60 protein-coding genes, 3 tRNA genes and 5 pseudogenes (2 of these 68 cut by a window edge) are annotated in these 57,671 nt (G+C 35.9%); 32 read left to right on the forward strand and 36 right to left on the reverse strand.

Going from position 1 to position 57,671, the window contains the following annotated elements:
- Window positions 1–42: the 5' end (the start) of an RNA polymerase sigma factor gene (locus FGL31_RS12845; protein ID WP_232046721.1), read on the reverse strand. The gene continues 567 nt to the left of window position 1, outside the view; the window shows 42 of its 609 coding nt (coding positions 1–42); it begins with the start codon at window positions 40–42; the stop codon falls past the left edge of the window.
- A 200-nt stretch (window positions 43–242) separates the two neighbouring features.
- On the opposite strand from FGL31_RS12845, the gene FGL31_RS12850 reads away from it, so the two are divergent.
- Both FGL31_RS12850 and FGL31_RS12855 read left to right on the forward strand, forming a co-directional pair.
- Window positions 243–1,091: a universal stress protein gene (locus FGL31_RS12850; protein ID WP_138091985.1), complete on the forward strand. Its 849-nt coding sequence runs from the start codon at window positions 243–245 to the stop codon at window positions 1,089–1,091.
- A gap of 2 nt (window positions 1,092–1,093) precedes the next feature.
- Window positions 1,094–1,330 (forward strand): hypothetical protein, encoded by a 237-nt coding sequence (locus FGL31_RS12855; RefSeq protein WP_099370976.1) that lies wholly within the window; start codon window positions 1,094–1,096, stop codon window positions 1,328–1,330.
- A 27-nt stretch (window positions 1,331–1,357) separates the two neighbouring features.
- Here FGL31_RS12855 and FGL31_RS12860 read toward each other — a convergent pair.
- Window positions 1,358–1,430 (reverse strand) — tRNA-Thr (locus FGL31_RS12860).
- Between the two features lie 237 nt (window positions 1,431–1,667).
- Here FGL31_RS12860 and clpB point away from each other — a divergent pair.
- Window positions 1,668–4,291: pseudogene (gene clpB, locus FGL31_RS12865) on the forward strand (ATP-dependent chaperone ClpB).
- A 76-nt stretch (window positions 4,292–4,367) separates the two neighbouring features.
- Here the strand turns inward: clpB and lysA are convergent.
- The 4 genes and pseudogenes from lysA to serC all read right to left on the reverse strand — a co-directional run bounded on the left by lysA (window position 4,368) and on the right by serC (window position 8,991).
- Window positions 4,368–5,531 carry a diaminopimelate decarboxylase gene (lysA, locus tag FGL31_RS12870; protein ID WP_138091988.1) on the reverse strand — a complete coding sequence of 388 codons (1,164 nt, stop codon included), beginning with the start codon at window positions 5,529–5,531 and terminating at the stop codon, window positions 4,368–4,370.
- Window positions 5,532–5,538: 7 nt separating this feature from the next.
- Entirely contained in the window at window positions 5,539–6,852 is a 1,314-nt protein-coding gene (locus FGL31_RS12875; protein WP_138091991.1) for an aspartate kinase, read from the reverse strand.
- Window positions 6,853–6,970: 118 nt separating this feature from the next.
- The gene (locus FGL31_RS12880) at window positions 6,971–7,918 is read right to left on the reverse strand and encodes a D-2-hydroxyacid dehydrogenase (RefSeq protein WP_138091994.1); all 948 of its coding nucleotides are present in this window, start codon (window positions 7,916–7,918) and stop codon (window positions 6,971–6,973) included.
- Between the two features lie 6 nt (window positions 7,919–7,924).
- Window positions 7,925–8,991, reverse strand: a pseudogene (serC, locus tag FGL31_RS12885) (3-phosphoserine/phosphohydroxythreonine transaminase).
- A 341-nt stretch (window positions 8,992–9,332) separates the two neighbouring features.
- Between serC and gyrA the strand changes: the two are divergent.
- Genes gyrA through FGL31_RS12900 form a run of 3 tightly spaced genes read left to right on the forward strand, consistent with a single transcriptional unit; the run spans window position 9,333 to window position 14,186 of the window.
- Window positions 9,333–11,897, forward strand: coding sequence for a DNA gyrase subunit A (gene gyrA / locus FGL31_RS12890; protein ID WP_099370982.1), 2,565 nt, complete (start codon window positions 9,333–9,335; stop codon window positions 11,895–11,897).
- Window positions 11,881–12,993 (forward strand): tetratricopeptide repeat protein, encoded by a 1,113-nt coding sequence (locus FGL31_RS12895; protein ID WP_232046722.1) that lies wholly within the window; start codon window positions 11,881–11,883, stop codon window positions 12,991–12,993. The genes gyrA and FGL31_RS12895 overlap by 17 nt, the downstream gene beginning before the upstream one ends.
- Before the next feature lie 17 nt (window positions 12,994–13,010).
- Window positions 13,011–14,186, forward strand: a complete 1,176-nt coding sequence (locus tag FGL31_RS12900) for a tetratricopeptide repeat protein (protein WP_138091997.1) — start codon at window positions 13,011–13,013, stop codon at window positions 14,184–14,186.
- A 60-nt stretch (window positions 14,187–14,246) separates the two neighbouring features.
- Here the strand turns inward: FGL31_RS12900 and FGL31_RS12905 are convergent, their stop codons facing one another.
- The 3 genes from FGL31_RS12905 to FGL31_RS12915 all read right to left on the reverse strand — a co-directional run bounded on the left by FGL31_RS12905 (window position 14,247) and on the right by FGL31_RS12915 (window position 16,680).
- Window positions 14,247–15,065, reverse strand: coding sequence for a ZIP family metal transporter (locus FGL31_RS12905; RefSeq protein ID WP_099370984.1), 819 nt, complete (start codon window positions 15,063–15,065; stop codon window positions 14,247–14,249).
- 145 nt (window positions 15,066–15,210) lie between these two features.
- Window positions 15,211–15,681 carry a Dps family protein gene (locus FGL31_RS12910; RefSeq protein ID WP_138092000.1) on the reverse strand — a complete coding sequence of 157 codons (471 nt, stop codon included), beginning with the start codon at window positions 15,679–15,681 and terminating at the stop codon, window positions 15,211–15,213.
- Window positions 15,682–15,720: 39 nt separating this feature from the next.
- Entirely contained in the window at window positions 15,721–16,680 is a 960-nt protein-coding gene (locus tag FGL31_RS12915) for an aldo/keto reductase (protein WP_138092003.1), read from the reverse strand.
- 142 nt (window positions 16,681–16,822) lie between these two features.
- Here FGL31_RS12915 and FGL31_RS12920 point away from each other — a divergent pair, with 142 nt between their 5' ends.
- The 12 genes from FGL31_RS12920 (at window position 16,823) to FGL31_RS12960 (ending at window position 25,664) form a co-directional block, all read left to right on the forward strand.
- Window positions 16,823–18,508, forward strand: coding sequence for an RluA family pseudouridine synthase (locus tag FGL31_RS12920; RefSeq protein WP_138092006.1), 1,686 nt, complete (start codon window positions 16,823–16,825; stop codon window positions 18,506–18,508).
- A gap of 44 nt (window positions 18,509–18,552) precedes the next feature.
- Entirely contained in the window at window positions 18,553–19,125 is a 573-nt protein-coding gene (locus FGL31_RS12925) for a Crp/Fnr family transcriptional regulator (protein ID WP_099370988.1), read from the forward strand.
- A gap of 10 nt (window positions 19,126–19,135) precedes the next feature.
- Entirely contained in the window at window positions 19,136–19,705 is a 570-nt protein-coding gene (locus tag FGL31_RS12930; RefSeq protein WP_099370989.1) for a pentapeptide repeat-containing protein, read from the forward strand.
- 87 nt (window positions 19,706–19,792) lie between these two features.
- Window positions 19,793–20,359: an NADPH-dependent FMN reductase gene (locus tag FGL31_RS12935; RefSeq protein WP_099370990.1), complete on the forward strand. Its 567-nt coding sequence runs from the start codon at window positions 19,793–19,795 to the stop codon at window positions 20,357–20,359.
- Window positions 20,360–20,377: 18 nt separating this feature from the next.
- Window positions 20,378–20,956, forward strand: coding sequence for a DJ-1/PfpI family protein (locus FGL31_RS12940; RefSeq protein WP_099370991.1), 579 nt, complete (start codon window positions 20,378–20,380; stop codon window positions 20,954–20,956).
- Entirely contained in the window at window positions 20,956–21,336 is a 381-nt protein-coding gene (locus FGL31_RS12945; protein WP_099370992.1) for a hypothetical protein, read from the forward strand. Before FGL31_RS12940 ends, FGL31_RS12945 begins: the two co-directional genes overlap by 1 nt.
- A 582-nt stretch (window positions 21,337–21,918) precedes the next feature.
- On the forward strand, window positions 21,919–22,326 hold the full coding sequence (locus tag FGL31_RS23595) for a hypothetical protein (protein ID WP_197734235.1): 408 nt from the start codon (window positions 21,919–21,921) through the stop codon (window positions 22,324–22,326).
- Window positions 22,327–22,354: 28 nt separating this feature from the next.
- Window positions 22,355–23,152 (forward strand): polyphosphate kinase, encoded by a 798-nt coding sequence (locus FGL31_RS28035; RefSeq protein ID WP_262709245.1) that lies wholly within the window; start codon window positions 22,355–22,357, stop codon window positions 23,150–23,152.
- Window positions 23,127–23,696, forward strand: coding sequence for a polyphosphate kinase (locus FGL31_RS28040; RefSeq protein ID WP_197734237.1), 570 nt, complete (start codon window positions 23,127–23,129; stop codon window positions 23,694–23,696). The genes FGL31_RS28035 and FGL31_RS28040 overlap by 26 nt, the downstream gene beginning before the upstream one ends.
- Before the next feature lies 1 nt (window position 23,697).
- A complete protein-coding gene (locus FGL31_RS28045; RefSeq protein ID WP_262709246.1) occupies window positions 23,698–24,036 on the forward strand; it encodes a hypothetical protein in 339 nt (112 codons plus the stop codon).
- Between the two features lie 55 nt (window positions 24,037–24,091).
- Window positions 24,092–25,159 carry a PA0069 family radical SAM protein gene (locus tag FGL31_RS12955; RefSeq protein ID WP_099370993.1) on the forward strand — a complete coding sequence of 356 codons (1,068 nt, stop codon included), beginning with the start codon at window positions 24,092–24,094 and terminating at the stop codon, window positions 25,157–25,159.
- Window positions 25,160–25,280: 121 nt separating this feature from the next.
- The gene (locus FGL31_RS12960; protein ID WP_099370994.1) at window positions 25,281–25,664 is read left to right on the forward strand and encodes a hypothetical protein; all 384 of its coding nucleotides are present in this window, start codon (window positions 25,281–25,283) and stop codon (window positions 25,662–25,664) included.
- 61 nt (window positions 25,665–25,725) lie between these two features.
- On the opposite strand, the gene FGL31_RS12965 is transcribed toward FGL31_RS12960, so the two are convergent.
- From FGL31_RS12965 to FGL31_RS12975, 3 genes are read right to left on the reverse strand one after another with little or no spacing between them, the layout of a single operon-like run.
- The gene (locus tag FGL31_RS12965; protein ID WP_099370995.1) at window positions 25,726–26,328 is read right to left on the reverse strand and encodes a sensor histidine kinase; all 603 of its coding nucleotides are present in this window, start codon (window positions 26,326–26,328) and stop codon (window positions 25,726–25,728) included.
- A 12-nt stretch (window positions 26,329–26,340) separates the two neighbouring features.
- Window positions 26,341–26,973, reverse strand: a complete 633-nt coding sequence (locus tag FGL31_RS12970) for a DUF502 domain-containing protein (RefSeq protein ID WP_099370996.1) — start codon at window positions 26,971–26,973, stop codon at window positions 26,341–26,343.
- Between the two features lies 1 nt (window position 26,974).
- Window positions 26,975–29,410 carry a bifunctional UDP-N-acetylmuramoyl-tripeptide:D-alanyl-D-alanine ligase/alanine racemase gene (locus FGL31_RS12975; RefSeq protein WP_099370997.1) on the reverse strand — a complete coding sequence of 812 codons (2,436 nt, stop codon included), beginning with the start codon at window positions 29,408–29,410 and terminating at the stop codon, window positions 26,975–26,977.
- A 69-nt stretch (window positions 29,411–29,479) separates the two neighbouring features.
- On the opposite strand from FGL31_RS12975, the gene FGL31_RS12980 reads away from it, so the two are divergent.
- The 5 genes from FGL31_RS12980 (at window position 29,480) to FGL31_RS25725 (ending at window position 33,836) form a co-directional block, all read left to right on the forward strand.
- Window positions 29,480–29,971, forward strand: a complete 492-nt coding sequence (locus FGL31_RS12980) for a regulatory protein RecX (RefSeq protein ID WP_099370998.1) — start codon at window positions 29,480–29,482, stop codon at window positions 29,969–29,971.
- A gap of 64 nt (window positions 29,972–30,035) precedes the next feature.
- Window positions 30,036–30,108, forward strand: a tRNA-Gly gene (locus tag FGL31_RS12985).
- Window positions 30,109–30,113: 5 nt separating this feature from the next.
- Window positions 30,114–30,198 (forward strand) — tRNA-Leu (locus FGL31_RS12990).
- 1,351 nt (window positions 30,199–31,549) lie between these two features.
- Window positions 31,550–33,145: a catalase/peroxidase HPI gene (katG, locus tag FGL31_RS12995; protein WP_232046723.1), complete on the forward strand. Its 1,596-nt coding sequence runs from the start codon at window positions 31,550–31,552 to the stop codon at window positions 33,143–33,145.
- The gene (locus FGL31_RS25725) at window positions 33,090–33,836 is read left to right on the forward strand and encodes a peroxidase family protein (protein ID WP_232046724.1); all 747 of its coding nucleotides are present in this window, start codon (window positions 33,090–33,092) and stop codon (window positions 33,834–33,836) included. The genes katG and FGL31_RS25725 overlap by 56 nt, the downstream gene beginning before the upstream one ends.
- 192 nt (window positions 33,837–34,028) lie before the next feature.
- On the opposite strand, the gene FGL31_RS13000 is transcribed toward FGL31_RS25725, so the two are convergent.
- From FGL31_RS13000 to FGL31_RS25730, 7 genes are all read right to left on the reverse strand, one after another.
- The gene (locus tag FGL31_RS13000) at window positions 34,029–34,412 is read right to left on the reverse strand and encodes a DUF1398 domain-containing protein (protein WP_099371511.1); all 384 of its coding nucleotides are present in this window, start codon (window positions 34,410–34,412) and stop codon (window positions 34,029–34,031) included.
- A gap of 113 nt (window positions 34,413–34,525) precedes the next feature.
- Window positions 34,526–34,783 (reverse strand): hypothetical protein, encoded by a 258-nt coding sequence (locus FGL31_RS13005; protein WP_099371512.1) that lies wholly within the window; start codon window positions 34,781–34,783, stop codon window positions 34,526–34,528.
- Between the two features lie 52 nt (window positions 34,784–34,835).
- Entirely contained in the window at window positions 34,836–36,098 is a 1,263-nt protein-coding gene (gene icd, locus FGL31_RS13010) for an NADP-dependent isocitrate dehydrogenase (protein ID WP_099371513.1), read from the reverse strand.
- Window positions 36,099–36,119: 21 nt separating this feature from the next.
- Entirely contained in the window at window positions 36,120–37,985 is a 1,866-nt protein-coding gene (locus FGL31_RS13015) for a cation:proton antiporter (protein WP_262709123.1), read from the reverse strand.
- 59 nt (window positions 37,986–38,044) lie between these two features.
- Window positions 38,045–38,257 (reverse strand): cation:proton antiporter domain-containing protein, encoded by a 213-nt coding sequence (locus FGL31_RS28050; protein WP_262709124.1) that lies wholly within the window; start codon window positions 38,255–38,257, stop codon window positions 38,045–38,047.
- Between the two features lie 108 nt (window positions 38,258–38,365).
- Window positions 38,366–39,208: an ABC transporter permease gene (locus FGL31_RS13020; protein WP_232046725.1), complete on the reverse strand. Its 843-nt coding sequence runs from the start codon at window positions 39,206–39,208 to the stop codon at window positions 38,366–38,368.
- Entirely contained in the window at window positions 39,135–39,584 is a 450-nt protein-coding gene (locus tag FGL31_RS25730) for an ABC transporter permease (RefSeq protein WP_232046726.1), read from the reverse strand. The genes FGL31_RS13020 and FGL31_RS25730 overlap by 74 nt, the downstream gene beginning before the upstream one ends.
- Before the next feature lie 92 nt (window positions 39,585–39,676).
- Between FGL31_RS25730 and fmt the strand changes: the two genes are divergently transcribed.
- Window positions 39,677–40,606 carry a methionyl-tRNA formyltransferase gene (fmt, locus tag FGL31_RS13025; RefSeq protein ID WP_099371516.1) on the forward strand — a complete coding sequence of 310 codons (930 nt, stop codon included), beginning with the start codon at window positions 39,677–39,679 and terminating at the stop codon, window positions 40,604–40,606.
- Here fmt and FGL31_RS13030 read toward each other — a convergent pair.
- The gene (locus tag FGL31_RS13030; protein WP_099371530.1) at window positions 40,603–40,809 is read right to left on the reverse strand and encodes a helix-turn-helix domain-containing protein; all 207 of its coding nucleotides are present in this window, start codon (window positions 40,807–40,809) and stop codon (window positions 40,603–40,605) included. The two genes, fmt and FGL31_RS13030, sit on opposite strands and share 4 nt — an antisense overlap.
- A gap of 299 nt (window positions 40,810–41,108) precedes the next feature.
- On the opposite strand from FGL31_RS13030, the gene FGL31_RS13035 reads away from it, so the two are divergent.
- Window positions 41,109–41,969: a sigma-70 family RNA polymerase sigma factor gene (locus FGL31_RS13035; RefSeq protein ID WP_093096797.1), complete on the forward strand. Its 861-nt coding sequence runs from the start codon at window positions 41,109–41,111 to the stop codon at window positions 41,967–41,969.
- Between the two features lie 134 nt (window positions 41,970–42,103).
- On the opposite strand, the gene relB is transcribed toward FGL31_RS13035, so the two are convergent.
- From relB to FGL31_RS13070, 10 genes and pseudogenes are all read right to left on the reverse strand, one after another.
- A complete protein-coding gene (gene relB / locus FGL31_RS13040) occupies window positions 42,104–42,433 on the reverse strand; it encodes a type II toxin-antitoxin system RelB family anti-toxin (RefSeq protein ID WP_099367167.1) in 330 nt (109 codons plus the stop codon).
- A 137-nt stretch (window positions 42,434–42,570) separates the two neighbouring features.
- Window positions 42,571–43,476 carry a Mur ligase family protein gene (locus FGL31_RS13045; RefSeq protein WP_232046727.1) on the reverse strand — a complete coding sequence of 302 codons (906 nt, stop codon included), beginning with the start codon at window positions 43,474–43,476 and terminating at the stop codon, window positions 42,571–42,573.
- Between the two features lie 14 nt (window positions 43,477–43,490).
- Window positions 43,491–43,913, reverse strand: coding sequence for a Mur ligase domain-containing protein (locus tag FGL31_RS25735; protein WP_232046728.1), 423 nt, complete (start codon window positions 43,911–43,913; stop codon window positions 43,491–43,493).
- 19 nt (window positions 43,914–43,932) lie between these two features.
- Window positions 43,933–44,181, reverse strand: a complete 249-nt coding sequence (locus FGL31_RS25740; protein WP_232047200.1) for a class I SAM-dependent methyltransferase — start codon at window positions 44,179–44,181, stop codon at window positions 43,933–43,935.
- Window positions 44,132–44,602: a 50S ribosomal protein L11 methyltransferase gene (locus FGL31_RS25745; RefSeq protein WP_232046729.1), complete on the reverse strand. Its 471-nt coding sequence runs from the start codon at window positions 44,600–44,602 to the stop codon at window positions 44,132–44,134. The genes FGL31_RS25740 and FGL31_RS25745 overlap by 50 nt, the downstream gene beginning before the upstream one ends.
- Window positions 44,565–44,762 (reverse strand): hypothetical protein, encoded by a 198-nt coding sequence (locus FGL31_RS25750; protein WP_232046730.1) that lies wholly within the window; start codon window positions 44,760–44,762, stop codon window positions 44,565–44,567. The genes FGL31_RS25745 and FGL31_RS25750 overlap by 38 nt, the downstream gene beginning before the upstream one ends.
- Window positions 44,763–44,765: 3 nt before the next feature.
- Window positions 44,766–45,536, reverse strand: a pseudogene (gene tpiA / locus FGL31_RS29925) (triose-phosphate isomerase).
- Between the two features lie 68 nt (window positions 45,537–45,604).
- Window positions 45,605–45,736 carry a hypothetical protein gene (locus FGL31_RS28055; RefSeq protein WP_262709125.1) on the reverse strand — a complete coding sequence of 44 codons (132 nt, stop codon included), beginning with the start codon at window positions 45,734–45,736 and terminating at the stop codon, window positions 45,605–45,607.
- A gap of 293 nt (window positions 45,737–46,029) precedes the next feature.
- Window positions 46,030–46,761 carry a putative sugar nucleotidyl transferase gene (locus FGL31_RS13065; RefSeq protein ID WP_171017666.1) on the reverse strand — a complete coding sequence of 244 codons (732 nt, stop codon included), beginning with the start codon at window positions 46,759–46,761 and terminating at the stop codon, window positions 46,030–46,032.
- A gap of 75 nt (window positions 46,762–46,836) precedes the next feature.
- The gene (locus FGL31_RS13070) at window positions 46,837–47,085 is read right to left on the reverse strand and encodes a type B 50S ribosomal protein L31 (protein ID WP_099371521.1); all 249 of its coding nucleotides are present in this window, start codon (window positions 47,083–47,085) and stop codon (window positions 46,837–46,839) included.
- A 226-nt stretch (window positions 47,086–47,311) separates the two neighbouring features.
- Between FGL31_RS13070 and lysS the strand changes: the two are divergent.
- A pseudogene (gene lysS / locus FGL31_RS13075) lies at window positions 47,312–49,032 on the forward strand (lysine--tRNA ligase).
- Between the two features lie 121 nt (window positions 49,033–49,153).
- Here the strand turns inward: lysS and FGL31_RS13080 are convergent.
- On the reverse strand, window positions 49,154–49,810 hold the full coding sequence (locus FGL31_RS13080; protein ID WP_138092014.1) for a hypothetical protein: 657 nt from the start codon (window positions 49,808–49,810) through the stop codon (window positions 49,154–49,156).
- 423 nt (window positions 49,811–50,233) lie between these two features.
- On the opposite strand from FGL31_RS13080, the gene FGL31_RS13085 reads away from it, so the two are divergent.
- Window positions 50,234–50,629: a hypothetical protein gene (locus tag FGL31_RS13085; RefSeq protein ID WP_099371524.1), complete on the forward strand. Its 396-nt coding sequence runs from the start codon at window positions 50,234–50,236 to the stop codon at window positions 50,627–50,629.
- Between the two features lie 60 nt (window positions 50,630–50,689).
- Here FGL31_RS13085 and FGL31_RS25755 read toward each other — a convergent pair whose 3' ends face one another.
- The 4 genes from FGL31_RS25755 to FGL31_RS25770 all read right to left on the reverse strand — a co-directional run bounded on the left by FGL31_RS25755 (window position 50,690) and on the right by FGL31_RS25770 (window position 53,530).
- Entirely contained in the window at window positions 50,690–50,869 is a 180-nt protein-coding gene (locus FGL31_RS25755) for a hypothetical protein (RefSeq protein ID WP_232046731.1), read from the reverse strand.
- Window positions 50,826–51,275 (reverse strand): insulinase family protein, encoded by a 450-nt coding sequence (locus FGL31_RS25760; RefSeq protein WP_232046732.1) that lies wholly within the window; start codon window positions 51,273–51,275, stop codon window positions 50,826–50,828. The genes FGL31_RS25755 and FGL31_RS25760 overlap by 44 nt, the downstream gene beginning before the upstream one ends.
- On the reverse strand, window positions 51,262–52,443 hold the full coding sequence (locus FGL31_RS25765; RefSeq protein WP_232046733.1) for an insulinase family protein: 1,182 nt from the start codon (window positions 52,441–52,443) through the stop codon (window positions 51,262–51,264). Before FGL31_RS25765 ends, FGL31_RS25760 begins: the two co-directional genes overlap by 14 nt.
- 166 nt (window positions 52,444–52,609) lie before the next feature.
- On the reverse strand, window positions 52,610–53,530 hold the full coding sequence (locus tag FGL31_RS25770; protein ID WP_232046734.1) for a M16 family metallopeptidase: 921 nt from the start codon (window positions 53,528–53,530) through the stop codon (window positions 52,610–52,612).
- Between the two features lie 137 nt (window positions 53,531–53,667).
- Between FGL31_RS25770 and FGL31_RS13095 the strand changes: the two genes are divergently transcribed.
- Entirely contained in the window at window positions 53,668–53,802 is a 135-nt protein-coding gene (locus tag FGL31_RS13095; RefSeq protein ID WP_138092017.1) for a site-specific integrase, read from the forward strand.
- Window positions 53,756–54,561, forward strand: a pseudogene (locus FGL31_RS25775) (tyrosine-type recombinase/integrase). Before FGL31_RS13095 ends, FGL31_RS25775 begins: the two are co-directional and overlap by 47 nt.
- A 111-nt stretch (window positions 54,562–54,672) precedes the next feature.
- Here FGL31_RS25775 and FGL31_RS22705 read toward each other — a convergent pair.
- A complete protein-coding gene (locus FGL31_RS22705; RefSeq protein WP_171017667.1) occupies window positions 54,673–54,843 on the reverse strand; it encodes a hypothetical protein in 171 nt (56 codons plus the stop codon).
- Window positions 54,844–55,010: 167 nt separating this feature from the next.
- Here FGL31_RS22705 and FGL31_RS13110 point away from each other — a divergent pair, with 167 nt between their 5' ends.
- The 3 genes in view from FGL31_RS13110 to FGL31_RS13120 are tightly spaced (at most 10 nt apart) and all read left to right on the forward strand, a layout consistent with a single transcriptional unit that may run on beyond the window.
- On the forward strand, window positions 55,011–55,295 hold the full coding sequence (locus FGL31_RS13110) for a carboxypeptidase-like regulatory domain-containing protein (RefSeq protein WP_138092023.1): 285 nt from the start codon (window positions 55,011–55,013) through the stop codon (window positions 55,293–55,295).
- Window positions 55,241–57,313, forward strand: coding sequence for a TonB-dependent receptor (locus FGL31_RS13115; protein WP_138092026.1), 2,073 nt, complete (start codon window positions 55,241–55,243; stop codon window positions 57,311–57,313). The genes FGL31_RS13110 and FGL31_RS13115 overlap by 55 nt, the downstream gene beginning before the upstream one ends.
- 10 nt (window positions 57,314–57,323) lie before the next feature.
- Window positions 57,324–57,671, forward strand: the 5' portion of a protein-coding gene (locus FGL31_RS13120) for a hypothetical protein (protein ID WP_099371528.1). 285 nt of this gene lie beyond the right edge of the window; 348 of the gene's 633 nt are visible here — the first part of the coding sequence; the start codon lies at window positions 57,324–57,326; the stop codon falls past the right edge of the window.

Consider the following 57,671-nt stretch of genomic DNA (forward strand, 5'->3'; position numbering starts at 1 on the left):
CAATGGTCCACTTTTGCTGAGGTATTTGTTAAATATTCCCACCTATATCTTTTCTAATCCTTTTTGATAAAAAACTATAGATGAAGCTAAGCTTTATGCATACTTTTTTCCCGCTATTTTACTTATTTCTTCTATTAACGAGGTAAAACAATTTCATGCTACAGTTGGTATAAAATAATGATTAAGGTCATTAATTCCTTGCTAAATATTTGGTAAATTTAACAAACACAAAATTAACGACTATGAGAGCCATATTATTTCCTACTGATTTTTCAGAAATCGCAAACAATGCATTCCTTTATGCATTGCACATAGCGAAGTCTATTGATGCTAAGATATATGTGCTTTACACATATCTTGAACCTGTACTTTCAGCAACACATGGTGGCCAGCCCGAATTATTGGGTGAAGTATATCAAACCATAGAATTAAATCAATTCGAAGTTTATAAAAAGAAAACTCAAAATTTAAGAAATTTAGCAGCCGAAGTAGGAATGCAGGAGGTTGAACTGGTATTCTTATTTGAAGAAGGTCCTGTCGCATCAGTTGTAAAAAACATCGTTGACCGTGAAAAAATACATATCGTAGTCATGGGAACTCACGGTGAATCAGGGTTTTTGTCCAAACTTATCGGAACCAATACAGTAAGTGTGATTAAGTCAATACAGAACCCTGTTTTAGCTGTACCTCCGCATGCAAAATATCAAGGTATCAAAAGAACTGTATTTACTACCCTATTCAGAGAAAAAGATAAACCAGCATTAAAGGAAATGTTGTTGATGGCAAGAGCAGTAGGCGCTAAAATTGATTGCTTACATGTTCTGCATAACGATAAAGTTCCTGATGTTCTACTGAATACCGAAGCCTGGCAAAATGAATTTCCAGATGACGATATTAACTATATCTTACTAGATGAAGTAGAATCCATTGAAAATACAATTGCAAACTACATTTTAGAAAACAATATTGATATCTTAGGTGTCGTTAAAAGAAATCGAAACTTCTTTGACAGGCTTTTTGGAAGTAGTGTAAGCAACAATTTAGCATTACATTCCAAAGTGCCAATATTGGTGTTTCATGAAGAAAAATAAGTATGCAGCAGGTTATTAAAAAATTAGAAGAACTAAAAAGAATCAATGATAAGGCTGAAAAGTTCACAGAATTGACCGATGAAAACTTCGTCGAACATGGGGTCCTTTTTTTTATTCCATTGGAAAAATATGAGGTCAAGGTTTTAATACCAGCCCCTTTTCACAAAAGTATATTTGCGAGTGGAACACCAACTTATAAACAAGTGGTAAATCATAAAGAAGCAATGTTGCTAAAATAAAAAAGGGTATCAAATGATACCCTTTTGAGCCTCCTATCGGAATCGAACCAATGACCTACTGATTACAAGTCAGTTGCTCTACCAGCTGAGCTAAGGAGGCGCTGAAAACGTTGCAAATATGATATTTTGCATTCAAATTTCCAAACAAAATACTTTATTCTAAAAAACTTAAAACCTAATTATATGAACCTCAACCCATTATTTTCTATACATAATTTTAAATAATGTCATTTTGTCTTGATAAATTATTTTCACCTGCCATTATTTCAGTTTATTATTAAAAAACAGAGAAGGCATTCCATTTGTTATCACAATATCACAGTAACAAAACTAGCATATGAACTTTAACAACTTTACAATTAAAGCCCAAGAGGCAATACAAAAAGCTTCAGAAATTGCATCTGGTCATCAGCAACAAGCTATTGAACCAGCACATATTATGAAAGCTTTATTAACGGTCGATGAAAATGTAATCGGTCATTTATTAAAAAAATTAAATGTAAACATCAATTACCTCACACAAGAAGTCGATAAGATTATCGAATCATATCCGAAAATAAGTGGAAGTAATGTTTACCTCAGTAACAGCGCCACGGCAGTCCTTCAAAAAGCTCAAAACTTTTTGAAAGAGTTTAATGATGAGTTTGTTTCCATTGAACACATTCTATTAGGCTTATTAGTTGCAGGTGACAAAGTCGCAACCTTGTTAAAAGACCAAGGTGTTACAGAAAAAGATTTAAAAACTGCAATTAAGGAATTGAGAGGCAATTCTCGAGTTACCGACCAAAATGCAGAGGCTACTTATAATGCATTGAACAAATACGCAAGGAATTTAAATGAATTTGCGGAATCCGGAAAACTTGATCCCGTCATCGGTCGAGATGAAGAAATTAGAAGGGTAATGCAGATTCTGTCCCGTCGAACAAAAAACAACCCAATTTTAGTCGGTGAACCCGGGGTTGGTAAAACGGCAATTGCAGAAGGAATTGCATATCGTATTATCAAAGGTGATGCTCCAGAAAACCTTAAAACAAAAACTGTTTTCTCATTGGATATGGGAGCTTTAGTAGCCGGAGCAAAATATAAAAGGTGAATTCGAAGAACGATTAAAGGCCGTTGTAAAAGAAGTATCGGATAGTGATGGTGAAATTATTCTCTTTATCGATGAAATTCACACCCTAGTCGGTGCTGGGAGGTGGCGAAGGCGCAATGGATGCTGCTAATATCTTAAAACCCGCATTAGCTCGCGGAGAATTAAGAACTATTGGTGCAACAACCCTAAACGAATACCAAAAGTACTTTGAAAAAGATAAGGCATTGGAGCGTAGGTTCCAAAAAGTAATGGTTGAAGAACCAGATACACAAGATGCAATTTCAATCCTGCGTGGTATAAAAGAAAGATATGAAACTCATCACAAAGTGAGGATTTTGGATGAAGCAATTATCTCTGCTGTTGAATTATCGCAAAGATATATTACTGATCGTTTCTTACCAGATAAAGCGATTGACTTAGTTGATGAAGCTGCTTCAAAACTAAGATTGGAAATGGACTCTGTTCCAGAAATCGTAGATGAATTGGAACGTCGTATCATGCAACTTGAAATTGAAAGAGAAGCTATTAAAAGAGAAAACGATGACAGAAAAGTATCTGAACTCTCTGAAACAATTGCAAATCTTTCCTCTGAAAGAGATTCTTTAAGAGCGAAATGGCAATCTGAAAAAACATTGGTTGACCAAGTGAATCAAGAAGCTGAAAATATTGAGAACTATAAACTGGAAGCTGAACAAGCAGAAAGGGCTGGTGATTATGGAAAAGTAGCAGAATTAAGATATGGCAAAATCAAGGAAGCTCAAGACAAAGTTGATGCTTTGAAAAAAGAACTATCTGAAAAACAAGATAGTAGCCGTATGCTCAAAGAGGAAGTTACTTCTGAAGATATTGCTGATGTGGTTTCTAAATGGACAGGCATACCAGTTAGTAAAATGGTGCAATCAGAAAGAGAGAAATTATTGAATCTTGAAGAAGAGTTGCACAAAAGAGTAGCTGGCCAAGATGAAGCCATTGAAGCTATTGCTGATGCAATTAGAAGATCAAGAGCAGGACTTTCAGATGCTAAGCGACCAATAGGATCCTTTATTTTTCTTGGAACGACCGGTGTGGGTAAAACAGAACTTGCAAAAGCATTAGCTGAATATCTTTTTGATGATGAACAAGCGATGATTCGGATTGATATGTCGGAATACCAAGAAAGACATGCCGTTTCCAGGTTAATTGGAGCGCCTCCAGGATATGTCGGATATGATGAAGGTGGACAGTTAACAGAGGCTGTACGTCGCAGGCCATATTCTGTAGTTTTATTGGACGAAATCGAAAAAGCACATCCAGATGTATTCAACATTTTATTGCAGGTTCTTGACGATGGGCACTTAACGGATAACAAAGGCCGTGTGGTGAACTTTAAAAACACCATCATAATTATGACATCTAATACTGGATCACATATCATTCAAGAGAATTTCTCAAAACTGAACGATAGTAACAGAGAAGAAGTTGTTGCTAAAACAAAAGATGAAGTTTTGGATTTATTACAAAAATCAATTCGTCCAGAGTTCTTGAACCGTATCGATGAGGTCATTATGTTTACTCCTTTGACAAGATCTGAAATTGGAGATATCGTAAGAATGCAATTCGACAAGGTTCAAAAGCAATTAGCCGAACAGAATATTTTCTTGACAGCATCGGATGAAGCATTAGATTGGTTGGCTCAGTTGGGATATGACCCAGTATATGGTGCAAGACCATTAAAAAGAGTGATTCAAAAAAGAATTCTAAACGAACTTTCGAAAGAAATTCTTTCAGGCAAAATCTCAAGAGATTCAATAATTGAGCTGGATGCATTTGATGGAAAATTTGTATTCCTCAATAAAAACGAAGAAAAAGAACAACAACAAGAAAGTTAAAATAATCTGATAAATAAAAAACGGGCTGAATAAAATCAGCCCGTTTTCTTTTGCTTATTTGCATTTAGAAACTTTATTAAACTTCATCCGAGTAGACAAATCTGATTTCTTCACGAAGATTATATCTAGAAGCCATAACCTCTCCATAAGCTCCAGCCGTTCTAATTGCTATTAAATCCCCTCTTTCTGAAATTGGTAATTCTACTTCTTTACCAAAACAATCAGAACTTTCACAAATCGGACCGACTACATCATAATTTACCTCTTCCTCTATCTCTGTTGAACCCAACTTCTCAATCTTATGATAAGCCTGGTACAATGCAGGACGCATTAATTCGGTCATCCCAGCATCCAATATCAAGAAATTCTTTTTAACCCCACTTTTGGTATATAAAACTTTGCTTATAAGGCTACCAGATTGAGCAACCAATGCTCTTCCTAATTCAAAATGAACTTCCTGCTGAGGGGTCCTTTCCAAAAACTTGTCAAATACTTCAAAATAAGCCTCAAAATCTGCAATAGGATTACCATCAGGATTATGATAATCTACTCCTAATCCTCCCCCTACATTCAATACCTTGATCGTAGTACCTCTTTCTTCAAACCAACTCTTCCATTCATTTACCTTAACACATAAGCTCTTGAATACATTGATATCCGTAATCTGAGATCCAACGTGAAAATGTAAACCCAATAGTTCTAGATTTTCACACTCCCTTAATACAGAAGCCGCTTTCTCTAGTTCCGAATTAGGAACTCCAAATTTGTTCTCATCAAGCCCAGTTGTTATATAATGATGTGTATGAGCATCAACATTTGGATTTATACGTAATGAAACCTGAGCCTTTACATTGTTTTTCCCAGCCAACTCATTAATAACCAATAATTCCTGGATAGATTCAACATTGAAAGCAAAGATTTGATGGTTTAATGCCAATTCAATCTCTTTATCAGACTTCCCAACTCCCGCGAATGTAATTTGGCTTGCGGGAAAACCGGAATCAATGGATTTTTGAACCTCATTTCCACTTACACAATCTGCCCCAAATCCTTTTGATTGAATTAAATTCAAAACTCTTTCATTAAAATTTGCTTTCAGCGCATAATGAACATGAAACCCTCGTTTATCTGCAGATGCCTTAGCCCTTGATAAAGTTTCATCCAATAGATCCAGATCATAATAATAAAAAGGTGTTTCAAACTCCTTTAGTCGGTTTAAGTCAATTTTATGTATGTTCATTATTCTTCTAAAAAATTCTATTGTGCAATGATCTTAAAGCTTCAACTTTATAGTCAGAGTCTAAAAGCATCGATACATTATAATCTGAGCCACCGTAAGAAACCATTCTTAATGGCAAGTGTTTCACTGAGTCTAAGACCCTAGCAGCATAGCCGTGAGTATTTGCACCAAAGTCTCCTACTACACATATAATTGTCTGGTTTTTATCCACACTTACTTTACCAAAATCTTCAACTTCACGGATGATATCTTCCAAGTTTTTAGTATCATCGATTGTCAAGGATACAGCCACCTCCGAAGTGGTAATCATATCTATTGGAGTTTTATAGCGTTCAAATATTTCAAATATCTTTCTCAAGAAACCATATGCTAATAACATCCTTGATGAATGAATATGAATTGCAGTAATATCATCTTTAGCTGCTACTGCTCTGATAGCTCCTTTTTTTGCTCCATTTTGAGAAATCAAAGTTCCAAAAGCCTTTGGATCCATGGTATTTAATAACCTAACTGGAACATTATACCTTTGTGCTGGAAAAACACTCTGAGGATGCAAAATCTTTGCTCCAAAGTAGGCAAGTTCGGCCGCCTCATCAAAACTTAGCTCTGCAATTGGAGTTGTATTCTTAACGATTCGTGGATCGTTATTATGCATTCCATCAATATCTGTCCAAATCTGAATCTCATCAGCCTGGATAGCAGCACCAATTAATGAAGCAGTATAATCCGATCCACCTCTTCTTAAATTGTCGATTTCACCAAATGAATTTCTACAGATAAATCCTTGAGTAATAAAAAGGGAGTTTTCAGGGTATTCTGCCAATAGAGACTCGAGTTTCTCTTTGATAAAAGGCACAACAGGTTCATTGTCCTCATCAATCTTCATGAAATCTAAAGCAGGTAACAAAACCGATTCAACACCTTTTTCAGCAAGATACAAATGCCATAATGTCGTCGACATCAATTCTCCCTGAGCAAGAATATTCTTTTCTTCAATCTGAGTGAATAAGTCATTTGAAAACGAAGCTATAAAGTTAAAATGATAATCAATTAATTCCTTACCCTGCTTATATCCATTCTCTGTGCTGAAGAGGTCCTTGATTAAAGCTTCGTATTTATTCTTGTGATCTTTAATTAATTCCTTGGCTTCATCCTTCTTACCATTTAAAAAAGCCTTAGAGATTTCAACTAATGCATTAGTTGTTCCAGCCACTGCTGAAAGCACAACAATTTGTCGCTCTGCGGGATTAACGATATCCGTCAAACTTTGGATACGTTCAGCACTTCCTACGGATGTTCCACCGAATTTGAGAATTTTCATATCTATTTATAAACTATTTGTTTTTTACGAGGGTGTGAATATAAGTGTTTTAACCAAAAAAAAGCGGCACAAATGCAAATAAAAGCTTTTGTGCCGCATAGATTTTTATGCGGAAGAATTACTTCTTCAGGTTTTCAATAAGCAATTGTGCGAGCTCATCACCAATTCTTTCTTGCGCTTCATTTGTAGCAGCACCAATATGTGGTGTTAAAGAAATCTTCGGATGCTGTAAGATTTCAGCTCTTGGAGTAGGTTCGTCATCGAAAACATCAAGCCCAGCAAATGAAACTTTACCAGAATTCAGAGCTTCAACCAAACCCAATTCATCAATAACTCCACCTCTAGAAGCATTCACTAATCCTACACCATCTTTCAGTAAAGCAAATTCTTCCTTCCCAATAACCGGCTTGTCGGTAAATGGAACATGTAACGAAATAAAATCAGATTGTTTGAAAAGCGTCTCTAAATCAACTTGCTCAATAGGTACATTGACAGAAACATCTCCAGCAAAATTCAAAGTCAATGAATTTGGACCTTCGAATAAATCTGAATAGATGACGGTCATACCTAAACCCAATCCAATTTTTGCTGTCTCACGACCAATACGGCCAAAGCCAACAACGCCCAATACTTTTCCTTGAAGTTCTGATCCAGCACCGTAGGCTTTTTTCAAACTTCCAAAATTGGTCTGTCCTTCAACAGGCATTTTGCGGTTAGAATCATACAAGAACCTTACACCATTTAATAAATGAGCGAAAACAAGCTCCGCAACTGAATGTGAAGATGCTGCAGGCGTATTAACAACAGCTATGCCTTTTGAACGTGCATAGTCCACATCGATATTATCCATACCTACACCACCACGTCCTATTACCTTAATATTTGGACAAGCATCAATTAAAGGTTGACGAAGTTTAGTCGCGCTACGAACTGTTACTGCATCATAGTCATTCAATCTATTGATCAATTCGTCCTGTGGGATATGTACAGTATCAACAACAAATCCCGCATCTTCTAATATTTTTTTACCGATAGGATCGATCCCATCGTTAGCTAAAATTTTCATAAATAATTATTTCTTTCTTTCTTCAAATTCTCTCATCGTATCAATTAAAGCATTGATCGAAGAGATTGATAAAGCATTGTAAATAGAAGCTCTAAACCCACCAACAGAACGATGGCCTTTAATTCCAATTAAATTACGCTCTTTAGCTAATGCTAAAAATTCTGCTTCTAATTCTGGTGTGTCCATGACAAACGTAACATTCATTCTCGAGCGATCTTCAACAGCAGCAGTGCCTTTAAAGAATGGGTTACGGTCGATTTCATCATATAAAGTACGAGCTTTAATAATATTCTCTTGCTCGATAACTTCTATCCCACCTTTCGCTTTCAACCAACGTAGATTCAACATAGAAACATAGATTGAAAATACAGGCGGCGTATTGTACATTGACCCTGCTTTTGCATGAGATTCATAATCAAAAATCGTAGGAATTGTTTTTCTTGACTTTCCAAATAACTCATCTTTAATTACAACTAGAGTTACCCCAGCTGGGCCCATATTTTTTTGTGCTCCAGCGTAGATTAAATCAAATTCAGAAACATCAATCGTCCGGCTTAAAATGTCCGAAGACATATCTACTACTGTAGGAACCGATGTATTTGGTTTATGAAAAACTTCAGTACCATAAATGGTATTGTTAGAAGTATAATGAAAATAGCTTGAATCCGCAGGGATAGCGAAATCCTTTGGAATGTAGGAATAATTTTGATCACTGGATGATGCAACAATATCAATCTGGCCGATTTTTTGGCTTCTTTTGCTGCTTTAGTCGCCCAAACACCTGTATCCAAATAAGAAGCAAAGCCTCCTTCAGGCAATAGGTTCATAGGAACCATAGCAAATTGTTGGCTAGCTCCTCCTTGAAGGAAAAGAACCGAATATCCAGCAGGAACATTCAGCAATTCACGAACTAAACTCTCTGTCTCAGCAATTACTTCTTCGAACTCCTTGGAACGGTGCGAAATTTCCAATATAGATAAACCTGTACCATTAAAGTCAATTACTGCTCTTGAAGCTTCTTCAAAAACCTCTTTTGGTAGAATACATGGGCCTGCACCGAAATTATGTTTCATTAGACTAGTATAATTTGTTAAAAATTAGATGGTTAACAATTAATCAATCGTTTGACCTAAATTTGAATGTCCAAAGGTAAAATATTTTTGAAAATTTTTAAAACAAAATCCATGTTTGTTTAAAATATCTTAAATTAAAAAGACATTTGCTGACATATTGCTATTATAGACAACCACTTCCATCAACAAATTACTTCTTAAAAAATATTAACAAACCGCCTCTATTGTGGATATCTTTAATCCTGAAAGTCGTACCAAAAACGTAAAAATTTATGTATCTTCGCCTGTTATGTGTCTTTTATAGACATGACAAATATTATATTGATTGAAACCAAAATATAATGGCTGAAGAAACAGAAAACGAAAACAATTTAGTTCCTGCTGAAAACAGGATTATCCCCATCAATATCGAAGACCAAATGAAAGCCGCATACATCGATTATTCGATGTCGGTAATCGTGTCTCGTGCCCTACCAGACGCACGTGATGGCCTTAAACCAGTACACAGACGTGTATTGTACGGTATGCTAGACCTTGGGGTGACGAGTGGAAAACCCTATAAAAAATCTGCTCGTATTGTTGGAGATGTACTCGGTAAGTATCACCCACATGGTGACTCATCAGTATATGATACCATGGTTCGTATGGCCCAAACTTGGTCATTACGCTATCCCCTTGTCGATGGACAAGGTAACTATGGTTCAATTGATGGTGACCCACCAGCAGCAATGCGTTATACTGAAGCTCGACTCAGAAAAATTGCTGAGGAAATGTTGGCAGACATTAATAAAGACACTGTTGACTTCCAATTAAACTTTGATGACTCCCTTGAGGAACCAACCGTATTACCAACTCGTATCCCTAACCTATTAGTGAATGGTACATCAGGTATTGCTGTAGGTATGGCGACCAACATGGCGCCACATAATTTGAGCGAAGTAATCGATGGCACAATAGCATACATTGACAATAGAGATATCGAAATCTCTGAATTAATGACCCATGTTAAAGGACCAGACTTCCCTACAGGAGCATTAATATATGGTTATAATGGAGTAAAAGAAGCTTTCGAAACTGGACGTGGACGTATTGTTATGCGTGCTAAAGCCGAAATCGAAACTACAAAATCTGGAAAAGAAATAATCGTAGTTACAGAAATACCTTATCAAGTAAATAAATCGGACATGATCAAAAGAACTGCCGATTTAGTACAAGAAAAGAAAATCGAAGGTATATCTGAAATTAGAGATGAATCTTCAAAAGACATCAGAATTATCTACGAAATTAAACGTGATGCAAATGCAAACGTTGTCCTTAATAATTTATATAAACATACTGCCCTTCAAACATCTTTTTCAGTAAACAATATTGCTCTTGTAAAAGGTAGACCACAAATGATGAACTTAAAGGATATGATCCATGAGTTCGTTGAACATAGACATGATGTGGTTATCAGAAGAACAAAATTCGAACTTGCTGAAGCTGAAAAAAGAGCACATATTTTAGAAGGATATCTCATTGCATTAGATCACTTAGATGAAGTCATACAACTAATCCGTAATTCCGATACTCCAGAGGATGCTCGCGTTGGATTAATGGAACGTTTTGGATTAACTGATATTCAGGCAAGAGCTATTCTAGACATGACCCTTAGAAGGTTAACTGGTCTGGAAAGAGACAAGATCAAAGAAGAATATGCTGAGTTAATGAAAACAATCGACTACTTAAAAGAAGTACTTGCTGATGAAGGCCTTCGTTTTAAGATCATAAAAGATGAACTCATCGAAGTTAAAGAAAAATATGGCGATGAAAGACGTTCTCAGATTGTACACTCTGCTGAAGATCTTCGTATGGAAGACTTCATTGATGATGAAGAAGTCGTAATTACTATATCTCATAATAGCTATGTAAAACGTACTCCTTTAACCGAGTATCGTGTTCAAGGACGTGGTGGTAAAGGAGCTATAGGTTCTACTACTCGTGATGAAGATTTTACAGAACATATCATCACTGCATCAGCACATAATTATCTGTTATTATTCACAGAAGCTGGAAGATGTTTCTGGTTGAGGGCATTTGAAATCCCAGAAGGTAGCCGAACTTCGAAAGGAAGGGCCCTTCAAAATATCATCAATATCCCGAAAGATGAAAAAATCAAGGCATATATTAAGGTAACTAACCTTAAAGATCAAGAATACCTTGAAAATAATTTCATTATCATGTGTACCAAGAAAGGTACAATTAAGAAAACTTCACTTGAAGCTTATTCTAGACCAAGAGCCAATGGTATCAACGCAATCAATATTAATGAAGGCGATCAATTATTAGAAGCTACCCTAACAAATGGTTCTAGTGAGATCGTAATGGCTCTTCGTTCAGGTCGTGCGATTCGATTTAATGAATCAACCGTAAGACCAATGGGAAGAACTGCCACTGGTGTGCGTGGAATTACCCTAGCAAGCGAAAAAGATGAGGTTGTTGGCATGATTAGTGTTGATAATCAAGAGACAACTGTATTGGTAGTTTCGGAAAAAGGATACGGAAAACGAACTGATATAGATGACTACAGAATCACTAACCGTGGTGGTAAAGGAGTAAAAACCTTAAATATTACCGATAAAACTGGTGATTTAGTAGCTATCAAGGGCGTAACAGACGAAAATGACCTGATGATTATCAATAAATCAGGTATAGTTATTCGTATTGGAGTTGAAAGTTTACGTGTGATGGGTCGTGCTACTCAAGGTGTAAAATTAATCACGCTAAAAGGAAACGATGAAATCGCATCTGTAACTAAAGTTGATAGACAAGACGAAGAAGAAGAATTAGAAGTTGAAGGTGCGGAAGGCACTGAAAACTCAACAGAAAATGATTCAGCTAACACGGAGAATGAAGAACAAGAATAGTTTTATTGCAAGTGCTTTAGGAGCAATGTTACTTTTAAGTGCAAATGGTGCTTTTGCTCAGTCAGCTTACAAAGAAGCGAGCAATGCTTTTGCATTATATACACAGACTGGTGATATCAAAAATCTAGATAATGCTAGAAAACAAATTGATAACATCTATAAAACAAGACGTGACTCTTCTAAAACACGCGTGAATGTATTAAGAGGTATGGTTTTGAGCTCATTAGCATATGCTGATTCTGCCAGAACTATCAAATTAAATGCAGATCCAATCGATTTAACCTATCAAACACTTGATAAAATCGACCAAAAAGATCGTGCAGGATATGCTGGTGAGATAAATTATATCAACCAAAATCTTGCAGCTGCCTTAATCCATCGTGCTAATAAATCTCTTCAAGAACAGAAATTCGATGCAGCATTCGCGGATTTCAGCAAGGTTGATGCTTTGGATGCTAAAAGTGGAGATGTTACTTATAACCTAGCCTTATTAGCAACAAAAGCCGGAAAACCTCAAGATGCTATTGAGTATTATGGCAAAATTCATGAAGGTGGAAACATGTCAGCTCAGCAGTATATCGAATTGGCAAACTTATACGACCAATTAGATGAAAAACAACAAGCTTTGTCAACTTTAGAAGAAGGAAGAACAAAATTTCCAGAAGACAAATCATTATTGTTTCTCTTGATTGACAAATATGCAAAAAATGAAGCTTTCGACGCCATCGTACCGATCATTGAACAAGCCATTAAATTAGAACCCGAAAACATCGAGTTGAACTATCTTGCAGGCTATGCTAATGAAAATGCAAATAATATAGAAATAGCGAAATCTTATTATTCAAAAGTATTGGAATTAGATCCTAATAATTATGAATCAAATCTAGCGTTGGGACTGATTAACTTGAATGCATTTCTGAAAGACTCAGAAAATCAGGAATCGCAATATAATGCTCAAAATTTCTTATTAAAAGCAAATGAGATAAAACCTTATGAAATCAATGCTTTGAAATCATTAGCTTTATTTTATCAAAAAACAGAAGATGAAACTCAATTGGACAGAGTAAATTTACTCCTGAATCAATTAACAAATTAAACAAACAATAAATAGATATGAATTTTAAAAAATCAATATTATTTGTAGGATTGCTTTTTGCAACCAGTTCTACTGCCCTATTTGCACAGTCGGGCAATGTGAAAAAAGCAAAAGCTGCCATTGTAAAGTTTGAAGAACTAAAGGGGGCAGGTACTGCTGAATTAGGTAAGTCCAACCTAACAACTGCACAAGAATTAATTGATGCAGCGGTGGTTCACGACAAAACCAAAGATGATCCTGAAGCATGGACTTACTATGCTCTGGTATATTCTAACCTAGCAAATTTAGACAAAAGCGCAGATCATGCGGCTAAAGCTCAAGAAGGTATCAAAAAATCTACTGAATTAGATACAGACAAAAAGAACGCTGAAAACATTACTGTTGCTGGTCAGACTTTAGGTCAATTCAAATTCAATCAAGGTGTAGCTGCTTGGGATAAACAAGATTATAAAACAGCGTACGCAGATTTCTCAGATGCATTGGTATATCTTCCAGGTGATACAACTTTGACATTCTATTCGGGACTTGCTGCCGTGCAGAACAAAGAATTCGATAAAGCAATCGAAAAGTATAAAGAATTAGTACCGGTGAAAGAATACTCTAGCCATAAAACAATTATGGTAGACCTTCCGAAACTATATCTTCAAAAAGGTGATACTACTTCTGCAATTGCTGCTGCTGCCGAAGCTGTGGCTGCTTATCCAGGTGACAATGATGCAGTTGTACAAAACATCGAACTGAACCTGATTACTGGTAATGAAGCAAAAATCGTTTCAGATATTGAAGCTCAATTAGCTAAAGACCCACAAAATAAAAGTCTACACTATTATTTAGGTCTTGCCTATGGTGCTGCTGGAAATCCAGAAAAAGCATTAGCATCATACCAAAAAGCAGTTGAAATCGACCCTAACTACTTAGAAGCAAACACAAATGCAGCTGTAGTTATTATGAACTCTGGTCGTGATGAATTGATGAAATTGAATGAAGATAAATCAGTTCCTGCAGCTGACTACAACAAGAAAGTTGAAGAAATCAAAGGAAGAATTGCAAGAGCAGTTCCTTATTTAGAAAAAGCTGTAGAATTAGACGCTAAAAATATTGATGCGTTGAAAAATCTTAAAAACTACTACGATTTCATGAATGACGAAGCTAAATCAGCAGAATTAGAAAAAAGAATCGAATCATTGAACTAATCACAACAATTCATAATTCAAAAAGCCGACTTAAAGTCGGCTTTTTTTATTTCTTTATATTTATCCTAAAGCCACATCCAACATCATCATCACTACAAAACCTAAAACAAAACCCAATATTGGAATATCAGAATGTTCTTCTTGTTGAGTTTCAGGAATTACTTCTTCAATAACAACAAAAAGCATCGCTCCAGCCGCAAACGACAATGCATAAGGAAGGATTGGCATAAAAAAGCCAACTGCAAATGCCCCAAGAACAGCAAATATTGGCTCTACGATAGCCGATAATTGACCATATTGAAAACTTTTCCATCTAGATAACCCCATCCTTCGCAATGGCATCGACACTGCAATTCCTTCAGGAAAGTTCTGTAAACCTATACCCATTGCCAACAATACTGCACCTGTAATACTAGCCTCAGGAATACCAGAAGCAGCACCACCAAACAAAACTCCCACCGCTAAGCCCTCAGGAATATTATGCAAAGCAATAGCTATAGTCAATAAAGTCGTTCTATGTAATGATGATTTAGGACCCTCAGTCTTTAAAAAATTCAAATGCAAATGCGGCATCAATTTGTCCAGTCCAAAAATAAATAGAGCACCAAGTACAAAACCAATAGCTGATGGCATCACTTTTTCAAATCCTTCACCAGCACTCATCTCAATGGCAGGAGCTAAAAGAGACCAAAAACTGGCAGCAATCATTACTCCACCTGTAAACCCCAACATCCCATTCAGCAGCTTTTTATTTACACCCTTAAATAGAAAAACACTCGATGCACCTAAGGCAGTAACTCCCCAGGTAAATAATCCAGCACATAATGCAGCAACAACGGCCTCCTGTTTGCCAAGGTATTCTATTAATTCGTCCATCATGAGTTGTGATTCAAAATAATTTTTTGAAAATAGTTAATCTTCGCAAAAAACTACGAAAATATTCAAGTAAATTCTAAAACTCAATGAAAAAGCCTTGAAAAAATATTTTCAAGGCTTTGAAATTGCTTAATCAATAAAATTAATTCTACTTTAAATGAGCTCTCAACATCCAAGCAGTTTTTTCATGTTTTTCTAATAGACCTACCAAGAAATCTTCGGTACCAGCATCATTACTATCCTCTGCTGTTTTTATATCTTCGCGTAATGAAATAATCAAGCTCTCGTAATCATTTAACAATTCAGATATAAAACCTTGACTGTCATTCTTTTTATATTTGGTCTCCGTTAATTGGGTAAGTTCTAAAAATTCCTTCATTGACCCAACCGCATAATGTCCAATTGAACGAACTCGTTCAGCAACCTCATCAATGATTTCTGCAAGTTCAGAATATAAACTCTCAAAAAACAAATGCTGCGCATGAAAATCTGGCCCCTCAACATTCCAGTGCGCATTCCTAGCTTTGGTATAAAGCACATTCTCATCTGCCAATAACTTATTCAATACTCCTGCAACAACTTTGCTGTCTTGATCTTTGATTCCGATATCTGTTTTCATTTTATTATATATTTATGTTTAATTAATGCTATACTATAATTAATACTTACTGGCCTCATTTAGTTTTGTTAAAGCATCTTCACCTAATCTTAATTGCAATGCGGAAACAAAACCTTGCAAGTGGGCTTCCTTCGTTGCACTAGCAATTGGCGCGGTAATAGTATCTTGTGATAATAACCATGCAAGTGCAACTGAGGAAGAGGATGTACGATAGGCAGAGGCAACTTCATTTAAAGCCGAAACTATTCTTTGCCCTTTCTCATTCCAGTATTTCTTTTGGATGCCCTCTCCCCTTGCAGATTTAGAAAAATCATCATCATTAAGGTACTTTCCAGACAAAAAACCACTCGCTAATGAATAATAAGGAATTACCGCCAAACCAAATTGTCTAACGGTTTGCTCATATTCCCGTTCATATTTTTCCCTATCATAAAGATTATATTCGGGTTGTAAAGAAACATAATGAGGCAAATTCAATTTTGAAGCTGTCTCTAAGCTTTCAATCAATCTATCGGTACTCATATTAGAAGCACCTATATATCTCACTTTACCTTCTTTAATCAATTCCTCATATGCCCTTAATGTTTCTTCAACAGGCGTGATTTGATCATCATAGTGTGTTTGATATAAATCGATATAATCTGTCTGAAGTCGACGTAAGGAAAGTTCTACTTGTTCTTTTATATAAGCACCCTGTGTATTGGGTTTACTATTATAGCCAAATCTTCCTCCAACTTTGGTCATCAGCACAACTTTATCACGATTTCCATTCTCCTTAAACCATTTGCCAATAATTATTTCAGATTCACCACCTTTATTTCCTTCAACCCAATGCGAGTAATTGTTTGATGTATCAATGGCGTTAAAACCAAAGGACATGAAAGAATCCATTATTTTGAAAGATTCCTTTTCATCCAATGTCCATCCGAAAACATTTCCTCCGAAAATCAATGGAACTATCTGTAAATCTGTATGTCCTAAAGAGACTATTCTTTCCATATTTAACCTTTTTTTGTAGGATACAATTTAACCATTATTTCATGCTTAAAGGCCATTTTCAAACGTAAATTTGTCATAATAATCTTAAATCATTTGCCTTTCCATTTGTATTATTATTTTTGTCAATCGTCGTCAAAATAAAATGCCCATAAAAATTCCTTTTTTACATTCATTTCAAAAAGATATTGCGGAAATACAATTTCCCGAGAAATTTACCTTTCCGTTTTGCTATGATCCGCATCCATTGAGCATGATTGCCGCGGAGCAAGTACAATATTACCTGCAGCAACAAACCGATTTTCAACATAATTTTGGATTAAATCCTGACCAAGATGGTTTGGTAATCGGTAAGATGTTTGGAGTACTTGTAGTAAAGGATGATCATAATAATATTGGGTTCTTAGCAGCGGTGTCAGGCAAGTTGGCAGGAACAAACCAGCACTCATATTTTGTTCCGCCCATATTTGATATGCTATCCCCAACAGGGTTTTTCCTGAAAGAAGAAGAAAATATCAATAGAATAAATCGAGAAATTGAAAACCTAACAAATTCAAAAATCTTGACAGATGCTAAAGAAAACTTAATCAGCACAAAAAATCAACAGGAACAAATCTTAGCAAACCTTAGAAATCTTCATAAAAAAAATAAAGCTGACAGAAAAATAATCAGAACCCAGAAAAAACTAGAGCTGAATGATTTAGACTATAAATTGATTGAGGATGATCTAATAAAACAGAGCTATAGAGATCAACATGAGTATTCTGTACAAAAGGAAAAGTCGGCTTTGGCAATTTCATGTGCCAATGACCACTTGAACGAAATCCTAAATAAAATCGAGAATCTGAAAAAAGATCGTAAGAACAGGTCCTCGAATCTTCAAAACCAACTTTTCAATCAATATAATTTCTTGAACGCCATCAATCAGAAAAAATCTGTAATTGATATTTTTTGTCAAGCTAAGCAAATACTGCCACCTGCAGGTGCTGGCGAATGTGCGGCGCCAAAATTACTTCAATACGCCTACCAAAACAATTTAAAACCTATCTGTATGGCAGAATTTTGGTGGGGCTCATCTCCTAACCAAGAGGTACGAAAACATAAGAATTATTATCCAGCATGCCGTGGTAAGTGTGAACCTATTCTTTCGCACATGCTCGAAGGTCTTGAAGTCGATGATAATCCGATGCTAGAAAATCCAGCACAAAACAAAGAATTAGAAATCATACATGAAGACGATGCCATTATTGTAGTCAATAAACCAGCAGAATTCTTATCAGTTCCCGGAATAAATGTTCAAGATTCTGTACAAACCAGAATTCAAGAATTATATCCCCAAATAATGAGCCCATTGATTATCCATCGGTTGGACATGTCAACATCGGGGATTTTAGTTTTAGCAAAAACTAAAGAGGCTCATCAATTTATTCAAGAACAATTCATCAATCATACCATCCAAAAAAGATATACAGCTCTCTTAGACGGTAAAATAGATGAAAGTGAGGGCATGATCCATCTACCACTGCGAGTCGATTTGGATGACAGACCTAGACAAGTAGTATGTTATCAGTATGGAAAAAATGCCAGAACCAAATTTGTCGTAAAATCTATAGAAAACAATAGAACTAGAATTCATTTCTACCCCTTAACAGGGAGGACTCATCAATTGAGGTTTCATGCAGCCCATGCCAAAGGCCTAAACTGTCCGATAGTTGGAGATGACCTCTATGGTAAACGGGAGGATAGGCTTCATCTACATGCAGGTTTCATAAAGTTTATCCATCCAATCTCAAAAGAAGAAATTAGCTTCGAAATCAAGGACCCGTTTTAGTAACTCAATAGAATTTTTTATCTTGGATTAAATTTATCCCAATCATGGAGGTATTAAAATACGCTTACCAGCATCCACTTTTTGAAAATACGGACCTAGACCAGATTTTTAAAGCGCATGAAAAAGTAGAGTTATCTAAAGGCGACTTTATCCTCGAAAAAGGACAAATAGCTAATGAATATTATATCCTTGACGACGGACTGGTCAGAACTTATCTCTACGATTACGAGGGAAACGAAATAACAACTGGATTTTCAGGAAAAAATGAAGTAGTCATAGAAGTAGCATCTATATTTCAAAGAATCCCCACCCAAGAGTATATTCAATGCCTAACCGACTGTTCTCTATGGAAAATAAAGTTTGACGACTTCCAAGACTTATTTCATAAAATACCCGCATTTCGAGAATGGGGTCGTGCATGGATGGCATTCGAACTATATCTCAGCAAAAAAAGAGCAACAGAAATGATCACCGAACCTGCTAAAATGAGATATCTACATCTAATGCAGGAGAAACCTCAAATAATCCAACAAGCACCTCTCAAATATATTGCCTCTTTTTTGGGAGTGACTGATACCTCCCTAAGTAGAATACGAAAAGAAATTATAAACCATTAAAGTCAAGATAATGGATTATTTTGAAGATAAATCGTTTAAAAACATCAATTTTAATCAAGTTAATTTCCAAAAAGGTGAATATGAATTTTGTCAATTCGACCAATGTAACTTAGAATCTTTGAATCTAAATGGATGTAAATTTATTGATTGCAAATTTTCTGACAGCAATCTCTCTTTGATGGATTTGACGCAAGCAAGTTTTCAAAATGTAAACTTTACCAATTGTAAACTTTTGGGTTTGAGGTTTGATAGCTTAAATCAATTCAATTTGGAATTGGATTTTCAAGAATGCATATTAAACCATAGCTCATTCTTTGGTTGCCATATCAAAGGAACAAATTTCAGTAATTGCAAACTTATAGATGTTGATTTTGAAAATACAAATCTAACCAATTCAATATTTGTAGGTTCAGATTTAAATGGAGCTCAGTTTATTAATTCTAACCTCGAAAAAGCTGACCTCAGAGAGTGTCAAAACCTATTTATAGACCCAGACCTTAATAAGATTAAAGCTGCAAAATTTAGTCTACAAAGTCTCCCAGGATTGTTGGAAAAACACAAGATTAAAGTCAGTTTTTAAATCTAAATAAGCCCCTTAATTGTCATTTTGACTTAATATATCCAGAAATAAAAAGATTTACCATTCCAATTTCTTAAATTTAACAATATGAAAATATTGGCTTTTGGGGCAAGTAATAGCTCGAATTCTATCAATAAAAAGTTTGTTAGCAGTGTCAGTAAATATTATAAAGAACCAGAAGATGAAATTCAAATTCTAGACTTGAATGATTTTGAGCTTCCAATTTACTCCAAGGATCGAGAAAATGAGAATGGTATCCCCGATGCCGCAATTCGATTCGCTGAAAAAATTGACTGGGCAGATTTAATTCTTATATCATTTGCTGAGAATAATGGCAATTACAATGCATGTTACAAAAATTTAATTGATTGGATTTCCAGAATAAAAGGCCGAAAAATTTATCCGAACAAACCATTATTTATACTTTCCACTAGTGAAGGTATCAGAGGTGGACAGACAGTCCTCGAAATAGCAGAAGAAAGATTGCCACGAGATGGAGCAAACATATTGGATAAATTCTCATTACCAGAATTCAGCAAAAATTTTGAAGAAGGGCGTGGTGTTATCACCCCACTATACAGAAGTCAATTAGAGGCCAAGGTCAGAAAAACTAAAAGAACCATGGCACAAATCTTATCTCAAGAACAACAGTAAATTTTAATTTTCAATATTATGGCAAAGAAAGTATTATTATTAGTTGGTGATTATGTAGAGGACTATGAGGCAATGGTCCCTTTTCAAGCAATGGAGTCGGTAGGTATACAAGTAGATACTGTAGCACCAGACCGTAAAAAAGGTGATGTAGTGCCAACTGCAGTACATGATTTTACAGGCGACCAAACCTACAAAGAATTAAGAGGTCACAATTTCGCTATCAATAAAGATTTTGATTCCGTAAATACGGATGATTATGATGGACTTTATATCGCGGGCGGCAGGTCAGCTGAATATATCCGATTGAATAAAAGGGTGTTAGAGATTACAAAAGACTTTTTTGATAAAGACAAACCCGTAGCTGCAATTTGTCATGGTATTCAAGTATTGACAGCTGCAAAAGTTCTAAAAGGTAGGACCTTGACTGCTTATGTTGCAGTTGGTCCAGATATTGAGTTAGCGGGTGGAACATGGAAAAACATCCCAGCAGATCAAGCTGTCGTAGATGGTAATTTGGTTACTTCTCCTGCTTGGCCAGGACATCAAAACATCTTAAAAGAATTCTATAAATTGTTAGGCATAAAAATTACTCTATAATGCAAAAAAAGAGTAAAAAATTATGGATCATTGCTGTTCCTTTAATTCTAATTTTGGGATACTTTATATATGATGCATACTCCCAACCTTCAATTGAAGATATTCCTGGAGATTTCACTGAAGTAGCTTTTGTGAGAAACGAAAATAATAAAGGTGGAATAATAAGAATATATGCAGTAACTGTTGGAGATCAGTTGAATGCACAATATGATAAATGTGCAGATATGTTTCCTGTGAACGATTATGGAAGTATTACCAAGGTTTATTTTTTCGACAAGAATAAACCCTTCCCGACCAGCCTTAATCTGGAGGAACCACATTACGATACTGCTAAATATGAAGCTATTAATATCTTAAGCCGAAGAGGCTTGAAAAAATAATATTCATAATAAAAAGCGGCGATTAGCCGCTTTTTTTTGTCGTTTTAAAGAATTATATTTTCTTTATTAAATATATTATTTATATTTATGAATAATATATAACCAAATGAGTAAAATTTTAACCTACATCTATAAAGGAAAACATTCTAGTTTATCATAGTAAATGTAGTTTTCAGAACTTTCTGTTTATACATTTTTTACAGCGAATTTAGTGTAAATAGCACTCAAGATTTTCTTGAGTGCTTTTCTGTAAATCAAATTATAATGTTCACTTTTTATCAAATCCAAGCCATACTATAAATTCAAAATCGCCAACAACCATCAATAGTTTAAATTTTTAATTATTATTTATTAATATTTTTTATAATTTTGTTCGAAATTTGAAATTTAAGTTTTTATTAACCCAAATATATTTTACCGTTCGGGAAAAGTATTGGACAAAAGTCATTTAAGCCCAGATTATTTATTAAAAGAAGATAAGAATTTTAAAAAATATGCTGCTTAAATCTTATTTTCTATTATTTAATAATTTGATATTAATTTATTAACTTTTACCAAATAATGCTCGAACATCTTTGAGCTATGATGATAGATAGAGAAATGGCAAGTAAATTTATCCCTAGAGATATAAGTTGGTTGAGTTTTAATGGTCGCGTATTACAAGAAGCAGCCGATCCCACTGTCCCCCTTCATTTAAGAATAAAATTCCTAGGTATATTTTCAAATAATTTAGACGAATTCTTTAGAGTTCGTGTTGCTGCCCTAAAAAGAGCTGCAGAGATAAATACCAAAGAATCAAATAGCTATTTCTATAAAGCACCTGCAATTATCCTTGAAAAAATTACAGAAATTGTTATCAAACAACAACGTAAATTCGATAAAATTTGGAACCAAGTCCAAAGGGAAATGGCCAAACAAAAGGTGTATATAAAAACAGCTGAAGAATTAAAATCCAGCACAACTGGAATTTGTAAAAAATTATTTCGATGAAGAAGTAGAAACCAATATCATTCCTCTTATCCTAGATGAGGCTAATCCAATGCCTTACTTAAGAGATAAAAGCCTCTATTTAGGAATTGCAATGTATAAAGATGATTGGCAATACGATACCAAATTCGCAATCATTGAACTGCCTTCCCGTCAATTAGGAAGGTTCGTAATATTACCATCTCCTAAGAATCAAAAACATATCATCTTGGTGGAAGATATCGTTAAGGTAAATCTACCTTATATATTCTCTTATTTCGGATTTGATGAGTTTGTAGCCAATACATTTAAGGTTACAAAAGATGCCGAATTTGACCTTGACAACGATATCAATACAACAATTGCTGAAAAAATCTCTAAAGGAATCAAAAACCGGAGAAAAGGAAAACCTACAAGGTTTGTTTTTGACCAAGAGATGGATCCAAAATTATTGGAGCTATTGATCAAAAAACTTAATCTAAGTAAAAAAGACAGTATAATACCTGGACAAAAAATACATAATTTTAAACACTTCATGGATTTTCCTGATGTGTTCAAATCATATACAAAACCTGAAGAAAGAAAATCATTTGAACATCCTGATTTTGTAGGATTTGATCGGGTTACTGATGTCATCCAAAAGAAAGATGTACTCCTCTCCTTCCCTTATCATGAATTTCGACCTATGATCGACCTGCTGAGAGAAGCAGCTATGGATCCTGATGTTAAGTCTATTAAAACGACAATATACAGGATGGCAACCAATTCAAAAATTGCAAATGCTTTGGTAAATGCTGCTAGAAATGGTAAAAGAGGTAACGGTAATGCTGGAACTCAGAGCAAGGTTTGATGAAGAACACAATCTCGAATGGAAAGAAAGATTCGAAATGGAAGGTGTGAAAGTCCTGGTTGGAATTCCGAACAAAAAGGTACACGCCAAATTATGTATCATCAAAAAAAGGGTAAATAATAAAACGATACAATACGGATTTGTTAGCACTGGAAATATCAATGAGAAAACAGCTAAATTATACGGCGATTATTGTTTGATGACTAGCAATAAAGGTGTAATGGCTGACATTAATAAAATATTCAATGCTCTGGCAAAACCTAAAGTAGCATTTGTTGATCAAATCAAAAACAATAAAAGTCTATTGATTTGTCCAAAAGACATGCGTCAGCAGATATGCTCATTTATTGATAAGGAAATTGCAGAAGCAAAAGCTGGCAGGCCAGCGAGAATAATAATCAAAATAAATTCTCTGAGCGATAAAGAATCAATCAAAAAAATATACGAAGCTTCTTCAGCTGGTGTTCAAGTAGACCTAATAGTTAGAGGAATTTTTTTGTGCAGTAAATCAGAAAAAATTCATCAAACCTTTCCATGCAATTAGTATCGTTGATGAATTTCTTGAACATGCGCGCGTTTTTTACTTCTATGCAGCTGGTAAAGAGTTAACTTATATTTCCTCAGCAGATTTAATGACAAGGAATCTTGACCATCGTGTAGAAGCTGCAGTAAAGATCCACAGCAAAAAACTAAAACATGAATTGTTAGAAATGTTGGAGATTCAATTGAGAGATAACGTCAAAGCGAGATATTTAAATAACAAGCAAACAAATGAATATGTCCATAATGATGAACCTATTTGTCGCTCCCAAATCGTAATTCATAATTATTTAAAAAGTAAAGCTGAGGAACAAGAAATAATTCAAGAAACATTAAATCAATAAATTGCAATTTTTGTTTTGCTAATATTTTTAGTATTTTAGTAAAAATATTAGTGAGATGGAACATGAATTTATTTATGGTAGAGGGGCGCAAAAAAATATACATAACGTATTTTCAAAGCTAAGTTATTCGCAAGACCATATTGAAGGGATAGATGATTGGGAACAGGAAGTTCCAAATACCCAGTTTACAATCATCCATCCTAAAACAATTGTCAACAAAGTAAGCAGTCCAGATGTAGGAATGGAATATTCTGCAAATCCATATCAAGGCTGCGAGCATGGTTGTATCTATTGTTATGCACGTAATTCACATCAATATTGGGGATACAGTGCTGGTCTTGACTTTGAAAGCAAAATCCTCGTAAAATCCAATGCCCCAAAATTGTTCAGAGATTTTCTGTGCAAAAAATCTTGGGACGGTACACCAATCTCTCTTTCAGGAAATACTGATTGTTATCAACCTCTTGAAAGAAAGTTCAAGCTTACACAATCAATTTTAAAAATTGCGCTAGAACATGGCCAACCAATAGGCCTTATTACCAAAAACAGCCTTATTCTTCGCGACATTGATATCCTTGCAGAAATGGCAAAGAAAAATCTCTGTGTAGTTTTTTTATCCATCAATTCTTTAACCAAAGAAACTAGATCAAAGATGGAACCTAGAACGGCTACAGCACAACAGAGATTGAAAGTAATCGAAGCATTAGCTAGTAAAGGAATTCCTGTAGGAATTATGTGTGCACCAATAATTCCAGGACTAACGGATCATGAAATTCCAAAAGTCCTCAAAGCAGCCGCCGATGCTGGTGCTCGGTGGGCAGGTTATACCATTGTAAGATTAAATGGAGAAATATCAAAAATTTTCGAAGAATGGCTTTGGAAGGCATATCCGGATCGAGCAAATAAAATCTGGCATAGTATTCAAGCATGCCATAATGGAAAGGTAAATGATAGTGAATTCGGAAATAGAATGAAAGGAACTGGACAACTTGCAGAAATAATAAGAGATAATTTCAGATTGCACTGTAATAAAAATAATCTCAACAATTCAATGTTTGAATATGACCTCTCACACTTTAAAAATCAACGAAATACACAGTTAAATCTCTTCGATTTCCTGTAATTTTTAATGTTAAAATTATGTTAAAGTAAAGTTGTAACACTTATGTTGCAACCTAAATGGCACCATGATTGGTTATAAGTATGACGATAAACTATTGAAAAACTATTTAAAACGTTGTACTATGAAAAAAACATTGAAATTACTAAGTCTATTATTCGTGGTTTTATTTGCAGTTTCTGCTTGTTCTAAAGATGATGATCCTGTAGATAATGACTTTTTTGTTGATGATTATAAAGGTACAATTTCCTTTAAACCAACAGGAGGCGAAATGAAAGGCCCACTACAAGGAACAGTAACAGTTACTAAAGTTGGTGGATCAAACTATTCTTTCCTTTTTAGTGATGATATGGAAGACATTAACAATATTAAAATGAAGGAAGGAGATAACACCAAACTATTTATCGAAGATGGTACTTTGGGTATTATTTCAATAGACGCAGATAAATTAACAATTGCCTATACTGATGATGATGGAACTTGGACGGCCGACTGTACAAGAGACTAAAACTTCGATATATACAGATTAATTTAACTTGAAAGGAGCTGTCAATTTGATAGCTCCTTTCTTATTTGACTTTAAGTAATAAGGTCACTTTAAATAAATTGCTGTTGCTATTTATGATCAAGTTAAAATCTTCACCAAAATGATATTGAAGCCTGTTTTCAAATTCTGAAATGAATTTATTATCCGCTTGATTTGTCAAATGATGATTTACCCTATTGCTGACCTCATAAACAATATGATTATCTTTTGCTTTCAGCTTTACCTTCAGAGGATAATTTTCCATTGTATTGTAGCCATTAACCAAACCATTTTGGACCATCGGAAATAAAATCAATACAGGAATTTCCTTTTCATGATTATCAACATCAAATTCAATTTTATGATAGATGTTGTCAGGCAAAACCTTGCTGTACAGTTTTATGTATTCATTTAAGGAAGTTATTTCAGAACCAAACGGCCATCTATCCTCAAAATTAAAACCAGATAATTTCTGTAGAAACTTACCATGTTCTTCAACCACAGAGATGTTGGATTTAGTGGAATTAAGAATTAATTTACTTAGATAAGTGTCGGACTTAGCATGTAAGAAACTGAGCTCAGCTTCTGATTTTATTACACTTTGCTCAAGTCCTTCTATCGTTATCTTGCTTTTTTTCCAGAACATGATTCTAATAATCTATAATTCAGGTTTTCTTAATGCTTTTGGATTTTTACCTTCTAACCCACTAACACCTCCTGATACTACAAGTTTCATGGCATCAGTAGCAGAAATATCCAATTTGGTAACCTTCTTAGCCGAAATAATCACCACTTGACCGGCAACCGAATAAGAATAAGGAAAGTAAACAATCACTTCACCAGGTAAATTAATAGCTTTAAGATCTTTTTGAGTTAAAAAACCTATTTTCTTCAGGCCAAATTCATTCACCTCAACCAATACTGGTTCATTGAATTTCTTTGCATCACCAACAAAGGCCTCGGTAAAGTCCTTAATAGATGAATACAACGTATTAAATAAAGGAATTTTACTAATCGTCCTATTTAGCCACGCCCTGATAGGGGCAGTAACTAAAGTGGTAAAAATAAATCCTATTAGAGTCAATAGTAAAATGACCGAGACAATACCTAATCCAGGAATATATAATGGTTTGCCGTACTCATCAGTCAAGAAATGCTCAGTAATGTTTAATGCTCCATCCAACGTAGCAACCAACCATACAATTACAAAGATGGCACCAGCAACCGGCGCAACCACCAAGGTTCCCTTAATCAGATAGTAAAAAAACTTTTGAAAAAACTTAGTTATCATTTTATTCGTAATAATATACCCTTTTAACTCGACTTGAAATATTTACTAATAGCTCATATGGAATAGTTCCAATTGCCTGGGCTGATTCCATTAAACTTGGAAAAACTATCACCTCATCCCCTACTTGGACATCCTGGCCAGTGATATCGAGCATACACATATCCATACAGATATTTCCAACTGTACTCACTAATTGACCATTAATTTGCATTTTTCCAACTGAATTACCAAACCTTCTCGAATATCCATCCGCATATCCTATTTTGACAGTAGCAATCTTACTGTCTTTAGACAATACTCCTTTACGATCATAACCTACTGTTTCTCCTGCAGTTAACTCCTTTATCTGTGTAACGGTAGTTTTTAGACTGCTAACTTGTTCTAGGTTCGAAAAATTCCTGTCCATATCAACTCCGTATAGCCCAATTCCTAATCTAACCATATCCATATGTGCTTCTGGCCATCGAACAATAGCAGATGTATTAGCCACATGCTTGATGAATGTATACCCCAGTCCTTCCTCCAGTTCTTGCGCAGCGGAACGATAGCTATTTATTTGTTGTAAAGTAAAATCATCTTGATTGAGGTCTCCCGAAGCAACCAAATGCGTGAAAAACGATTGAACATGAACCTGATCCTGATTTTTCAGCTTTTCTATAACAGTTTTTATCTCTGCCGGAAAAAACCCCAACCGGTGCATACCCGTATCTAATTTTAGATGAATATTGAATCCGTGGATGTCATTCTCCTTTAAGAAATCTATAAATTCATCTAAAAAACTCATACTATATATTTCAGGCTCTAAATTATGTTGCAATAAGGTTTGAAAGGTATCTCGGTCTGGACTCAATACCATAATAGGTAATGTTATTCCTGCATTTCTCAATTCAACACCTTCATCAGCGAATGCAACAGTCAGATAATCTACCTTACTGAACTGTAATAAATTTGCAACCTCAAAACTACCGCTACCATAAGAAAATGCTTTTACCATGGCCATCAGTTTAACTCCTTTTGGAATTAAACTCCTATAGAGCATCAGATTATTTGAAATAGCATTTAGATTGATTTCCAAAACAGTACCATGGGACCTTAAGGCCAACCGTTGTACAACCCGCTCAAAAAGAAATTTCCTCGCTCCTTTTACTAAGATACTTTCATTGTGAAAGTCCAATTCTGTAAAATGGGACAATAGAGATTCCGTATTTTCAAAGCTTGTCTTGGTTTCAATATCAATATTGTTTAACCAATCGTAATCTGTACCAACCCATATAAAACGTTGCAACTGTGAGCTATTCAAAAGTGAAACCAATTTCTGTTGTAACTTGTCACTTTCCGCAAGACCCTCCATCTCCGAAAGAATCAATGTTTTTTTGCTGTGTTGGTTCTGCTGATTTAGAAATTCTAACGAAATTTTTAACGATGCGAGGTCGTTGGAATAAGAATCATCAATTATTGAAGAATGATTGATACCCTTTTTCAATTGCAAACGCATTTCTAAAGGTTTTAATCCTTGAATTCTTTCAACAACCGTCTCTGCATCATAACCAAGATAATACATCGTTGCAATGCAACTCATGATATTCTCAATTGAAGCACGGTCAGTAAATGGAACTTGGCAAATACAAATTACTTCTCCAATACGAACTTTCAATTTACTGGTATTCCCCGACCTATCTTCAGATATAAGTTGAACCTGATCATGATCAGATTTCCCCCAACTCACCATTCTTACATCAGGATTTACCATCTCTTTTTCTAAATAATCAGATCCGGCGATTAAGGCATCAACAGATTTAAAAAGCTTAATTTTTTCAACTAATTTCTCCTGTTTACTTTCAAAATTCTGAGAATGGGCAACTCCAATATTAGTAAAAATACCAATAGTAGGCTGAATCATCTGTTGAAGTTTTTCCATTTCGCCAGGCTCACTAATCCCTGCTTCTATTAAAGCCAAGTCATACTGAGGACCTAGGTTCCATAAAGAGAGCGCAACTCCCAATTGAGAATTATAGCTTTTTGGACTTTGGTAAACTTTCTTTTCAGGCACCAACAATTGATAAAGCCAAGCTTTTACGATCGATTTCCCATTACTTCCAGTTATTCCTATTATAGGAATATTAAATTGTTTGCGATGATAAGTAACCAATGTTTGCATAAACTCCAAAACATCGGAAACCAATATAACATTGACATCAGTTTTATCGTTCAGAAAAGGAATAGAATTTGAAATAACGAAACTCCGAATTCCTTTTTCGTAGGCATCTGGAATAAAATCATGACCATCACGAGTGGCTTTAAGGGCAAAAAACAAAGATTCTTCAGGATTGTTTACCTTCCGGCTGTCGTATACTAGTTCGCTGATTTTTGACGATAAATCATTTGATTTAAAAGCTGTTACTTTTAATACTTCGCAAATAAATTTAATAGTATACATGATTCTGCAAATAAAGAACGAAGTTCATCATTTTTTTTAAAAGTTCATCATTTTTTGAAGATTTGCATTATGGACGAACCGATAAAAAAACAAAAGACATTTACGCCACTGGAAGCTAAGAGAAAAGCAGAATCATATTGTGCTTATCAAGAGCGCTCCCAACAAGAGGTGCGTGACAAACTATATGGCTGGGGGCTGCACAAAACAGATGTGGAAAATATAATCGGTTATCTAATCGAAGAAAATTTCCTGAATGAAGAAAGGTTTGCGAAGGCTTATGCGTTAGGAAAATTCAGAATCAAGGGTTGGGGTAAAATAAAGATCACGCAGGGGCTAAAACTTAAGCAGGTATCGACTCCACTCATCAAAATCGCTTTAAAGCAAATCGAGCCAACCGATTATTTTGAAAAATTAACTGCCATTATTATCAAAAAATCGAATTTGATTAAAGAGTCAGATCCATATAAAAAAAGAAATAAGCTATATCAATATGCATTGGGTCGAGGGTATGAAAATAATTTAATTTTAGAGGTACTGAAAGACAACGATTTGGGCGATTAATGAAATATTTTTCAAAAAATAATTTTAGGATTTCAATTTTCTCTCTATATTTGCACCACGTCAAGCGAAAGTAGCTCAGTTGGTAGAGCACAACCTTGCCAAGGTTGGGGTCGCGAGTTCGAATCTCGTCTTTCGCTCAGTTGCCTAGGTGGTGGAACTGGTAGACACGCAGGACTTAAAATCCTGTTCCTGTTAAAGGAGTGCGGGTTCGATTCCCGCCCTAGGTACGAAAACAAAAAGCCTGTCGCAAGACAGGCTTTTTTTGTTTAGACATAAGACATAAGACATTGGGATCAGTTTCAAAAGGATGGATCAGTTTCAAAACCTGTGGACTATTTAGATGACTATAAAGCGGGATATTATTAAAATCTCAATCATATTTAGTATTTAGCAGTTAGGATTTAGATGACTGTAAAGCGGGATATTTTTAAAATCAATATATCCAAGTCTAATTTTGACAGTCGCTATGCCGTGGTTGTTATCCCCATCTGTTACTGAAATCATTTTTAAAAAATTTAAACATAAAGGGATTATTCAACCAACCCCAGAGATGTGTCACAAATATAGAAATAATTATACGGCGCCATCCAACCCCAGAGGGGTGTCACTATTATAGAAATGATTATACGGCGCCATCAAACCCCGCTAGGGGTGCAACTATTCTAGAAAAAATAAGACCATTGTCATATTCTAGTGGCAGGTGGGGACACCTGCCACGGCGAGAAAACCCCATCGGGGTAAAATGCCGGAGGCATGAAATAACTCTTAAATGCCGTAGGCATGAAATATCTCTTAAATGCCGTAGGCATGTAATATCTATAGAAATGAAAATCACCTCAAATACCAACGCCGTAGGTGTGGCATGTTTGTTAACCCCAGAGGGGTGTAACTATTATAGAAAAGATTATACGGCGCCACACAACCCCGCTAGGGGTGCAACTATTATAGAAAAAATAAGACCATTGTCATATTATAGTGGCAGGTGGGGACACCTGCCACGGCGAGAAAACCCCAGAGGGGTGTCACTATAAATTGCTGGTTATTTAAATGACAATCCACACTTCCGAACAAACTAAAATCCTGCAATGCGCCTAAATAGTTTCCCAAGCTAAAGCTTGAGAATGACAAGGTTTCTTGGGAGGGCTAAAGGGGGAATTGGGCGGGAAATGGTCGCTGCGGCAACCACTTCCCGCCCAATTCCCCCTTCACTAAACGAACGAGCGTGTCATTCCCTCTCCTAAGAGAAGGAAACTATTTAATGAACTATTCACGTCTGTTTTGAATGAGCGAAGATTACATGCCGTCGTGGCTGTTATCCCCATCTACCACTGAATACTTTTCTATGGCCCCCAAAATCTAACTACTAAATACTAACTACTAAATACTTTAAAAAACCCATTTATAATCCATAGATAAAATCTATCTATTCATCCATTCATCTTCAATTTTATTTATCTAACTTTAATTAAATTTAAAGAGGAAAACCAATTATGCCGATTCTCCTTTAAATCTTACGACACTATAGACGTTTAAACATTCAAAAAAACAATAATTAATAAAAAATACAAATTCAGAGATATGGAAAATGGAAATGACATCAGCAAATGCCCCTTTCACAATGGCAATGCAAAACAAAATTTAACCGTTGCAGGTGGAGGAACTACAAACTCCGATTGGTGGCCAAAGCGATTAAAAGTTAGCTTATTACGTCAACACTCAAATTTATCAGACCCTATGGGTGATAACTTCAACTATGCTGAAGAGTTTAAAACCCTAGACTTAGAAGCAGTTAAAAGAGACTTACATGCTTTGATGACTGATTCTCAAGATTGGTGGCCTGCTGATTTTGGACATTACGGCGGTTTGTTCATCCGTATGGCTTGGCACTCTGCAGGTACTTACCGTGTAGGCGACGGACGTGGAGGCGCTGGAACGGGACAACAAAGATTTGCACCTTTAAACAGCTGGCCAGACAACGTAAGTCTTGACAAAGCAAGAAGATTATTATGGCCGATAAAACAAAAATATGGTAAAAAACTTTCTTGGGCAGACCTTCTTGTATTAACAGGAAATATCGCCTTAGAATCAATGGGATTTAAAACCATCGGATTTGCAGGTGGACGTGTCGATGCTTTCGAACCTGACGAAGATGTATATTGGGGTTCAGAAGAAACATGGTTAGGTGGTGATATCCGCTATTCCCACGGTGGTTCTGAAGGAATTACAGAAAAAGACCATGGCGTATTGTCTGGAGAAGAAAAGGCGGATGGTGACTATCATTCAAGAGACCTTGAAAACCCGTTGGCCGCAGTACAGATGGGATTGATATACGTAAATCCTGAAGGTCCTGATGGAAACCCCGATCCAATATTAGCAGCAAAAGATATTAGAGACACTTTTGGAAGAATGGCTATGGATGACGAAGAAACTGTAGCATTAATCGCTGGAGGTCACTCTTTTGGAAAAACTCACGGTGCAGGATCAGCAGATCACGTAGATAAAGAACCTGAAGCAGCAGGATTAGAATCCCAAGGTTTAGGCTGGCATAGTACGTATAAATCAGGAGTCGGTGCTGATGCAATTACATCAGGACTTGAAGTAATATGGACAGAAACCCCTACTCAATGGAGCAATAACTTCTTTGAGAACTTATTCAGATACGAATGGGAATTAACCAAAAGTCCAGCTGGAGCCTTCCAATGGGTTGCAAAAGATGCAGATGATGTAATTCCAGATCCATTCGATCCAAACAAAAAACGTAAGCCAACCATGTTGACTACGGATTTGTCCCTAAGATTCGACCCTGCTTATGAGAAAATTTCAAGGAATTTCTTGGAAAACCCAGATGCTTTTGCGGATGCATTTGCTCGTGCATGGTTTAAATTGACACATAGAGATATGGGACCCCGCTCCCGCTATTTAGGTCCAGATGTGCCTGCTGAAGTGTTTATTTGGCAAGACCCTATCCCTGAACTTAATCATGAGGTGGTAAATGATGCTGATGTTGAAAGCCTTAAAGAAAAAGTTCTTAATTCAGGCTTATCAGTTTCAGAATTAGTCTCTACGGCTTGGGCTTCTGCTTCAACATTCCGTGGCTCTGACAAACGTGGTGGAGCAAATGGCGCACGCGTGCGTTTGGCACCACAAAAAAGATTGGGAGGTAAACAATCCTAACCAACTTAATAAAGTCTTAGGAGTCCTTGAAAACATCAAAAATGAATTCAATCAAGCACAAGTTGCAGATAAAAAAGTCTCGATTGCAGATCTAATCGTAATTGCAGGTAATGCTGCAATCGAAAAAGCTGCTAAAGATGCTGGTACAACAGTAAAAGTTCCATTCACTGCAGGACGTATGGATGCTTCCCAGGAGGAAACTGATGTTGAGTCTGTAGCATTCTTAGAGCCTATTGCTGATGGATTCAGAAATTACAAGAAAAGAAGATATTCTGCTACTACAGAAGAACTATTAATTGATAAAGCTCAATTATTAACTTTAACAGTTCCAGAATTAACAGTTCTATTGGCAGGAATGCGTGTATTAGATACCAATTACGATGGATCTAAAAACGGTGTCTTCACAAACAGACCAGGTCAATTGACAAATGATTTCTTAGTGAATCTCTTGGACATGAACACCGCTTGGAAAGCTGCATCAGAAGATAAAGAGTTATATATCGGTTCTGACCGCAAAACTGGCCAAACAAAATGGACTGGTACTAGAGCAGATCTAGTATTTGGATCAAACTCTGAACTTAGAGTTGTCGCTGAAATTTACGCTAGTGCAGATGCTCAAGAAAAATTCGTCAATGATTTTGTCAAAGCATGGACTAAAGTAATGAATGCTGATAGGTTTGACGTAAAGTAGTATTGAGATGTGAGATATGAGAAGTGAGATATGAAACGTGGGAATTAATTCTTGCATAATCTACAATCAAAATAAAAATAGAGGAGATTACTCCTCTATTTTTATTTTGCAATTTCTCTATTAAACCAATATTAGTCGAAATCCCTTTTCTCACATCTCATATCTCATATCTCATATCTAATCCCCCATCTCCTAGCCAAGCATTTCTTTTACCACTTCCCTGTCTTCTAAATCAAAATAGGTGCAAGTTTTTAGGTCTAAATCCACTTTCCAATAGCTTATTCCAGTTTCGGCACTCATTTTCAAAAACTCTTCAAACGTTGTTTTTCCTTGTTGATGGGCCAATAATTCATTTTTAAAAATATGAGCATTCACATCTTTAGAAATATTAATTGCTTCGTATTTGTCAGGAGATTCTACTCGGCAATCCTTTCCGAAAAAAATTTCTTTACCATTTGAAACAAAATATTCAAATCCTGTAACACCTAATTCCTGAATTTCTTTAATGTAATTTGGAAAATCAGCTCCTGTTTTCACTTTGGAATGAGCCGCCTCAATTTGTTGAATGTTAAACATATATCTTACTATTTCAAATTATCTTTTATACCGTCATCCCACATCTCATATCTCACATCTCATATCTACTATAAATTTCTAATGTCTTATGTCTAATGTCTAATGTCTATTTCTCACAAAAAAACCAATTTCCAGGCTTTTTGAATTTCATTCTGATCCAGGAATTCTTTAGCCTTTAGCAGCTGATGGGTCATTCTGGTATTTTCATCACCTATAAAAGCATTCAAGAGTTCTTGAATTTCAGGTTCAAATTTGAAAACATCAATTTCCTCATCAGTCGGAAATCGATCAATAGAAGCTAACTTGTCCAGGTCATTTTCATTGAAAATGCCGGAATTGACAATAAAACTAGGTAATTCTGTTATATGCATAAAAAAAGCTGAACCTTGTAAAGTTCAGCTTTTAAATTTCAAATCCAAAGAATTAAATCTTCTCGATTATTTTATCTGCAAATTCAGAAGTTTTCACCAAGGTTGCGTCTTCCATAAGGTTATAGAAGTCAATAGTAACTGTTTTGTCTTTGATGGTTTGTGCTAGCGCATCAACGATCGCATCTGCAGCCTCTTTCCATCCCATATATTCCAACATCATTACACCGCTCAAGATTACAGATGATGGATTCATTGTATTTGTATTGGCAAATCTTGGAGCAGTACCATGCGTTGCTTCAAAGATGGCGTGGCCAGTCTTGAAATTGATATTTGCGCCAGGAGCAATTCCTATACCTCCTACCAAAGCAGCTAAGGCATCAGAAATATAATCTCCATTTAGATTAAGCGTAGCAATAACATCATAATCCTGAGGAGCAAGGAGAATCTGTTGCAAGAAATTATCAGCGATCACATCCTTTATAATCAATTTACCGGCTTCCTCAGCAGATTTTTGCTCAGCATTCGCGGCATCTTGACCGTCCTTAGCTTTTGTCTGTTCCCACTGGTTCCAAGTATAAACTTGATCGCCAAATTCTTTTTCAGCCAATTCATAACCCCAGTTTTTAAAGGCACCCTCCGTAAACTTCATGATATTGCCTTTATGAACTAATGCTACAGACTTCCTACCTTCTGCAAGAGCAAATTCAATAGCAGCTCGTATTAAACGCTTCGAACCCTCTTCAGAAACAAACTTCAATCCTACACCGGTCGTATTGCTAAAGTTATAATCAACGTTTAGATCATTCTTTAAGAAATCTTGAATGCGTTTCGCTTCAGCACTTCCAGCAGCAAACTCAATACCTGCATAGATATCCTCAGTATTTTCCCTAAATACGACCATGTCAACCCTTTCTGGGTGCTTTACAGGTGAAGGAACACCCTCATACCACTTTGTAGGACGTTGGCAAACATATAAATCCAATTCCTTGCGCAATGCAACATTTAGAGACCTTATACCACCTCCAATCGGAGTGGTCAACGGTCCTTTTATGCCAACTAAATATTCCTTAAAAACATCCAATGTTTCCTCTGGCAACCAACTGCCAGTTTCATTGAAGGCTTTCTCACCAGCTAAAACTTCCTTCCAATTGATCTTTCGCTTGCCATTATATAGTTTTTCTACTGCGGCATCGAATACACGGACAGAAGCATTCCAAATATCAGGACCTATGCCATCTCCAATAATGAAAGGAATAGTAACTTGATCTGGAACATTTAATTTACCGTTTGATTCTATACTTATCTTATCTGACATATGCTAATTTTTAATTATATATTATTTTTCTTTGCTGAACATATTTCCAATCTCACGACTGATTCTTCTAAAGATTGGAGCAGTTTGAACATCTTCGTATTCATCGATATGCTGATCTTCCAACCTCGATGGGAAGATTAAGATCAGGTTTTGGTTTTTGTAGTATTTACCTACTCTCTTCGCCAAGCCATCTAAAGAATCTCTGTAAGAAACATCTCCATATCTTGCTGAAACAAAAACCAATAAGGAATCCGAATTGCTGAAAGTTGCCAATCCGTAAATATTATCCCAATCTTCATATTCTTCAAATGTTACAGGAACACTTGATTTCAGATTGTCAAGCATTAATTCTACGGCCCTATGGCTACGTCTATTACAAACAAATGTAATAGGAAGAGAAAGTTCCGAAGCTAATTTTGTCATTTTCTCCATCCAATAAGCAAAACCTACTTCTGATTCTGCCATCGGAGGAACAAAAATGGTAATCATCTTATTGGTGATAAATGGCTTTTCAATCCTACACATCATTAGCGTAGCATCCGTCCTATTTAATATACTTTCAGTCTTCTCTCCTACAATTTTTTCAACAAAACTAGTTGCACTGGGCCAACCAAGGATTAAACAATCTGCAAAAGCTTCCTTCGAAGCACTGCTAATACCACTCGCAATATTAAAGTCAACCTTGGTCATTAAATCTACTTCGGTTTCCGAACCAGAAGCATATTTCGCCATTTTATCTAAGTTCTGTCTAGCTTCATATAAGTTCCTTTCAGCTTGCTCATCATTGGGAACTACCGAAAGAATATTTAAAGGATGCGGAGATTTCTTCGATTTTACCAATGTTGCAAAATCCAAAATGGCCTCCATATTATTGAGGTTCGCAATAGGAATAATTATCTGTTCCTCATGCTCTTCAACATGTTCAATGTGTTCTGTATGTTGACGGCCTTCCAAAACAATCTTCTTGGACGCATTTTCAGTTACAATAGATGCAATTATACAACTTACTAAAATTAGAATAATCGTTCCGTTCAATACGTTTTCATCGATAATATCATTGTTATAACCAACCATGATTATCGCTAATGTTGCTGCAGCATGTGCATTACTTAAACCAAAGATTAAGTTCCGCTCATTCTTTGAATATTTAAAAGCCCATTGGGTTGCAGTTGCAGCTAAGAACTTACCAACAATTCCAACCAATGTCAGCGCACCAGCAACATAAAAAACAGTCCATCCTGTGCTATTTGTTATGACACCGATATCAACAATCATACCTACGGAAATCAAGAAGAATGGAATGAAAATCGCATTTCCGATAAACTCTATTCGGTTCATCAAGGCTGATGAATGAGGTATTAATTTATTGAGCGCTAAACCCGCAACAAAGGCACCAATAATCGGCTCCAGATTCGCCATTTCTGCCAGGAAAGCCGCAAAGAAAACAACTGTTAACACAAAAATATAATGACCTGTTTTCTCACTTTCAACCTTTTCAAAAAACCATTTCGCAATCTTCGGGATAACACCGAACATAATAAACAAAAAGATGGCAAAGGAAACTCCAAGTGTTATCCAGAATTCATTGGTAATCTCCCCTTGAGAAGCACCTTTAATTACAGCTAAGATAATTAATACAGCAGTATCAGTTAAAATAGTACCACCGATCGTTATGGCCACCGCTTCATTCTTGGATATACCATACCGATTTACAATTGGATACGATACCAAAGTATGCGTAGCAAACATGCTCGCAATTAAAATACTTGTTAATAGACTGTAATCTAAAATATAATAACAAACCGGAAAACCGATGGATATTGGAATGATAAAAGTGAAAAAACCAAACATCAATGATTTATGTTTAGTCTTTTTAAATTCATTCATATCTAGCTCTAAAACCAGCTATAAACATAATATAAAGCAAACCAATTGTTGAGAACAAGTCAACTGCTGAATTCTTCTCCTAACCAGTTCAACCCATGGGGACCAATAATTATCCCAGAAATAATTAACCCAATAATTCCAGGAACCTTTATAGGTCTCAATAAAATGGGAGATAATAAAATAATAAATAATACTAAGGAAAAAATAAGGACCGGATTGGTCAAAGGTGCCTCAAAAGCGTGAATTAAATGGTCAAAAATTTTATCGCTCATATAATTATTTCTGTAGTTCTATACAATTGAAAACACAGATTGTTTTCCCGTGAAAGATAAGTAAAATTAAGGAAAGTATACTTTACGATAGTTAAAAAGCCAAGAATGTTACTTGAACTGAATAGTTTTAATTGGTGATATTCTTGAAATTAGCATCGATGGAATAAATAGTGTAATCAATGCAATTCCAATCAAGGAAATATTCAGCCAAAGGACGGCTGTCCAAGAAATATCCATAGGAACAAATGGCACATAATAGATACTTGGATCTAGTTTGAAGAAATGGGTATTCGTCTGGAAAAAGTACAGACCGATGGCTATCAAGTTCCCTAAAAGAAGCCCATACCCAATGAGGTATAAAGAATTGTACAAGAAGACAGTTCTGATTTTAGCGTTCCGCATTCCTAATGCCTTCAGCATTCCAATCATGGGAGACCTTTCCAATATAGATATCAATAGAGCAGAAATCATATTGATAACAGCCACTATAACCATAAGGACAAAAATGATGTTGTCATTCATGTCCAACATATTGAGCCAATTGAAAATATCTTGCATCTGCATAACAACATTGGTAGCATAAAGCTCAATGCCTAAAGTGTTATTCAGTTCATCTGTTGATTGAAATAGTTGGTTGAAATCTTTCACCCGCACCTCATAACCTCCTGCCTGATGATCCTCCAAATTATTCAATCGTCGAATCAATGGCAGTGAACCAATTACGTATATCTTATCCAGTTCTTCAGAATTTGTTGTGAATATGCCCCTAACAGTAAATTTTCTTTTCCGAACAGGCTCTTGGATAAAGTACATGATAAAACTCTCTCCTACCTTTAGGTGCAGCCTATTGGCCATTAAAGAAGATATGAGCAATTGATTATCGGCATCCTCCGCTGAAAAATCCAAAAGTATCGCCTTCCAATATGGTCTTGGATAAAAAATCTTGATCATAATCCTTGTCAATACCCTTTAGTAACACCCCCTCTACCTCACCTTTGACATTCATGATACCTGCTTTGGTTGCAAAAGGATATACATCTTTTACATTCGGATTTTCTTTGATTTTAGCAAGCTGTTTATCATCTAGAGAGATTGGAGTATTGACATAGGAATCATTACGTTCATTCTTTAGAATAATAATATCGCCAAAAAATCCACGCTGCTTTTCCGTTATCTCATTTTTAAAACCATTGAGAATAGCAACTGCAAGAATTATAGCCATAATAGCCAGCGCCAAAGCCCCTATAGTAACTCGTACTATTAGCTTTGAAAACGTGCGGTTTCCTTCTAATGTAATCCTCTTGGCTAAGAAATATGGAAAATTCAAGCTTAAATTAAATTTGTAACTTCGCAAAGTTAATAAAATTTGTCATCCAACAATGAGGATGTTAAAGCATCCAAATCTTAATATATTTTTATATGCGCATTATATTTATGGGAACTCCAGACTTCGCCGTTGCATCACTAAAGGCATTAATTGAAGCTGGTGAAGAAGTTGTGGCAGTAGTTACCGGACCGGACAAACCTGCAGGTAGAGGCCAGAAATTACACGAATCAGCCGTCAAAAAGTTCGCAGTATCTCAAAATATCCCTGTCTTACAACCCGTTAAATTAAGAGACCCAGAATTCTTGGCCGAACTGAAATCTTTCAATGCAGATTTGCAAGTCGTAGTTGCCTTCAGAATGTTGCCTGAATTGGTGTGGAAAATGCCAGAAAAAGGAACAATCAATGTACATGCTTCTTTATTGCCCAATTACCGCGGTGCAGCACCTATCAACCATGCTATCATCAATGGTGAGAAAAAATCTGGGGTAACCACTTTTTTATTGCAACATGAGATCGATACTGGTAATATATTGTTTTCTACAGAAGTAGAAATATTAGACAATGACAATGCAGGCGATCTACACGACAAATTAATGCTCGCAGGTGCTGAATTATTGATAAGAACTGTAAATGCAATCAAGAAGAACGATATTCATCCTATTCCTCAAGATAGCATCGACACTGAAAACTTAAAACATGCTCCTAAAATCTTTAAGGAAGATTGTCTAATCAATTGGGAAAATGATTCTGTGAAAATATATAACTTAATCAGAGGCTTAAGCCCCTACCCAACTGCTTTCACTCATATAGATGGAAAAGTATTGAAGATTTATGAGTCTGAAATAATTATTGAAAAACATGACCTTAAGCCAGGAACATATATCAGCGACGGCAAAAATGAGCTAAAATTCGCAACAAAAGACGGTTTTCTAAAATTATTAGAAATTCAGATTGAAGGCAAAAAAAGAATGTCAGTAAGTGATTTTCTTAGAGGCTATCGATTGGAAGGAACGACGAACTAGTCTTCAACATACTTAAAAATATCACCAGGCTGACAAGCTAATGCTTTACAGATAGCATCTAATGTACTGATGCGTATAGCCTTAGCTTTTTGGTTCTTGATAATAGACAAATTAGAGAGTGTAATCCCAACTTTGGAACTCAACTCATTCAGAGACATTTTTCTCTGAGACATGATATCATCTAGATGAACAATTATAGGCATAACAAATATATTTTGCACGTGATTATTACATTCTAAAAAACAATCATTCATGCGAATTGTTTTAACTTCAGGAAACGCTAATTGAAATAAGCAAGTTAATTAAGTTAAATGTGTGTTAAATCGTCCATAAACACGCTGACAGATGATATTTTGGAATGATTTTTGATGTTAGTATAACATCACCTCACCGCTTGTAACTAACTCATAATGAGTTAATAATTTACAATTAGATTAGAAAATATTCGTATAAATTTGTTATGTTTGCAAACATTTCAGAAAAGAAAGGTTTATATATTTAGATGAGACAGCTCAAAATTACACAATCCATCACCAACCGTGAGTCGCAGTCCCTTGACAAGTACTTGCATGAAATCGGTAAGGTAGATTTAATTTCAGCAGAAGAAGAGGTTATTCTAGCCCAAAGAATTCGTGAAGGTGATCAGGTTGCATTAGAGAAATTAACTAAAACCAACTTACGTTTCGTTGTATCCGTTGCAAAACAATACCAGAATCAAGGATTGACCCTAGGGGACTTGATTAACGAAGGAAACTTAGGCTTAATAAAAGCAGCAAAACGTTTCGATGAAACTAAAGGGTTTAAGTTTATATCTTATGCGGTATGGTGGATTCGTCAATCAATTTTGCAAGCAATTGCTGAGCAATCTCGTATCGTTCGTTTACCATTAAACCAAGTAGGATCTCTAAGTAAGATCAGCAAAGCCTTTTCTAAATTGGAGCAGGAATATGAACGTGAGCCATCACCAGAGGAATTAGCTGATATCTTGGAAACAACTGTTGACAAAGTATCGGATACATTAAGTAATTCTGGACGCCATGTTTCTATGGATGCACCATTTGTACAAGGTGAAGAAAATACATTATTGGATGTATTGGAAAACAGCGACCCAGACACCGACAGTTCGTTGATCGACGAATCATTGTCTGAAGAAATCAAAAGATCGTTGGCTACTTTAACAGAGCGCGAAAGAGAAATTATCGTATTGTTCTTCGGATTAGGTTCTAATCACCAATTGTCTCTGGAAGAGATTGGAGAGAAATTCAGCTTGACTAGAGAGCGTGTGCGTCAAATCAAAGACAAAGCGCTACAACGCTTGAGACATACCTCTAGAAGCAAAATCCTCAAGTCATACTTGGGATAAAAAAGATTTTATGATTTAACTATATCTATGCGCAAGGAAACTTGCGCATTTTTTTTTGCTTATAAATATTTCATTAGAGAAAAAAATAGCCCTGCAGTTTTCATGCAAGGCTTTTTCTTTTAGAAACAATCCTATTATTTCTTATGCAATTGCTCGTATAGATCAATTACTTTCTTCTGTAAGTCGATAACTTCTACTTCACGTGATTGAAGACGCTTTTGAAGCTCGTTTACTTCATTCTGGATTTGTTTATCTTCCTCAGGATCTGAAGTCGATAATAATTGTACTAATGATAAACCAAACAGTTTAGAAATTTGGTTCAATCTCGATAAATTAACATCAGTAATGCCTGTTTCAATTTTAGAAAATGCTGGAATAGAGATATCTAGCCTTTTAGCTACATCCTCCTGACTCCATCCTTTCTGATGTCTAAGTAATCTGATTTTTTTTCCTAATGCATTCATGGGTAAAATGTAAAATATTTATTTATTAAGTAATTATCAAATTTAAACAAATAAAGTAAATTTCAAAATCCCCATATTAAAAATTTAAAAAAAAATAGAAAGAATGTTAAAAATTTCTCAAAAATTTATCTGCAAAACTAGACATATTTACCCCATTGTAGTTGTTTTGAACTCATAAATAGCAAATTATAACCATTTGATTTAAAAGTTTCCAAAAAATCCTCCAAATCTGTCATCTGAGTGATAACATGGAAAGATGGATGGTTAAAAGCCTCAGTTAATCGCCATATTAGGTTATCTAAAGCAATATTTTTTTCCTTGATAAGCGAAGTATTAACAAAAACGACAGCAAAATCTGATTCATTCATCGAATTTGCGTATTCCGTAATAAACTCTGAGTCAATACTATCATAAGCATTCAACTCAATGACAGTCACTAGTGCCTGATTCGGAAATTGCTCCTTTACAGCATGGATACTCGATCTCAACTTACTAGGCGTATGCGCAAAGTCCTGATAAACAACACTCCCATTCTGGCTCGCCACAAATTCCAAATACCGGATCGAACTCTTGAAATCCTGAATAGCATGGTAAAACTCATCACGCTTCACCCCTAACCACTCGCACACCGTAAATGCACCAGCAATATTGGATAAATTATGCTTGCCAAAAATCTTTAAAGGAATATTCTCTTCGCCAACGTGAATATAAGTCACACCCTTGTTAATTGTATATTCAGGAAGCTTATAACCATGTCGGTTGATTTTAATGTCCATGGTGCGCTCTACAACCTCTCTAGTGTTCTTATCATCCTTATTATAGATAAGGGTACCCTTGGGAACAATCGTACGGATAAAGTCCTCAAATTGCTTGAAGTAATCATCTTCACTGATTACAGTCTTGAAATGATCCCACTCAACACCACTGATAAGCGCAATATTTGGTTTGTACTTGAGAAACTTGGACTGTTTGTTAACTGCTGAAGCATAATATTCATCCCCTTCAATAATCATCAGGTTATTTTCAGGGTTAAGTTGAAGCAACTTATCGAATCCTTCTAATTGAGCCCCATACTAAATAATCGAAATTTCGTCCCAATTTTTTTCAGGACATGCATGATCATACTCGTAATGGTTGTCTTACCATAGGTCCCAGCAATAACAACACGAGTCTTTTCGGCACTTTGCTCATAGACAAACTCAGGAAAGGAATAAATCTTTATTCCTAATTCCTTCGCTTTTTGAAGTTCAGGATTGTGTTCATCCGCATGCATACCAAGGATAACAACATCAATGTCATCCGTGATTTTCTCCGGAAACCATCCCAATTCCTTGGGCATTAATCCAGCATCTTGGAGGTGAGATTTGGAAGGTTCTACAATCTGATCGTCAGAACCACTCACTTGATGCCCTTGTTCAGCTAAATTAATAGCTAAATTATGCATGATACTTCCACCTATGGCTATAAAATGTATGCGCATTTAGTTGGCTTTTATAAATTTAGCTGCACACCACGTGTCCAGTACTTTTTTCTCGACAAATTGAAACCCCCAAGGTCTCAGCTTTTTCTCTCAGAATCTCCAAGTCTTCACCATCATAGAATCCAGATATATATAATTCACCAGCATCTGGCAAATCTGAGGCATATACATCAAACTGATCCAACAAGATATTCCTATTGATATTTGCTAGAACCATATCAAATCGAAGACCTACTATTACTTCTTTGGATCCCAAACTTTGCTTCAATATTGGAAACTTGGTTGAGTTCCTTATTTTCATTTACACTCTCAACACAGATCGGATCAAAATCAACGGCCAAGATGTCCTTAGCACCTCGCTTTGAAGCTAAGATGGCCAAAATACCTGTCCCGCAACCCATATCCAAAACCTGCTTGCCTTCAAAATTATTTTCTAAAATAAAAGAAAGCATCATTGAAAGTGGTTTTGGTGATGGCCTGTACCAAATGACATTTTTTGGATCGATGATAATCTGATATGGATATTCAGGCTTGTCCTCGTGAAAAGTAGCACGAACATAACATTGGTCATCAACCAAAATTGGGCTAAAGTTGCTTTCCCAAACTTGATTCCAGTTCTTGTTTTCCAATTCCTCTACTTGATAGGAAATGTCATAACCAACCGCTTCCGTAGCCAAAACTGTTTCCAAAGCCTGGATGTCCAAGTTGGATGATGGCACATAGGCCAACAAAACCTTGGCCTTGATCCTCAAAAGTATCAAAACCAAGGTTAGCCAATTCAGCTATTAGCAAATCCTTTTGCCATTCCTCAATTGTTGAGGACGTAAAAGTAACTGCTGTATACTTCATATTTTAAGCGTTAAAAACGTTAATAATTTGCAAGAAATCACGTGACTTCAATGAAGCGCCTCCGATTAAGCCACCATCAATGTCAGGTTGCGAAAAAAGACTCTGCGCATTTGAAGGATTTGCACTACCTCCATATAAAATACTCGTGTTGTCAGCAACTTCTTGTCCGTATTGATCAGCCAATGTCTGACGGATAAACGCATGTACTTCCTGTGCCTGCTCCGGAGATGCTGTCAAACCTGTACCAATTGCCCATACTGGCTCATAAGCCAACACAATATTTCCAAATGCAGTAGCAATCTAAATGAAACAGTGCTTTGCTCAATTGGTTCTTTATAACATCAAAATAAGATCCTGCTTCACGCTCACTTTGAGTTTCTCCAATACAGAAGATAGGCTTAAGACCATGTTTTAAAGCCGCATCAACTTTCTCAGCCAATAACTCATCTGTTTCACCAAAATAAGCACGACGCTCTGGAATGCCCTAAAATCACAATATTCAGCACCTGTTGATTTAACCTGAGAAGCTGAAATTTCACCTGTATAAGCTCCAGATTCATGTTGATTGATGGTCTGAGCTCCAATGGATACATTATTAGTATGTGCACTTAACTTTGAAATCGCCGCCAAATGGATAAATGGACTGCAAACAACGATTTCCTGATTACCGATAACCTCATCTTTAACCATGTTTACAATCTCGGAAAATAAGCTAATTCCTTGCTCATAGTCCATATTCATTTTCCAGTTTCCAGCTACTATATTTTTACGCATAGTTATTTATATTATATGTTTAAGATTGATTGTTCTCCTGTAGGTATTTGACCTCCTCAAATATATGTTTAAAGATAGGGAAGTTCATCTGCAGTTCTTTCACACCCGTTACCCTTCTCCCTACGCTCCATCATTTCTATAAATTTTTCAAAAGTATATGTTTCAGTTCCAGCGTCCGTTTTCCAGCTGAAATCTGCCACAAATTTGGGAATAAATTTTGAAATTTGCAACCTGTGAGCCTACACCAATTACACAACCTGTTGTAAATGATGAATTAATCCCACTCATCGCGTAATCCCCCATAAACAAACCGCATTTGATTTCATCTGTTTGACGAAAACTAAGATCCTCATAATCAAACAACCGAACAGATTTCCAATTGTTTTTCAAATTTGAATTTGAACTACCAGCTCCAATATTACAGCCCTCGCCAATGACCGAACAGCCCAAATAGCCCTCATGCCCTTTTGCACTATTCCCCCAAATAACCGTATTATTTACCTCTCCACAAACAGTACTGCCCGGACCAATGCTTGTGTTGGGATACAATCGAGCACCAGTCTTGACCCTTGCACCATCTCCTATTGCAACATAACCTTTTAAATAACTGGCCTTCTTCAATCTTACAACCTTTACCAATATAAATAGGCCCCTCCAGACTATTCAAACTAACACCCTCAACCTGAGCGCCCTCTTCAACAAATATCCAGCTGCCATAAACAGCATTACTAGAACTTATTGAGGCTGTATTTCTTCCCGCTGTCAATAGGTTATAATCAAACAACAATTGAGACTTATTCTGCAAAAAGATATCTTCAAGAAAATTGAGGTATTGAATGTTGCAGGAGGTTTTGATTGGATTATAGCGAAGATGAAGATTTTGATAGTCGATCTTTCCTTCTGTTGATCGTATCGCCACCCAAGAATTATCATCTAAAAGCACTTCGCCAGGATTTAAAGACTTCAGTTCAACAATCAAATCATCCGATGGCAAAACATTGCTACGTATAATTAAGAAATCCTGGTTGCCAAAATCTGAAAAAGGAAATTTGTCGCTGAGGTAGTCAACTGTATCAAAAGTAACTGGTGCCTCAAAAATACGGCCCCATTTACCATCTAGTGTACAAATACCGGTTCTGATATTACCAATTGGACGAGTCGCGGCAAAGGGAAATAGACGCCTGCGCCAATGTGCGTTATCAAATAATACGATGGTTAGCGACATGAAATAAAAGTACATAAAAAATCCCGACAAATAAACTTTATCGGGACATTAACAATTTCTTTATAGTAAAGAATATTACTTTTTGTTGTAACGGCTACGGAATTTATCAATACGTCCTGCTGTATCAACCAATTTCATCTTACCAGTGTAGAATGGGTGTGAAGTGTGAGAAATCTCTAACTTTACCAATGGGTACTCGTTACCATCTTCCCAAGTAATAGTTTCTTTTGTATCAACACAAGATTTAGTAACAAAAGAATAGTCATTTGACATGTCTTTGAATACAACTAATCTGTAGTTTGATGGATGCAAATCTTTTTTCATTTTATCTTATGATTACTATATAATTCAACAATTGAGGTGCAAAGATAATTTATTTTTCATTCAAATACAAAAAACAAAGATAAATTCATTTCAACACCTGTGAATAAATTTTACTTAAACCACAAAAATAAACAAATCAAAGCACAATAAAGCCTTTTTTCTTCTTAATCCTCTATAAATAGTTCTAATTTCATACTTTTGCAACACATTATAAGTTGTACGTAAAATGAGCATCGGATTATCGGAACAAGAACAACAAAGAAGGCTGAACCTGAAAGCCTTAATCGACCTAGGCATTGACCCCTTCCCCGCTGAAGAATTCAAAGTTAATGCTACGGCTGAAGATATATTAGAAAACTACGAAAGAGATAAGATCAACTATAAGAACATCAGTTTCGCCGGACGGATTATGAGCCGTAGAGTAATGGGAAGCGCATCCTTTATGGAGCTACAGGACGCTACTGGACGTATCCAAGCCTATGTAAAACGTGATGATATCTGCCCTGACGAAGATAAGACTCTATACAACACCGTATTTAAAAAGTTATTGGACATCGGAGATATTGTAGGTATTACTGGATATGTTTTCACTACGCAAACTGGTGAAATCAGTATACACGTTCAAACCCTAAAAGTTCTTACTAAATCATTGAGACCTCTACCGATCGTAAAAGAAGCGGATGGTAAAACATTTGACGCTTTTACAGATCCTGAACAACGCTATAGAATGCGTTATGTGGATTTGATCGTGAACTCTCAAAATAGAGACATCTTTGTTAAGCGCACGAAATTATTCAATGCTATGCGTGAGTATTTCAACAACGCTGGGTATATGGAAGTTGAAACACCAATCCTACAGGCAATCCCTGGGGGTGCGGCAGCTCGCCCATTTATTACACACCACAATGCTTTGGATATCCCTCTTTACTTACGTATTGCCAATGAGCTGTATTTAAAGAGATTGATCGTTGGTGGTTTTTGAAGGTGTATATGAATTCTCCAAAAACTTCAGAAATGAAGGAATGGACAGAACACATAACCCAGAATTCACAGCAATGGAAATCTATGTAGCCTATAAAGACTACAACTGGATGATGGAGTTCACAGAAAACCTGTTAGAACATTGTGCTATCGCAGTGAATGGAACGACAAACGCGACATTTGGTGAACATAAAGTTGACTTTAAAGCTCCATACCCAAGGGTCAGCATGACTGAAGCTATCAAACAATTCACGGGATTTGATATTACAGGAAAATCAGAAGATGAAATCCGCATTGCTGCCAAGGGAATGGGAATCGACGTGAATGACACCATGGGCAAAGGAAAATTGATCGACGAGATTTTTGGTGAAAAATGTGAAGGCAATTTTATCCAACCAACATTTATTACCGACTACCCTATCGAGATGTCTCCTCTGACCAAAAAACATAGAGACAACCCCGAATTGACAGAACGTTTTGAATTGATGGTTTGTGGTAAAGAGATCGCAAATGCTTATTCTGAGCTCAACGACCCTATCGATCAAAGAGATCGCTTCGAGCAGCAACTCAAACTATCTGAAAAAGGTGATGATGAAGCCATGTTCATTGATCAGGATTTCTTGCGTGCCTTAGAATATGGAATGCCGCCTACATCGGGATTAGGAATTGGAATGGACAGATTGATTATGTTTTTGACAAATAACCCTTCCATCCAGGAAGTATTGTTCTTCCCTCAAATGCGTCCTGAAAAAGTAGCTAAAGTAGCTTCTGTATCAGATTTCGTAGAAATCGGGATTCCTGAAGCATGGGTTCCTGTCCTGCAAAAAAATGGGATTTACAACAATCGAACTATTAAAAGAAGCAAATCCAAACAAAGTATTCAATGACTTGGGCGGAATGCGCAAAAAAATGAAATTAGATATATCTATGCCAACTAAAGATGAAGTCTTGACTTGGTTTGAATAAGGAAATTCTAAAATTAAAAGGAAATGCCCTGTTGGTTTACAGCAGGGCATTTCCTTTTATTCATCGATTTGGAAACCCCAATATTCATATTTCAAATCATGTTGAAAACTACCTGAACCATTCAATCCATGCAATGAGAATGTAATCGGATAAAGGTTTTTATTTTACTGTTATTAATGATATCGTAAGTCTTTTTGTACAGATCCAAAATAGCTTTTCTGCCTTCAGCTTTATTGATCATGGTTTCTCTTTTGGAACTTGTTCGATGTAGGATCGCCAAACTCGATTGATCCAATATTTTTAAATCGACCTCATTCAAAGGGGTTAAATCAGACATCTTGTTCAACACTGAAATAAAATCCTCTTCTTTAGATTTCGATTGTGCGTAAAAAATTACTCTATCACCATAAGATGCCCTCTTAACATAATAACAAGGCAATTTATGTTTCTTAATTTCTTCTTCGGCCTCAACTGATAACAATTCTGCAGCATCAGGAAATTCCATGATTACTTCAAAAATATTAAAATTCATAGCACAATAAAATGAGGACTCAGCCTCTTTAAACCCTTTCAATAAAGGAAAAAATCTCTCCCTTTCTTTTTCCGTCATAAGCATCCCTTTCAAGAAATTATAATCCAGTATTTCCCTCCAATAATTTTTCGGACTTATATCTGAATCCTCAATAACAGGTATATGAAGTCCTACATACTGCTGAACATCCAATAAAGTCGGTATTTTATTAAATTGTTCAGATCCCAAATTCGCTTCATAACTCATCAGTCGCACAGGAAGCTTTTATAGCTATCATACCGAGAAATGGAAATTTTACTTTCGTCACCTTTAAACTCTACTATATTTCCAGGATAAATTAATAGATTGTTTTCATCATCTACATTGAAATAATGGATAATAGAATTTCGAGAAATTTTAATGGGTTCTGCTTCAGGCTTTGGCTGCGGAATTTCAGGATCTACATTTGAGCTTTTTGAACAGGAATAAAAAATAAATATGATTAGAACAGAAAAATTAAAGAAATTTATTTTCATAATTTTTAATATAATAGCCGTGTAATGCAAACTTAACAATTCAATATTAAGTAAAAATTAACAAAACAAAAACTCAAAGTTTAACAAACCTGCGAAATAAAACAAATCCACAGAATTTCCGTTTTAAGATATAACTTATTGAAAACAGATATACATGAAAAAATTATCCCTCATATTAGGTTTACCTTTCATCATTGCTTGTGCCAGCAGTCAAGGAACAGGAACAAAACCACCCAAAATCATCGGAAATTGGCAATGGATTGAAACATCTGGCGGATTTGCCGGCATAACAAAAACACCAGAATCAACCAACTCCATCAAACATTTACAGATTACAAAAGACAGTATTTTCTATTATGACAATGGTGAGCTGTCAAATGCACAGCCCTATAAATTAGAATTAGCAATGTCGCAACTCAGCAATAAAAACGAATGGCAAATCGACGAAACAGTCAGTAAAGTCTTTGTCCACCGACAAGATTCTACTCTGGTTTTAGTGGAGGATTGTTTTGACTGCTTCTCCCATAAATATGTGAAAATGAAAGAATAAGCAAAAGAATTATTGATTATTTATATCATAAAAAAAGCCCCTTTAAAAGGGCTTTTTAGATTATTTTGCATCCGAAAGAAGGATAAACTTGTAGAAGTTTTCTTCTTTCAGATATTTGTTTGCAGCTGCTTTTACAGACTCAATGCTCACCTTGTCAAGCTCCTCTAAATATCGAGTTACTTTGGTAGGATCTGTATCATTCTGAACAGAACCTAAAAAGCTGACCCGCCCAGAAACCATTCTCACGTAAATTGATTTCCAACTGACGTTTCTCTTCAATCTTGAACTTATCTAAATCAACTTGCGATGGACCATCAGCCTTGATTTTTTTAATTACATCAATCGCTGAATTAATCAATGGCTGATATTTATCTACACTTGTTCCAAACCCAATCATAAATGTATACCTAGGTTTCGGAAACTTACTTACGGAAAATCTAGCACCTGTACCATATACTCCACTCTCCTCTTCACGAAGTCTTTCTAATAATTTATTAGTCAAAATAGTCTCTAATGCAGATGTATTCAGATTCTCTTGTTCATTGTATGTATAATCTCCATACATGGTCAAACGAACCATCGCTTTAGCTTCTTTCCCTTTATTGACTACTTTCTCAACACCTTTGTTGTTCTCATATAGGTTCAAATCTTTTGCTTCTTCTTTTACGGTTTGTAGTAGGAAGAGCAGCAAGATATTCTTCTAAATAAGGTTTGATCTCGTCTTCAGTAAAGGATCCAACGATTACAAAGGTAAAATCTGAAGCATCAGCAAATCTATCTTTGTATATTTCGAGCGCCTTGGCTTGGTTTACATTTTCAAGGTCTTTCAATGAATAAGGAACACGACGGATGCTGTTACCGTAAAGTGTACGCTGAATGGCATCACTATAGACGAAGTTTGGATCATTTTCACGATTCGCCATCATATCCTTCTGTTTACTGATAACGCTTTGGAAAACATCATCTTCGATTCTTGGCTCCGTGAAATAACCATAAACCATCTCAAAAGCTGTTTTTAAACTTTCCTTATCCGTCGAACCACGCAATCCCTCAGCACGCTCTGAAATATAAGGACTGATGTTCACATCTTTTCCAGTTAAGCTTTTTTGTAACTCAACCGTATTCAATTGACCGATACCAGAACTATTCACTAAATTCCCAGCAAAGGAAGCTGACATATAATCCGCATCAGAATACAAGGAAGTACCACCTGGACTATATGCGTTGATAGAAATCTCATCATTCTTGAATTTAGTAGGTTTTAATAAGACCTTAACGCCATTGCTCAAGATGATTTCTTTAGTTTCAATTTTATCAATCGACTTTTCAGACTTAATCGATCCCTTAACAGGAGCTTTAGACAACATAGGTAAATCAGACACCTTATCTTCGTAGGCTTTCAGATCCTCTTTGTCAATGGAATCAAACCAAGAATTTACAGCAGCTTCATCTGGCAATTTGTCTTTATCGGTCTCAGGCGCCAAAATCAATACATCACGATTCGTGTCAACATAAAATTCTTTGGCGATGTCTTCAACTTCTTTTAAAGTTAATGTTGGCAACAATTGCTTAGTTAATTCATACCTATCTTCATTGCCCAATGCAGGACCATCATTCAAGAAATGATTTAAATAAGTATTTACATAACTATCTGATTTACGTTTATCACGCTCAACATAAGAAGATTCATTGTTCTTGGAGATGGAACTGATAGCTCTCTTGAATTCTGATTCTGTGAATCCGAATCTTTGAAAACGATCTAATTCTCTTACAACAGCTTTGAAACCATCTTCAAATTGACCAGGCTTTGACACAAAAAAATGCCCCCATATTATCTAGACCACCAATAAAACCTGAGATATCAACGCCACCTTGAATAAATGGAGGGTTCGCTGATTGACCTAGTTCACGAAGTCTCGGCATTGATCATTTGATTGAATACATCTTTCAATAGATCCCTGCGATAATCTTTCACAGTTACTACTTTTTCCTCAGGGTGCTTGATAAGATTTGACCGATAGTATATGACATCTCCGGATCAGTAACCTTGATAAATTGATTTTTATTCAATAAATCAACCTTGTATTCAGTTCTAGGTTTTTTGTTGGCTGGAACCTTCATATCTGAAAACAACCTTTTCACCTCAGCCTCCATCTGTTTTGGATCAATATCCCCAACTATAATAAGAGACTGCAAATCAGGACGGTACCAATCTTTATGGAATTGACGAATTACTTCAGGATCGAAATTCATAACGACCTTTTCGGTTCCAATTGGTAGTCGGTCAGAGTATCGAGAGCCATTCAACATCACTGGAAAATATTGATCGCGCATACGTTGCTGTGCACCACGGCCACCACGCATTTCTTCCATGATAATTCCACGCTCTTTATTGATCTCCTCTGTGTCCAACATGGCATCCTGCGCCCAATCGCGCATTACTTGGAGACCATTTTTTAATAATTCTGGATCGTCCGAAGGTATCGGTAGTTGATAAACGGTCTCGTCAAAACTTGTATAAGCATTTAAGTCAGACCCAAAACGAACACCAGCTTTCTGAAGGTAATCGATCAATTCGTTCTTTGGAAAATGCTTCAATCCATTGAAGTTCATATGCTCCATAAAGTGAGCCAAGCCCAATTGGTTTTCATCCTCAAGGATAGAACCAACTTTCATAGCCAAATACATCGTTACACGTTTCTCTGGCTCAGCATTTTTACGAATGTAATACTGAAAACCATTTTCCAATTTCCCTTTAATAACATCCTTATCAAAAGGTAATTTAGCATCCCATTTAAGGGAATCGTTAATCAATAATACTTTAGCTTCAGAGTTTAAGGTTGAAGGAACGTAAGCACTCGCCATCTCCGTCGCAAAGGGCAACAGAAAGGCTAATGCCAAGGGTTTAGAATTTTCATAATTTCAAAAAAAATTTTCTAGAATGGTTATTAATTTATATTTGTTGCCAATCTACAATAAATTATTAAAGCATTAAAACAATTTCTCTATTCTCGCAAAGATTTAGATATATTTAACAGATGAATTGGGAACAACTAAAAAAGGATTTTAAACGTTATTTACTGCTAGAAAGAGGCTTAAGCGATAACAGTATAGTCGCGTATTTAAATGACGTTAAAAAACTTCAGAGTTTTTGCCGAATTGCAACAAATTGAACCAAAGGATTTTCAGACCAATGATATACAGAACTTCCTCAAATGGATCAATGAATTCCCCATTTCGGGAATATACCCAAGCAAGGATCCTCTCAGGTATAAAAACATTCTTTGGCTTTCTACAATTGAACATGGCTTAGTAAACAACCCAGCAGAACTTATTGAAACCCCTAGGCTATCCAGAAAAATTCCTGCCGTTCTTAGTATTCAAGAAATTGATGAACTAATTTCTGCAATCAACCTATCTACTACAGAAGGAACTCGAAACAAAGCAATTTTAGAAATGCTGTATGGCTGTGGACTTCGTGTATCGGAACTCTGCAACCTTAAAATATCAAATCTCTTCCTCGATGTAGAATTCATTAAAGTGGAAGGTAAGGGAAATAAAGAAAGACTGATTCCAATTGGCCAACAAGCTATAAAATACTTAAAGATATACCTGGAAGAAATCAGGGTACATCAGACTATAAAAGCAGGTAAAGAAGATTTTGTATTCTTGAACAGAAGGGGTTCTCCCCTTTCAAGGGTTATGATATTTCTGATCATCAAAGACCTTGCTGTAAAGATTGGATTGGAAAAAGAAATAAGTCCCATACCTTCAGACATAGCTTTGCTTCACACCTAGTTGAAGGCGGAGCAGATCTTAGAGCAGTACAAGATATGCTAGGACATGAAAGCATCACAACAACAGAGATCTATACGCATATAGACAAAGAATATCTGCAAAGTGTCATCACTCAATTCCATCCCAGGTCTTAATGCAACAAAGTTTAATTTAATTTGCAACATTATTGCATTTGAATTATATTTGCACCGTGATTACTTATCTAAAGCCGTTTAAACAATTAATATCATCCTTTTGGATTGGAATTATGTTCCTTTCCATCGGGTTAATTGTATTACATAGGCATGATCACCATCAAGAATCGCATTCTTGTCATACAGAAACAAAACATGACCATCAACATCCCAATTCGGAAGATTGTCATTATTGTTTTCTGTTTTTTCAACAGGGCATTCAAAATGTTTATGGATTTTCATGGGAATCTAAACCAATGGATTTTTAATAGCTGCTGTATTAAACCACAGTAAGATAGAATTCCCATCCCTTAATCCTCAGACTGGCAAAAGTTTGCGAGCACCTCCCTTTCCTATATTATTTAATCGAGTAATATACAGCATTTTATAATTTATTTACTACAACATTCATGTTGAAATATGTATGGACTGCGCTTCTATTCTTATCGATAGGAATTGTAAATGCACAGACCAATAATCAATATATCAATGGTATTGTCCTGGACGAGAGCGCTGAACCAATTGTTGGCGCAAGCATTACTGTACTAGAAAAGGATTTTAATACTACTTCTGATGTTCATGGCAACTTTAAGTTCAAAGAGGGCGATGGACATCAACACCTTACTTTACGTGTTTCTGCTTGGGTTATGAAACTTTTGAACAGCCTATTCATACGGAAGCTGGGCATACTTTAAAAATTGTCCTTAAGTCCATTTCCGTATCCATTGATGCTGTATCAATTTCAGCTCAACAAGAAGAGCAAAAAACGGCAATCAAAGCAAAATTAAGCCAACAATTGATCGAAGAATCCAAAGGTAAATTGTCTGCAGAGGTTTTTTCACAGTTGTCAGGTGTCAGCATTCTGAATTCGGGACATTCGGTTGCAAAACCTGTTATCCATGGCCTTCACAGTAATCGCATTATCCTCATGAACAACGGTGTAAAGCAGGAAGGACAACAATGGGGTATGGAACATGCTCCAGAGATTGATCCATTTGCAGCTGATGAATTTGAAGTAATTAAAGGAGCCCAAGCTGTACGCTATGGTGCAGATGCCCTAGGCGGAGTATTGCTGGCAAAAGCTCAAAACCTAGATCCATCAAAATTCCAAGGTAGAGCAGATGTAATCGCGCAATCAAATGGAAGAGGTGGTATGGCCAACCTACAATTCCAAGGGGGCATCAATTCTATCCCTGAATTGGCTTGGAAAGTGCAAGGTTCAGCCAAAAAATTAGGTGACAGCAAAGCTCCTAATTACTATTTGGGAAACACGGGTTCAGAAGAGATCAATTTTTCTGGAACAGTGCAATACCGTAAGGAAAATAAATTGATAGAAGCATATTACAGTAGGTTTGCCACAGAACTCGGCGTGTTCTATGGAGCACATGTCGGAACCATAGATGACATCTATGCAAGAATTGAAAATGGTGAGCCTTTTGAAAAGTATGATTTCAGTTATAAAATCAATGCTCCAAAACAAAATGTATCCCACCAATTGGGAAAGCTGAAGTATCAACAAGAACTGAATAATGGCATGCAGCTAGAGGCTCAATATGCATGGCAACAAAACCATCGCAAGGAGTTTGATATGCGAAGAGCTGTTTCAGATGATGTTCCCATGTCAGATATGATTTTGACTACACAACAGTTGGAAGTTATTCTAAAGGCAAAATCGCACAGCATAGGATTAAATGCAGGTAATCAGGTGAACAACAATGTTTCTGGAACAGGCACCACTCCTATTATTCCGAATTATGACAATTATTCCATTGGACTGTTCGGGATTCATCAATTTCAATTCAATAAATGGATTGTAGAAGCTGGATGGCGTTATGATTATCGTTATTTTGACGCAGCAGGTTATCGATATAAATATACTGATGCTCAACAGTCTGTTCCACAACAATATCTGTTGGAAGACACACGGAGTTTCCATAATTTCTCAGGATCTCTGGGTGCGGCATATAACTTTAACAACGCTTGGCAATATAAAACCAGCTTAGGGTTAGCATGGCGTGCGCCTACAGCAAATGAGCTTTATAGCGATGGTGTCCACCATGCTGCAGCAATTTATGAAATCGGAAACCTTGACCTCAAAGCAGAACAAGGATTAAAATGGGTTCATTCCATTTCCCATAAAACCGACAATATTTCATTGACTGCTGATATCTTCGGACAACTAATCCATAACTATATATACGCTGCCCCAAATCCGGATTCTGTCAGACAGACCATTCGTGGGACTTTTCCAGTATTCAGCTATTCGCAAAACAATGCCGTATTTTATGGAGCAGATATCCAATTTGATTGGAAGATAAACCCTACTTTACATTACAGTTTGCAAGGTAGCCTAGTACGTGCAAAAAACACCAGCACTGATAGCTACCTGCCTTATATCCCATCGGATAGACTTCAAAATTCAATTCAATGGTACTTCACTGAAAACAAAGGCTATGTAAAACTGACTCATGAATTTGTAGCTAAACAAAATCGCTATGAAGAAGGGACTGACTATGTTGCCCCTCCTGCTGCCTATAATTTATTCAAGGCTTATATTACTCAACCTTTCTTAATTAATAAACAACACATCAACATTTCTTTTTCAGTCGACAACCTGTTCAATAAAAGCTATAAAGACTATATGGACAGATTCAGGTATTACACTGACCGACCTGGAAGAAACTTTATTTTATCCGTAAACTACAAATTTTAAAAACGACATCATGAAATCAAACATTGTAATTCTTTTAATATTAGCATCATTCTTTACTTTTCAATCATGTTCAAAGGATGATCCAACGCCAGAAGTTGACCAAGAAGAAGTAAGTTCAGCAACCCTTACATTCACTGAGGTTGAAGCTGAAAAGCACGACGACCATTTTCATTATCATGACATCCAAAACCCAGAAGTTGAGACAATAGAATTCTCAGGTAATGATTTTTTACCTCCTGTAGATGCACATGTTCATTTAGAAGTTGGAAAATCATACCGTTTCAACCTTAAAGTAAAAGATTTTGCAGGTCGCGAGAGCCAACAAACTTTCATTGACAGAGCAGATCAGCATTTTGCT

Origin of the sequence: Sphingobacterium daejeonense (genome assembly GCF_901472535.1) — a bacterium.
GTDB classification, from domain to species: Bacteria; Bacteroidota; Bacteroidia; order Sphingobacteriales; family Sphingobacteriaceae; genus Sphingobacterium; species Sphingobacterium daejeonense.

Excerpts from the sequence above, each read along its gene's own strand:
- FGL31_RS12850 (WP_138091985.1), top strand. The coding sequence starts at position 243 with ATGAGAGCCATATTATTTCCTACTGATTTTTCAGAAATCGCAAACAAT.
- FGL31_RS12855 (WP_099370976.1), top strand. The coding sequence starts at position 1,094 with ATGCAGCAGGTTATTAAAAAATTAGAAGAACTAAAAAGAATCAATGAT.
- lysA (WP_138091988.1), bottom strand. The coding sequence starts at position 5,531 with ATGAACATACATAAAATTGACTTAAACCGACTAAAGGAGTTTGAAACA.
- FGL31_RS12875 (WP_138091991.1), bottom strand. The coding sequence starts at position 6,852 with ATGAAAATTCTCAAATTCGGTGGAACATCCGTAGGAAGTGCTGAACGT.
- FGL31_RS12880 (WP_138091994.1), bottom strand. The coding sequence starts at position 7,918 with ATGAAAATTTTAGCTAACGATGGGATCGATCCTATCGGTAAAAAAATA.
- gyrA (WP_099370982.1), top strand. The coding sequence starts at position 9,333 with ATGGCTGAAGAAACAGAAAACGAAAACAATTTAGTTCCTGCTGAAAAC.
- FGL31_RS12895 (WP_232046722.1), top strand. The coding sequence starts at position 11,881 with ATGAAGAACAAGAATAGTTTTATTGCAAGTGCTTTAGGAGCAATGTTA.
- FGL31_RS12900 (WP_138091997.1), top strand. The coding sequence starts at position 13,011 with ATGAATTTTAAAAAATCAATATTATTTGTAGGATTGCTTTTTGCAACC.
- FGL31_RS12905 (WP_099370984.1), bottom strand. The coding sequence starts at position 15,065 with ATGATGGACGAATTAATAGAATACCTTGGCAAACAGGAGGCCGTTGTT.
- FGL31_RS12910 (WP_138092000.1), bottom strand. The coding sequence starts at position 15,681 with ATGAAAACAGATATCGGAATCAAAGATCAAGACAGCAAAGTTGTTGCA.
- FGL31_RS12915 (WP_138092003.1), bottom strand. The coding sequence starts at position 16,680 with ATGGAAAGAATAGTCTCTTTAGGACATACAGATTTACAGATAGTTCCA.
- FGL31_RS12920 (WP_138092006.1), top strand. The coding sequence starts at position 16,823 with ATGCCCATAAAAATTCCTTTTTTACATTCATTTCAAAAAGATATTGCG.
- FGL31_RS12925 (WP_099370988.1), top strand. The coding sequence starts at position 18,553 with ATGGAGGTATTAAAATACGCTTACCAGCATCCACTTTTTGAAAATACG.
- FGL31_RS12930 (WP_099370989.1), top strand. The coding sequence starts at position 19,136 with ATGGATTATTTTGAAGATAAATCGTTTAAAAACATCAATTTTAATCAA.
- FGL31_RS12935 (WP_099370990.1), top strand. The coding sequence starts at position 19,793 with ATGAAAATATTGGCTTTTGGGGCAAGTAATAGCTCGAATTCTATCAAT.
- FGL31_RS12940 (WP_099370991.1), top strand. The coding sequence starts at position 20,378 with ATGGCAAAGAAAGTATTATTATTAGTTGGTGATTATGTAGAGGACTAT.
- FGL31_RS12945 (WP_099370992.1), top strand. The coding sequence starts at position 20,956 with ATGCAAAAAAAGAGTAAAAAATTATGGATCATTGCTGTTCCTTTAATT.
- FGL31_RS23595 (WP_197734235.1), top strand. The coding sequence starts at position 21,919 with ATGATGATAGATAGAGAAATGGCAAGTAAATTTATCCCTAGAGATATA.
- FGL31_RS28040 (WP_197734237.1), top strand. The coding sequence starts at position 23,127 with ATGCTGGAACTCAGAGCAAGGTTTGATGAAGAACACAATCTCGAATGG.
- FGL31_RS12955 (WP_099370993.1), top strand. The coding sequence starts at position 24,092 with ATGGAACATGAATTTATTTATGGTAGAGGGGCGCAAAAAAATATACAT.
- FGL31_RS12960 (WP_099370994.1), top strand. The coding sequence starts at position 25,281 with ATGAAAAAAACATTGAAATTACTAAGTCTATTATTCGTGGTTTTATTT.
- FGL31_RS12965 (WP_099370995.1), bottom strand. The coding sequence starts at position 26,328 with ATGTTCTGGAAAAAAAGCAAGATAACGATAGAAGGACTTGAGCAAAGT.
- FGL31_RS12970 (WP_099370996.1), bottom strand. The coding sequence starts at position 26,973 with ATGATAACTAAGTTTTTTCAAAAGTTTTTTTACTATCTGATTAAGGGA.
- FGL31_RS12975 (WP_099370997.1), bottom strand. The coding sequence starts at position 29,410 with ATGTATACTATTAAATTTATTTGCGAAGTATTAAAAGTAACAGCTTTT.
- FGL31_RS12980 (WP_099370998.1), top strand. The coding sequence starts at position 29,480 with ATGGACGAACCGATAAAAAAACAAAAGACATTTACGCCACTGGAAGCT.
- katG (WP_232046723.1), top strand. The coding sequence starts at position 31,550 with ATGGAAAATGGAAATGACATCAGCAAATGCCCCTTTCACAATGGCAAT.
- FGL31_RS25725 (WP_232046724.1), top strand. The coding sequence starts at position 33,090 with ATGGCGCACGCGTGCGTTTGGCACCACAAAAAAGATTGGGAGGTAAAC.
- FGL31_RS13000 (WP_099371511.1), bottom strand. The coding sequence starts at position 34,412 with ATGTTTAACATTCAACAAATTGAGGCGGCTCATTCCAAAGTGAAAACA.
- FGL31_RS13005 (WP_099371512.1), bottom strand. The coding sequence starts at position 34,783 with ATGCATATAACAGAATTACCTAGTTTTATTGTCAATTCCGGCATTTTC.
- icd (WP_099371513.1), bottom strand. The coding sequence starts at position 36,098 with ATGTCAGATAAGATAAGTATAGAATCAAACGGTAAATTAAATGTTCCA.
- FGL31_RS13015 (WP_262709123.1), bottom strand. The coding sequence starts at position 37,985 with ATGAATGAATTTAAAAAGACTAAACATAAATCATTGATGTTTGGTTTT.
- FGL31_RS28050 (WP_262709124.1), bottom strand. The coding sequence starts at position 38,257 with ATGAGCGATAAAATTTTTGACCATTTAATTCACGCTTTTGAGGCACCT.
- FGL31_RS13020 (WP_232046725.1), bottom strand. The coding sequence starts at position 39,208 with ATGATCAAGATTTTTTATCCAAGACCATATTGGAAGGCGATACTTTTG.
- fmt (WP_099371516.1), top strand. The coding sequence starts at position 39,677 with ATGCGCATTATATTTATGGGAACTCCAGACTTCGCCGTTGCATCACTA.
- FGL31_RS13030 (WP_099371530.1), bottom strand. The coding sequence starts at position 40,809 with ATGCCTATAATTGTTCATCTAGATGATATCATGTCTCAGAGAAAAATG.
- FGL31_RS13035 (WP_093096797.1), top strand. The coding sequence starts at position 41,109 with ATGAGACAGCTCAAAATTACACAATCCATCACCAACCGTGAGTCGCAG.
- relB (WP_099367167.1), bottom strand. The coding sequence starts at position 42,433 with ATGAATGCATTAGGAAAAAAAATCAGATTACTTAGACATCAGAAAGGA.
- FGL31_RS25735 (WP_232046728.1), bottom strand. The coding sequence starts at position 43,913 with ATGCGCATACATTTTATAGCCATAGGTGGAAGTATCATGCATAATTTA.
- FGL31_RS25750 (WP_232046730.1), bottom strand. The coding sequence starts at position 44,762 with ATGAAGTATACAGCAGTTACTTTTACGTCCTCAACAATTGAGGAATGG.
- FGL31_RS13065 (WP_171017666.1), bottom strand. The coding sequence starts at position 46,761 with ATGTCGCTAACCATCGTATTATTTGATAACGCACATTGGCGCAGGCGT.
- FGL31_RS13070 (WP_099371521.1), bottom strand. The coding sequence starts at position 47,085 with ATGAAAAAAGATTTGCATCCATCAAACTACAGATTAGTTGTATTCAAA.
- FGL31_RS13080 (WP_138092014.1), bottom strand. The coding sequence starts at position 49,810 with ATGAGTTATGAAGCGAATTTGGGATCTGAACAATTTAATAAAATACCG.
- FGL31_RS13085 (WP_099371524.1), top strand. The coding sequence starts at position 50,234 with ATGAAAAAATTATCCCTCATATTAGGTTTACCTTTCATCATTGCTTGT.
- FGL31_RS25755 (WP_232046731.1), bottom strand. The coding sequence starts at position 50,869 with ATGGTTTCTGGGCGGGTCAGCTTTTTAGGTTCTGTTCAGAATGATACA.
- FGL31_RS13095 (WP_138092017.1), top strand. The coding sequence starts at position 53,668 with ATGAATTGGGAACAACTAAAAAAGGATTTTAAACGTTATTTACTGCTA.
- FGL31_RS22705 (WP_171017667.1), bottom strand. The coding sequence starts at position 54,843 with ATGAAAATCCATAAACATTTTGAATGCCCTGTTGAAAAAACAGAAAAC.
- FGL31_RS13110 (WP_138092023.1), top strand. The coding sequence starts at position 55,011 with ATGTTGAAATATGTATGGACTGCGCTTCTATTCTTATCGATAGGAATT.